Genomic DNA, 57,671 nt, shown 5'->3' on the forward strand with positions numbered 1-57,671 from the left:
AAAAGAAAAATTAAAAGAAAAAATGAGTAATACCTTTATTTTTTGTTTTGTCGCAATAGGTGCTACCACATACAAATATAACTTACCTGAAGATTTCGGTGGATGGTTATCAGTAATAGCAAGATTTATTATACTTTTCGCTTTCCTATTTGGTATTCAATATCTTATTACAGTATTAGCATGGAAGAAATCAAATAAAATTTAATAAGTATAGACAAAAAAGCTTATCTTTTAGCACTTAATGATAAGCTTTTTATTATTTTTTCATCTTTTTTCGTTTTGGTGTACAATGAATTTCTTAGCTTGATAGCGATGGGATAGAACCACATCGCCATCAAGCGGAAATTTTATAGTACCCCAGAACAAAATTTCGTGCTAACTTGTAACAAAAAAAACATGTAAAATTGCCCATAGATAACTATCTTATATTAATTACATAAATTAGTGTGTGATATAATAATATAAAGATATTACATTTAAAGGGGGATTCAAATTGGTTAAAAACTTACCTTTACTAATAGTGATTTTACTACTTGGTATAAGTTCTTCTACGTTAAGTACGAATGGATACTTTTCTCCAGTTATAGAATGGTCTTTAATGATTATAAGTATTATTTTAAACATTACTGCAGTGATAGGTTTATCACTACACGTTCTTGTATACCAACCTATGAAAAGATTTGAAAGAAATTTAAAAGAAACATGTAAATAAAATAATTATATTTGAGGTAACACCCCATCGTTATCGAGCTAAAAAATGTATCCATAAAAAGAAAAAATACGCTATTCTTTCTGTAGAATCATAGGAAAGGATGGCGTTTTTTATTTTAGGGTGTATTTTGTTTTTCTTAGCTTGATGTGGCGGTACCCTATGCACATCAAGCTAAGAAAAACAAATACCCCCAAAACGAAATTTTCTGCTAACTTGTATTAAAAAAGCCCATTTTTTGGTGTTATAAAACCTTTAAGTTGATGGACATTTGGTGCCACCCCATATAGTATAAGACTGCCCTTATTTTGAGCAAAAGCAATAATGGTTTAAAATTAAGGTATGAGACAAAGTTAATAAATAAATCGGAGGATGAAATGTATAAATGATTGATTGTTGAAGATGAAATGAATATAGCATATACGCTAAAAAACCATCTTAAAAAATATGGATATCATTGCCTCGTTGTAGAAGATTTTCAAAAGGTATTAGAAATTTTTCAAGACTTTCAACCCCACCTTGTCATAATGGATGTTACCCTTCCTGCTTTTGATGGTTATTATTGGTCCCGTAAAATAAGACAAATATCAAATTGTCCTATTGTGATTCTCTCTGCTCGTATGAGTGAGGCAGATCAAGTGTATGGCATTGAAAATGGGGCGGATGATTTCATTACTAAGCCTTTTTTATTAGGAGTGATACTTGCAAAAATTAATGGACAAATTCGTCGTATATATGGCGAATATGCAAGAAATGTACAGGGGAAAATTATAAAAATAGGAAATACAACTTTAAACCTGGATACTGTACGATTATGCACACCTAATCAGGAGGAGCTATTAACAATAAAAGAAATCCAGCTATGTACAATGTTCTTTGAAGCGTATCCTAATGTTGTAACAAGACAGCAACTACTTACAGCCATTTGGGATGAGGAAGAATTTGTTGAGGAAAATACCTTAACAGTAAATATTGCAAGAGTACGAAAGAAATTAGAAGCCATTCATTCTACTTTAGAAATTAAAACTATACGAGGAATTGGCTATCAATTAACGGAGAAACTCACATGAAGTTATTTTTAAAAGACCATATGAGCTTTATTATTTTGTATATCATTACATTTATTAGCTTACCAATTATGATTCATCGATTAGATGGTTTTGAAAATCATTATACCTATTTTATATTTCTAGCCTTCTCTCTATTAATCATACTACTTTTTTGTCGTTATTTACGCCGTAAAAAAATGTATGCACATATTGAGAACAAGAACATCCATACGGACAGTCTTATGATTTATCAGCCAATAGCTTCATACGAAAAAGCATACGCATCTCAGTTGCAATATATTCAATCCTTATTTCTATCAAAAGAAGAGGAATATAAGAGTTCTTTACATAATCAGCAATTAATGATTTCTCATGCTGTTCATCAAATGAAAACGCCACTTTCTGTCATTCAACTGCTTATACAATCTAATCAGTTTAAGGAACCAAATTCCCTTGCAGAATGGCAAAAGGTAAAAGTTGAGTGCGATAAACTAAACTTCTCTTTAAATCAGTTACTAACCTATAGTCGCTCTACTAAATTATTAGCAGATTTAAAAATAGAACCAATTCCGTTAAAACATATTGTGCAGGAAGTTATTAATGATTTAAGGGATTATTTTATTGAGGAAGAAATCTTTCCTAAGAGCACTATACCTGAGCATATATTTTTCTATTCAGATCGTAAATGGCTAAAGGTTGTGGTTTACCAGTTATTAAGTAACGCTGTTAAATATGGAGAAAAATACTCATCCATTATAATCCACTATGAAAATGGGCAGTTACTTATTAAAAATAAAGGAGAAACGATACCTGAAAGTGAAATAAAACGTGTTTTTGAATTATTTTACACGGGAACGAAAGGACGTACAAAAGGAGAAGCAACTGGTATCGGTCTCTATTTAGTAAAAAGTATTCTTACTACATTAAATCATCCATACCATCTATATTCTAAAGATAATGAAACAACATTTACAATAGACCTCTCAAGAAGTATAGAAACGGCTACCAAATAAGGTAGCCGTTTTGAATGTGACAATTTTGTCATATTGCTGTCACGTTGAAAGATGTTAAGAAGTAAAAGGCCCATCTATAATCAAATACTGAAAGATACAAAGGAGTGAGGTACTGATGTCAAACACCATTTTAAATGTAAAAGAGCTTCAAAAAGTATATACAGGAGAAATTTCCTATCAAGCACTGAAAGGTATTGATTTTAATTTAAACATGAATGAGTTTGTTGCGGTAATGGGGCCTTCTGGTAGCGGAAAAACAACTTTTCTTAACTGCATTTCAACAATCGATAGCCCAACTAATGGCTTAGTTACAATTAATTCAAAAAATCCTTATGAATTAAATGATAATGAACTAGCGAAGTTTCGTCGCAAAGAATTAGGGTTTGTCTTTCAAGACTTTAACCTTGTTCATACTTTAACAGTAGAGGAAAATATTTTATTACCTTTGGTACTTGACTCTGTAGAAGCTAAGGAAATGAGCAAACGTTTAGAGAAAGTTGCAAATTTTTTAGGTATTAAAGAAATTTTAAAGAAACGTACATTTGAAATTTCAGGTGGACAGAAACAACGTGTGGCAATTGCTCGAGCTGTTATTCATGAACCAGGTTTATTATTAGCTGATGAACCAACTGGAAACCTAGATTCTAAAGCGGTAAATGATGTTATGACATTGTTTGAGTCAATTAACAAGACTTTTAACACAGCTATTTTAATGGTGACACATGATGCCTATGTTGCTAGTTTTGCACATCGCGTAATCTTTATAAAAGACGGTATTCTTTATAATGAGGTGCATCGAGGCAATAATAAACAGAAGTTTTATCAAGAAATTATGGACACACTTACATTTTTAGGTGGTGGGCAGCATGAGTTTTAATCATATTGTCCTTCAAAACATTTTGCGCGATAAATGGACATATATTTCTTATTTTTTAAGCAGTGTATTTTCCATTTTGATATTTTTCTTATTTTCGATTGTAGCATTTCATCCTATGTTAGCGAGCATTCAAACAGGAAGCACACTTAGCCTTGTAATGATACTTACGAGCTGTATTGTATATATTTTTTCATTCGTTTTCATCATTTATTCGATGTTTTCGTTTTTGAAAAAGAAAACAAAAAGTCTTGGCATTTTTATGATTACTGGAGCATCTATGAAGCAAGTGCGTAAGATGGTGTTCAGAGAAAATATGCTTATTGCTAGTGTAGCGATTATAAAAGCGATTGTGCTTGGGCTTGTAATCGCCCCGTTGTTTTTAATGGTTACCAAAAGGGTGTTACAAGTGAATAGCTTTGGTATGTATATACCAATACAAGCTATCGCATTAACTATTATTTTATTTGCAATTTTATTCTGTATCGTTTCTAAATTTATCACACGTTTTATTAACAAAGAAGAAGCTGTACATCTGTTAAAAGCAGATGTAACACAGGAAAAATTAATTGTGCCTGCACCATGGAAGTTGTTACTATCAGTAATTACCAGCGTATTCTTAGCACTATCGCTCATATTAGAAGTGAATTGGGTTGAATCATCTGGAACCATCCATTACATTTTACTATTTGTTAGTTCGCTATTAGCCATATATTTTATTATCACGCAGGGAATGTTTGTATCGATTCATGTATTACAAAAACGACCGTCGTATTACAAAAAAACAAATATGCTTTACGTTTCGAACATAAAGGCCAAAGGTCGCTCACATTCCCATCTTATCTATTTATTAACAATCTTGTTGCTAGGTGTATTTTTATGTACAAATGTACTGTACAGTTCCTATTACAATATAAATACGAGAGCAGAATCAATAGATCCGTACAGCTTTGAATATATCTCACTCTCAGGTAATGCACCGGAAGTTGAAAAGAAAGATATTTCATTTATTGAAAATGCATTAGCAAAACAAGGTAAATACGATGCATATTATTCTGCATTTAAAACAGATAAAAATCATAATATTGGCTTTATGTCAGTTTCAAATTATAATGCCCTTGGTTTTCATAAGACAATTTCACTAAAGGATGATGAATACTATGTTGCAGCAGGAAATAACTATGCTCTTCCAAGTATAGAATTTATTCGTGACTACCCGTTAGGAAAACTTAAATATGCGGGTCTTGAGAAACGAAATATTTTAACTTCAGGTTTCCAAAAGATGTACTATATCGTCCCAGATGCTGTTTATGAAACTATTGACTATCCTGTATTTAAAGTATTTGCTTATGAAATTGATAATTGGACAGAAAAGCTCGACTTGTCCGAAACGATTCTTTCTAAAATTTCAACAATACCAAATGAGCGCCTAATTTCTTCTAAAATTAATTTTTACGAGATTGAAAAAACGACAGTGAGTCTTCTATTCTTTATCGGTTTCATGTTGAGCCTTATCTTCTTGAGCGCGGCAATGAGTATTCTTTATTTCTATCTGCAAACGTCATTTGAAGGAGAAAAAGAAAAATATGCAGGAATCCGAAAACTTGGCTTTTCTGTGAAAGAATTAGTTGCTGTTGTGACTAAGGAGTTGGCAACTTTAATTTTTGTCCCGTTTACACTTGCATCTATTCTTCTATGTGGAATAATGCTTGCAATGCGTAACCATTTTTCATCAGCACTTTATGGAGTCACAGTAATAGGCGTAGGAATATTTTTATTGCTATTTGTTATAAGCTTTTTCATCATTCGACGAAGTTATTTGAAAAAACTTCTGAATTAACAATGCATGTTTCTAATAATATAGGTGCTTGATCTAAAAATAACATAGAAAGTATACCTGTATTTATAATTTTCAAGGGGTTCTTTTCATGAAAAAGAACCCCTTGGATAAATAAGAGATGCTTTTACTATAGAAACTTTATATAAGTATATCGTTGATTTAAGAAACAATATAGTTCTCCTAAAGGATTAATAGTATTTGAGTAATATATAAAGTGGAGGTTTTATATTTTTATGAGATTAAATGCTTTTCAATTAAAGATTTTTGCAATGATCCTTATGGTCATTGATCATGTATATACTTATATTCCAGGTATGCCAATGTGGATGCATCATCCAGGACGTATTGTGGCACCAATTTTCTTCTATTTTGTAGTGGAAGGATTCTTTTATACAAGAAGTCGTACAAAGTATGCTACACGTGTATTTATGTGGGCAGCAATTATGTTTGCTGGTTCAGCGATTATTCAATATATCTTCCCGACAGAGGCTGGATTATCAAATAATATTTTCTTATCACTTGGGTTTGGGATAGTATTATTATGTTCCATTGATTATATGAAACGTACAAAAAACTATTTACTCGGAATTCCAGCTACAATTATTTTGGGTACATTAGGAATATTTACAGAAGCAAGTTTTATAGGCGTCTTCATGACATTGATCTTTTATTTCTTTAAAGAAAAGAAAAAATGGTTAATTATCACATATGTATTATTTTCATTAATGGATGTCCCACCGTTACTTATGGCGGGAGAAATTTTTACAGACATGGGTTTGTTTGGTTTTAATAACCAATGGATGATGGTATTTGCGTTACCGTTCTTCTTTTTATATAACGGGGAACGTGGTTTAAATAATGCATTCACAAAATATATGTTTTATATTTTCTACCCGGTCCACTTATGGATTATCTATACAATTGGATATTTTATGAGTAAATAAAGATAAAAATAAGAAATTTATAAATTTCTTAATGAAGTTGTAGGGAATGAACCTTACAGAAAGTTTTTATTGGATTCAAATTTTTCTTAGAGTACAAAATTCTTTGTTGGTACTATATCATCACTATCAAGCTAACAAAACTAAATTTCTTTAATATGAAAAAATACGCTATTCTTTCTGTAAAATCATAGGAAAGGATGGCGTTTTTAAAATTTTATAGATACTTTGTGGTAGCCTCAAGTAGGAGGATTTAGCACAGGCAAACAAAAATATCTTTTGTCTAGAAAGGAGAATGTTTTTTGAAATACACATTAAGAAAAAATTAAGGGTGTTTTTTATAGGATTACTAGTAATAATCGCTTCTATTTTCGTTTATTACAAGTTTTTAACACCTTCAGCAGATATTCAACAATACAAGGAGTATTATGCTCCAAAAACAACACAAAAAGTATTGAATCAAGGTGAGGTAAACGTCACATTTTTAGGAACATCATCTTTACTATTTGATGATGGAAATACACAATTAATGATTGATGGTTTTATTTCTAGGCCATCCTTACCAAAAATGTTGTTCAGCAATATAAAAACAGATGAAGATACTGTGGATAAAGTTTTTAATCAAATAGGGGTTGATAATAATAAACTTAAGGGATTATTTATTGCACATACACATTATGATCATGCGTTTGATTTAGCTTATATAGCTAAACGAACTGGAACACATGTATATGGTTCAGAATCAGCAATTAACATAGGTATTGGTAGTGATATAAATAAGAACCAGATGTCTGTATATGAAGTAAATAAGGCTATGAAGTTTGGTGATTTTACTGTTACTGTCCTTCCATCGAAACATTCACCAACCTTTGATGAAGGAGAAAAAATAAAAAAGCCACTTAAACAACCTGCTAAAGCCCTAGATTATCATGAAGACTCTTCTTATGATTACTTGATTACACATAATAATAAAACTTTCCTTGTTAAACCAAGTGCTAACTATATAGAAGGAGTATTAGATGATATTCGAGCTGATGTCTTGTTTTTAGGAATAGGGGTATTAGGAAAGCAGGAAAGTACTTTCCAAAATACGTATTACAAGCAAACTGTACGAAAAGTACAACCGAAGCTTGTTATTCCAATACATTGGGACGATTTCAACAAACCATTGACAGATACTCTTGAAGCGATGCCTAAATATGCGGACAATACCAAAAATGGATTAGATTTTATAATTCAAAGGACAAAAGCAGATAAAATTGATTTTCAAATACTTCAAGGTTTTAGAAGTATTTACTTCTAAAAAAGGGATCCACCACACCTCTATCAAGTTAAGGAACATAAAAAACGATAATAATGAACTTCTGCGCTAAAAAAAGACACAAAATTTTCGTTTAGGGGGTAATCTGTTCTGTTAGCTTGATGGTGATGTGGCGGTACCCCATGCCCATCAACTTAAAAAGAACGAGTACCCCAAAACAATAAAAAGCGAGCAAAATGCACCCGTTTTTCGTACAGAGGGTATTATGAGATCTTAAGTTGATGGATGTGTGGCGAGACTATATGAAAGAAGGTTTTGCTTTTTTAACCCAAAACGGTCGTTTATAGTTAGATGAACTACTCACAGCTATTTATGTGATGCCCATTTTTTTAGATGTAATCAAAGGTAGAACAGTTGCATCATGAATTTGCCAAATTCCTTGTATCTGTTGTCCCATATGGAAGAATCTCGTATATTTTTGCAGCAAGTGCTTGGGGAGATTCTTTTGCTCCTCTTTTAAGCCAATCGTTAACAATATTAAAGATACCGCCTGCTAAAAACAGGATTTGCATTCTGCTTATGTCATGATTGCGCGTAATATCCGCTTGAAAAACCTTTTCCATTGTGTAATTCAAATAATCAAGCATCATACTAGATATATTTGCATCAATTAACTTTCCTGACGGCTTCTGTGCAGACACAAAGCCCTCTATAATATATTCAATAATTAGCTGCATACTTTCATACGGATCCAAACTATCAACCTCTTTCAAGAATTGTTGAACAATTTCATCCACTGATACTTGTACGACGTCGTAAACGTTACGGTAGTATTTGTAGAATGTGACTCTGGCAACTCCAGCCTTTTTGCAAATAGCTGTTACGGTTATATCTTGCAGTTTATGTTCATGCAACAGTGCGCTCAATGCCTCCATAATGTATCTCTGAGAGTGTATACTGTCTTCTCTTGACTTCCTCAAAGCTAACACATCCCTTCATTCTGTTCGTTTTAAGTGCAAATTATCACATAGTGCTTGAAAGATGAAAATTCACTGTTATACTTACACATGTAAGTACAATTGTTAGTGTAGTGATAATGTCATTGTATAAAAGGCCATCATTGCTGTCAATGTGTACCATTTTCTTTGTTTCCTACTGGCAATTTTCCGCCATTTTGCAAGCTATAAATAGGTAGGGATATACCGATACAATTTACAATGAACATTTTAAAATCCTTTTATATGAATAATATGTGTTTTTGGTGTTTGTGCGTTTCTAGATTACAACGTAAGAACAAGACAAATTTTCAACGAGAGTAGGGTGAGATTTAATTGGCAAAATATCTTTATAAGTTAGGACATTGGGCAGTAAATCATAGGAAAAAGGTTGTATTCAGTGCACTCGCAATTCTTATTGCATTTGTATTTATTGGAGTCAACATGGGTTCCTCTTTCAATGATGAAATGAGCATTCCGAATACACCGGCAGATAAAGCAGGAAAAGTAATTGAAAAAGAGTTTAAAGCGATGCAACCAGCAGGTGCACAAGTAAAAGTAGTATTTCAAGCACCAAAAAACGAAACCTTGGAGTCAGCGGAAGTACAACAGAAAATTGCAGAAGTTCTAGGTGAGATTAAAAAAGATTCAGCTGTTGATTCTGTGGCAGCACCGATGCAACTGCAGAACCTTAGTGAAAATAAGAAAATCGGATATGCAATTGTTACGTACAAAGTGAAAGCGGAAAAGGTCACAGAAGCTTCTAAGGATAAGATTTTAGATAGTATTGAAACAACAAGAGATGCCGGCATTCAAACGGAGCTATCAGGAGGCGATATTAAGTTTTCCGACTCAGAGACTTCAGGTATGACTGAAATTGTTGGAGTACTTGTTGCCTTCGTAGTCCTGACATTTACTTTTGTGTCTTTTCTAGCAGCTGGACTGCCGATTCTCACTGCGATAATTGGATTAGCGATTGGAATGCTAGGAATCATGATTGGAACCAATTATGTGGAAATCCAATCTGTTTCCTTAACATTAGCTGCCATGCTGGGACTCGCAGTAGGCATTGACTATGCGCTTTTCATTATCAATCGCTTTAGACAGCAGCTCGCACAAGGAGATTCTGTGCCAGAATCTATTGCCATTGCAACGGGCACAGCGGGAAGTGCCGTAATCTTTGCGGGATTAACTGTTATTATTGGTCTTTTGGGACTGTCTGTTACAAAGATTCCATTCCTAATAGCGATGGGCGTATCCGCTGCTTTTACTGTGTTCATAGCTGTGGTGGTTTCCGTCGTCATATTACCGGCCATATTAGGACTTATCGGCCATAAGATTGCCCCATCTAAACAAAATCGATTCTTGCAAAAGATGACTGGGGCAGGTAAGAAACGCACTGGTTCAAATAAATGGGGGGAATTTGTCGTAAGACGTCCTCTGGTTGTTTCGATTTTCGCCATCGGACTACTTGCAGTGCTTACGATTCCATTTTTCCATATGAACCTTGGGCTGCTTTCTGATGGAACATCAAAGTCCACAGAAACGACAGAACGAAGAGCATATGATTTATTGACGGAAGCATATGGAGAAGGAATTCATGCCTCTTTAGCGGTAGTGGCTAAATCGGAGGAAGCAACAGCTGAAACGCAAAATGTTATGAACACTATTACAAAAGAATTGGGTAACCTATCTGACGTGAAAAGTGTGACACCAGCTATCCCTGGTCCTTCTGGAAAGATTTATATGATTTCCGTCACACCAAAAACAGGACCTGACGATACAAAGACGAAGGATTTAGTAAATGCGATTCGGGACAAATCAAACCAGTCCGAGAAAGAAAATGGAATTGAACTAATGGTAACGGGCACAGCAGCAATGAATATTGATATTGTGCAAAAGCTGAGTGATGCCTTGCCAGTTTTCGCTGCTCTAATTGTGGGACTTGCATATGTACTCTTAGTTCTAGTGTTTAGATCTCTGCTCATTCCATTAAAAGCAGTATTAGGGTTTCTACTTTCTCTTGGTGCTACGTTGGGAGCCGTGGTATTTTTCGTGCAGGATGGGCATTTCCAAAGTTTATTTGGTTTCCCAGCTGCCAGTCCAATCTTAGCTTTCTTGCCTGTTATTCTGATTGGCATCCTGTTCGGACTTGCCATGGACTATGAGGTGTTCCTAGTGAGCAAGATGCGGGAAGTATATACGCATACAGGCGACCCGAAGAGAGCTATTTTAGAAGGAATGCGAGAGAGCGGTAAAGTTGTAGTCGCAGCAGGATTAATTATGATGTCTGTATTTATTGGATTCATGTTGGCACCTGATAGCATCATTAAATCCATAGGCATGGCTCTTACATTCGGTGTTTTCTTCGACGCATTCATCGTGAGAATGACAATCGTACCTGCGGTCATGGCTCTCATGGGTAAGTCAGCCTGGTACTTGCCAAAATGGCTGGATAAAATTTTACCTAACATTGATGTTGAAGGAGAAAGCATTATACATCACATGGAAAACAAAAGTGAAAAGATATATAAACAGAACAGTTAAAGTTAATTCATAGTTGTATTCATAAAAAAACCGCTTCGCTATAAAAGAGAAGCGGTTTTTTAGAGAAAGTATAGATCCTCCTTCGCTAATTATGTAAATATATAAAAGGAACTAAGGTATTGCACTATCCATAAAGCAAAAAACACGTTATCCTTTCTGTAGAATCATAAGAGAGGATGGCGTTTTTTGTATGTCTATTTCTGTATCTGACCAACTAAAACTATTCGCACAGGAGATTCAAAGCTTTTTATCCCCAAATATCTTACGAACTCTTGCTAGAGATGTCGGTTTTGTGTAACGATCCAGTAAGTACCAAGCAAAAGATTTAGTCGCTTTATGTATATGGATAAGTCAAAATATCGCTACAACCTCTTTAGCGCAGCTATCTAGCTGTTTAGAAGCATCCACAGAAGTACTCATCAGTCCGGAAGGACTGTATCAAAGGTTTAATAAATCAGCCGTTCAGTTTTTACAACATATATTGACTAACCTTCTAAATAAAAAATTAACTTCATCTATACCACTTTCTTCTCCATACACCTCTATTTTCAAGCGTATTCGCATTTTAGATTCCACTGCATTTCAGCTTTCAGATATATTTTCAACCATTTATCCTGGGGCTGGAGGTGTAGCTATACTGCTGGGATGAAAATTCAACTTGAATATGACCTATTAAGCGGCCTAATTCAAAAAATGAAACCCGATAGGGTTTATTTCGCATGCAAACCTTTAAATTCTCTAAGTTTGGCTTTTAAAAAAAAGAAATAATCACTACTATACTTGACATTGTATAATCTTAGCTTGATAGCGATGTGATCATGCCCTTTTTTAGAGTCATACTATCAGTATATCCAAGATTAGGAGATTACTTGCAAGAGTCTTGGAAGTATTGCAACCGTGCTGTGTTATAATTCTAAAGTACTAACATTTCAAGTAGGATTTATAGATGTCGGTTTGACATATGCAATGTAAAATCAATTTGTTATTTTGAGGGTTCAGGCTACCATTATTTAAACTAATATTCACACTAAAAGAAGTACAAGGAGGAAGGTATATCTATAAAATAGTGAGGTATACCAAAATAGAAATGAACATTAAATTTAATAAAAAAGTAGTAGCATTCACGGCAGGATTAACGGTATTATCTTCACCATTGGTATCGTTTGCAGAGGAACAACAATTAGTAAACAATAAGCAATCTACAAACGTTCAGGAACAAAGTAAAACAACATCAGATGAACAGGCTTTAAAAAGTATTGAAGCTAGTTTTAAAGAGGTAGACGGACGTGGTGGAGGCACTGTCGACAATAAAAAAGTAGATAGTCTTCAACGTTCAGAAGGTATTCATGAAGAAACAGGTACACTAACTGTTCCTAACAATTCAAACAGAACAAAACGTAGTTTGTCTCCCATATCACCTAGCACCTCTAGTACAATAAATGGTGTCCCATTCACTGAATGGATTGTACCAGCAGGTAACGATAATATTCGCCCTCAAAACTATATGAGTCCAAAGTACATTACAATTCATGAGACTGATAATACAAGTGTAGGAGCAGGTGCTAGAAACCACGCCCAATACCTTTATAACCAAGCAGTAGGCAACACAGACCGAGCTGCATCGTGGCATTTTACAGTAGACGATAAAGAGATTTATCAACACCTTCCATTAAACGAGAACGGATGGCATGCAGGAGATGGTGATGGTCCAGGTAATAGAGAATCCATTGCAATTGAAATCGCAGTTAACAGTGACGGAAACTACAGTAAAGCGGTAGATAACGCTAAGAAACTTGTAGCTTATTTAATGAAAGAAACTGGTGTACCGTTAAATAACATTGTAAAACACCAAAAATGGAGCGGTAAAATCTGCCCTGCTAACATGATTAATAATGGGCAATGGGATGTATTCGTAAATAGCGTTGAGGGGTATTATAATGATCTTTATCAACCAAAAGATGACATTACAGGAGGTTGGTATGAAGAAGCTATTCGAGAGTTAAATAGAAGGGGGATTATGATAGGGGAAGGAAACGGGATTTTCGCACCCAATAGAGCGATAACAAGAGCCGAATTTGCTCAATTAATCTCTAACTCTCTAAACCTGCCAGCTGGAGATGCTTCATTTAAAGACCTAAACGATGCAAATTCAACTTTACGGGATGGTATTAAACGTACTGCAAGTGCAGGTATCATTCAAGGTAGAGGAGATGGTTATTTTGACCCAAACACACCTATTACAAGAGAAGAATCAGCAATTATTGTAAACAAGGCTTTACAGTATAAAGGTATATGGGGACCAGTTGTAAACCTACCATTCTCAGATAAAGACCAAATTATATATAAAGAAGACGTACAAAGACTGTATGGCCTAGGTATTGTAAGAGGTAAGGGTGACAATCAATACGACCCTAAAGGAACAACAACTCGTGGTGAAACAGCAACATTCATTCTAAATATGCTACAAGTAATTGAAAATGGTAGTGTAGAAAAGGTAATTGGAACGGCTCAAATTAATGGTATTGGGGTAAATGTTCGAAGCGGATCAGGTACAAACTATTCTATTGTTAGAAAGACAAGTAAAGGCGAAAAAGTTACAGTATATGAAGAAAAGAATGGTTGGCTAAGAATTGGAACAGGTCAGTGGATTTATTATGATTCTAGTTATATCGACTATAGCAGATTATAAAAGACTAAATAGTTAAAAGAACAAGTCATATTTGAATATATAACTTACTCTCAGGTTGTGAAGAAGACTTTCTCCACAACCTGTTTTTGTGTCTGCCCCCTCTTTACCTACCAATATTGATAAAAAGAGGAAAAGGAGAGATTCATTATGATGGGGGCATCGAAAAATCACCGTGATCGGCGTGTATACAATTTAATTTACCTTATGTTTTTACGTATGAATTGAGCAGGTCCTTTTGAAAATAAGGGAAAGATAATTTAATGTGCTTCCCCTGAATGTTGTACACATTTTCTAAAAAATAAACTATATAATTATATCGATAACGGGGTTATTTAATATAATGTATTAATCCTAACATAAGGGAGGATTAGCCATACAATTAGTTTGTTTTAAAGTAGTAAATGGACAATACTTTTTAGTTGTAGAAGGTATCGGAGATTCCTGCGCCAATTTCAGCGTTTGCTGCAGCTTTATTAATTGGTTTAGGAGTAATCCCGCTTTGTTCTTAATTTAAGGAATTCCAAACAGCTCTACCTTTCAATTGATAAACCCTTAAGCATATGAATGCTTGGGGGTTTTTTATATTAAAAAAGAAAAGACGCCATAAGGCGTCCCCACAAATAGGTAGATAAGACTTTAGTTTTCCAATCTAAAGAAATTTTGTATCAGCTCTTTGAAAGTATATCATAATATCTGATTGATTTATTATGCATTATTACATACTTTTCTCAAACCCTCTAGTTTCTATTAGATAAAATAGAATCCTAATATTACTAAAAATCAAATAAATATTTCTAAAAACCCTAAATATTTATAAGGGTAATAAAAGTGATACATTTAAGGTGCAAATTATAAAAAATATTAAGGGGAGAATAAAGCAGTATTAAAAAACTATTATAAGCGGTGGGCATTTATATAGGTTATATGAACTTGAATTTTGTTAAAAAAATCCTCATTTAAGTGTACTTTTTCTGACTTGGGATAACGTAATTTTAATAATATGAATGATGAAGGCAGATCCCAGGCATAAAGAAACGAAATACCCACAGCGCTTTAGGTATTCTATTATGCAGTGAGATCTTATTATTTAAAAGAATTATTTTACTGGATTCAAAGGATTGAAAAACGTATTTGAAATTTAAATACCTTTGCAGAGATAATAAAGGTATTTAATTAAAGCACCTGTTGACTAAAGTAGTTTTTCAACAGATTACTAATTTAGGGTGAACTCTTTAATATAATGATACCGGGGCATTTGTCTATTGGGTTTTCAGAAGGATTTAAAATCGTATATCTAAAAAATGTAAACATATATATTTTAAGAGAACTGAGTTTGAGAGTATAACGATAAATGTGCTGGATTTACTGACACATTGATAACCGAAAAAACAAACTATTTAAGACCAGTGCAATCAGATACTACAATTCTACTAGTCACGTTAATTATTTCTCACTTGTGGGGGGAATGTAGTGTTTTGAAATGTATCTGTTTTTGTTTCCCTATATGAACTATTATATCAACAGGCTCCTTACTAAAATAATGAAGAATCATCATTTGTTTATTCTGATTTCTGGAAAAGTTTTAATAGATTCATGTTGAACAAACATACTTTTTAGAAAGAGGGGAGATTATTGATGGATAATCAATTACTATATCAACAGCAAAAAAGAGAAAAGGCACTTGTGGTTGGAGCTGGTATTGCAGGCTTACTTACTGCACGCGTGCTTTCCAGTTATTTTGAGACAGTGATAGTTGTTGAAAAAGATGAGTTACCTCAAAAACCATCTGAACGTCCAGGTACACCTCAAGACTTTCATCCTCATCGTGTATTACCACGTGGAGAAATAATTATGAACCGTTTCTTTCCTGGATATGTTGATGATTTGTTAAATCTAGGGGCCCATAATGTCAAGAATGATAAAATGATTCGATTTTCTCCGTATGGGGCACTGGAACTAGTTATAGAACGAAAAGGTGCAGCAAGCAGTCGGGCATTGTTAGAATGGACAATCCGCCAACGTGTGGAAGAAATACCTAATGTACATTTTCATTCAAGGCAAGCAGTCACAGGTCTTTTAACTTCGTCTGATCACAAGCGTGTTATTGGAATTCATATTCAAGAACGAGACGAATTAAAAACAAAGAGAACTGTATTAACTGATTTGGTAGTTGACACATGTGGTCGTCAATCTAAACTTAATAAATGGCTTACATCTATGGGATATGATGTTCCAGAACCAGAACGTTTAAAGGTGAATTTTGGATATAGCACGAGATATTATAAAGTACCTTCACATATCAAAGAGAAATTGAGTGCAATTTCTGAAGGAGATCCTGCTAAAAAAGTTGGTGCTGTAGGGTTATTATATATTGAAGATAACATAGCTCAAGCGCTACTATTTGTTGCTGGAGGTACGCACTATCCACCAACCAATTCAAAAGAATATGAAAAAGAACTGGACTCTTTAGTTACCCCTATGATGAGGGAGTTAATTAAAGAGTTAGAACCAATTAGTGTCCCAAGAGGATTTAGAGCGCAGGAGTCAACTCGTCAACATTTTGAACAAATGGAAAATTGGCCATCTGGATTATTAGTGTTAGGTGATGCTTTTTGTAACTTTGATCCCATTTACGGACAAGGGATGACCGTAGCCGCCATTGAAGCTGAAATGTTAGATACTTGTTTAAAAGAACATTCTACTCATAAACCTGGATTCGAACACAAGGTGCTGCAACGTATGCAACAGGCTATTGAGCCGGCATGGTGGCTGAGTTCAATTGCGGATTTACGTTGGAAAGGTGTTGAACATGTAGGAGCTGTTCCACTAAAAGGTGTGAAATTTGCACAGAAATATTTTGATTTATACCTTAAACAAGCTGTAAAGCAAGCGAATGAGGGGAATTCATCCATGCTCCAAAAATATATAATGATGAATGGGCTAGTTCATTCGCCTCATGAAATCATTAACTCAGATATGTTAAGGATGTTAATAAATGGGAATGAGACTTCGGAGGGGAATGAACTTTTGAACGAACTTGGAGAAGTAGATAAGAAATCACTGCAAGAAAGAATACATGAACTAATCCCTTCCTTCACATTAGCTTTTGAGAATAGTGTTCCAAATCTGTTCTCATCCATTTCAATTTCTAATGTCAAATGAGGAAAAGCTAGTACAAATTAATGATTATTTGTACTAAATATACTCTAATTTTGTATATCTTACACACTATTCAAAGAAGAAACATAACCTCTCATTTTCTGCAGGTATATGTTTCTTTTTATCATTTTAGCCAAGAAAACTCCTTCCTTAAGGAACGTGAAGGGTCACAGCCTAGTGGGTAGGTGGGAGAGGAGGAATCATCTAATATATATTGGATGATACTTTTTTGTTTTATGAACAAAAAGGCTATTGAAAGGGTCCTGATATGAATATCAGGACCCTTTCAATGTATATAATTATTTCACTGCCTCTTTTAATTCTTTTCCAGCTTTAAAAGCAGGTGCTTTTGAAGCTGCGATTTGCATTTCTTCACCTGTTTGTGGGTTACGTCCTGTACGTGCAGATCTTTCACGTACTTCAAATGTACCAAAACCAAGAATCTGTACTTTCTCTCCATTTGCTAGCGCATTTGTTACTGTATCTAATAACGCTTGTGTTGCTGCTGCAGCATCTTTTTGTGTAAGTTCAGTTTTTTCTGCTACTACTTTTGTTAATTCTGTTTTATTCATTTTCTGCACCTCTTAATATGTAATTAGGTGACTATTATAACGTGTGTGTATTCATGATGCAATTATACTGTACTTAAAAAAGCCATAGCAAGAGCAAGAGGACAATGTCTGTGTAAAAGGCATAACAAGGATATTAATTATCGCTTTAAACTCTGTTCATATTTCTTTACATCTTCCATGGTTTTAAATATTAACAAATCAAAAACTCCTTTTTCATTCCCACATATGACAACAAAACCATCTGTTGCTTTCAGAACTCTACCAACGCCACCATCTGTAAGTGTAATACTGGTGAGATGTTTTACGTTCAGTTTTTCTGCTTTTTGAATGTAAGTAGTTATGGGTGTTCCTACAGGAAATGCGTCTGTGATTTCTTTTGTTGTATACGTGCCATTATCTATTGATTGAGTTTTAGTTGTAATAGAATCAGTTTGAGTGGCACATCCTGTTGAACATATTAAAAGAATGCCAGTAATAAGACTTACACATGCTGTTTTTACCATTCACAAAATCCTCCTATAACTGTTCGTATTGTCAACCCATTTAGGGTAACAAATTATATATACGAAGTTTGTTGGTTTATGTGAGGCGTAAATCAACAAAGATACAGGAATTTTGCCAAAATGTGTTTCAAACAAAAGAAAAGACACCCAAAGGTACCTTACTTCGGCTGGAACCATCGTAATATGGTATTGGGTGCCAACCCGAGTATTATTTTGACACATTAAGTAATTTTGGTTGTTGAGAAATATAATTCAAATCTATATTTTGTTTATTTTGCTTCATTAGCTTTTTTGTAGTGGATTCTTCAATCTGTTCAGGTGTACTGTTAATTTCATCGGTAATTGCTATCTTGCTATCCGGGTGCACACAATAACGGTATTTGTTGCACCAGAACCAAAAAAGTAATTAAATGTAAAAAGATAAAAGTCGAAACGTATATTATTATTATATTGAGAATTATAAATTAAAGGTGGCATCTGGAAGGGAATGGTTATAAATGAAAGCAATAAAGGGGAAGTTATCTTTTAGCATTGATATTATAGGTTGTATCCTTTGCATTATAATGCTTATTATAAGTCTTGTTAATTTTAGAACATGGGTGCATCCTTGTTTATTTCTTGTCTGTGGACTAATTTTCCTTATTAATATAGTAAATAACCTTAAGGGAAAAAGGCGTAATTTAAATTAAAATAAATTTCTATTCATATAGCTCAAAAAAATCACTATTCTTTTTGTAGAAATATACAGGAAGGATGACTTGATCAATTAGAATTTGATAGAATTTTTTACATAAGAATCCCTCACTTTTAAACAAAGTGAAATTGGGGAGCTTATTAATGAATCAGAAAAAGATATTCAAATTGAACTTAGAATATCTAGAAGAATTCTTAGAGTTACTAGACAAAGAACGTATTTTAATAGTGAATGACTAAAGTTAACAAACTAAAATTATGTAAATGAGCTGTCCATATGGACGGCTCATTTTTTTGCTTAGCATGTGTTTTCTCCGAAATGCTGAAGGTCCACATCATTATCAAGTTAAGAAAGGCAAATATCCTCAAAATGAAAAACTAAGCCGTTCTTTATTGAAAATCCACGGGATTTTTAACCCGGAGGTGTTATAAAATATGGTTTAACGGAAATCTACGATTATGCTTGTCCTTCTTTATATACTTGCATCAAGACTCTAGAATCTAAATTTTATGATTGTTTTCATGTTCTCGTATAACTGATAAATGAGTATTTCCTAAAACTTGAATTCCAATTGTCAATATGAGCATGAGTAACATGATACAGGCAAATAGCCAGAAAGTAATTTGGACAGGGTACTTATCCATACTTTGTCCTATAATGATTGGGATCAACGAGCCACCTAGGCCGTTTGTAGCTAATAATATACTAGTTGTCTTTTCTGTTTGACCAGGAAAATATAGGTTTGTGATAATTAAGGCAATCGCAAACATTGCTGCCATAAATAAACCCAGAAAGAAGCATAGAAAGAAACCTAACCAAACATTACCGCTAATGGCTAGCAAAATAAGTACAACTAAGCCGCCAATATTAATTGAAAGTAAAAACTTGTTATAGGTAAGCTTTTCAGAGATAAAGCCTGTTAACGCACGCCCTATTACCATTGCCGTCCAGTAAACAGTTACCGTCAGTGTCGCAAGAGAATTAGGGACTTCCCACTCTTCCATGAAAAGTGAAGGTAAAAAATGAACAATAGATACTTCGCTCCCACCATAGCAGAAGAAGTATATTGCAGAAAATGTAATGATTAAAAACGTCTTTTTAGTATAAGAACCAGTTGTTTTATTAACAGGTGTATTGACATTTGTATTCTTTATAAGAAATTCATCTACTTCACCAAAAGACAATACCTTCCATCCAACCATAACTAAAAATGAGCTCAACCCCAATATCAAAAATGCATATTCCCAAATCCCCTTACTTATAAGTATGCTAGAGAAAAGTGGCATAAATAGTGCGCCTAATCCAAATGCAACTTCTAGTTTACCCATTGCTGAGGCTTGTTTTTCTTGAAATGTAACTAAGATGATTGTGCCAATACAAGATTCCGCTAATCCAGCCCCGAATCCTGCTAACCCGACTAATGGAAAAAGAAAATACCAATTTGGTAGAAAAAATGAAAAAAGTTCAACACTAATCATAATTAAACCCAGGAGAACAACATTTTTACGTCCTAGTTTTCTAACTAGAAAAGGCATGCTAAGTACACCAAATAAAAACCCAACAAATTGACCAAAGATGAGTAAACCACCATTACTATAATTTTGGTTATAGTGAAGTAGAATCTCAGGTAGCATTGCACCAATGATGACTAAGGTAAAAGCGATTAACATGTACGAAAAGAAGCTTATCCAAAGTAAACGTTTTAACAACTATCTCTCCCCCTTATAAGTAATTTATTTATTGTTTAAATCAATTGCATATACTAAACATTTAATATCTAGATATTACCAATATTGTTATATAGAAAAAATTAAAATTTAAAAATTAAATTTTTAGATGTTAATAATTTTTAATTATACTACCTTTTATTTTGTTTTTTCTAAAAATTCATTATTTTTTACTTTCTCAACATAATTTACTTTAAATTAACTTGTAGTATGGATATTTCACATTATATTATGAGACTGTTATTTAATAACAATTTTCAAATTTTGGTGCATAAGTAAATATAGTCATAATCCATTATTTGTTAGGTGGGGCCCCTGACAAACAAATTTTAACATTACTAAAATAATAGGAGTGTTGTAAAAATGAATGGTAAAGTTAAAAGTTTAACAAATCCTGACAGTCTGTATTACAAAGTAGACGATGTTGTTATGGAGAGAGGGGAAGGTATCTACCTTTACGATCAGAATGGAAATAAATATTTTGACTGCGCATCAGCTACATTCAATTTGAATTTAGGGTACAGTAATAAAGAAGTGATCGACGTAGTAAAAAGTCAAATGGATAATCTTATTCATGTTACTTCATCCTATCAAACAGACCCCGTAAATAAATTAGCAGAGAAACTTGTTGAAATTGCTCCTAGCAATCTCACAAGAGCACACCCAAAAGTTAGCAGTGGTTCAGCAGCAAATGAAGGTGCTATCAAAATGGCACAATACAATACTGGGAAACGTGATGTTATTTCTTTGTTCCGCAGCCATTTGGGACAAACATATATGATGTCAGCTCTTTCAGGAAATGCTTTTCGAAGAGAACCATTCCCACCTCAATTTTCCTTTGGATTGCAAGTTCCAGACCCTTATTGCATGCGTTGTTTTTATAATCAAAAATCTGATTCTTGTGGAATGCTATGTGTGGAGAGGATTAATGATTTTATTGAATATGCAAGTACAGGGAATGTTGCAGCTATTATGGTTGAGCCGATCTCAGGAAATGGAGGAAATATTGTTCCACCAAAAGGATATTTCAAAGCGTTGAAAAAATTATGTGAAGAACACGATATTGCATTAATTTTTGATGAGATACAAACTGGATTTGGTAGAACAGGTAAGATGTTTGCTGCTGATTACTTTGATGTACAACCTAATATGATGACAGTAGCTAAAGGGTTAGGTGGAACTGGATTCCAAGTTGCAGCTATTCTTACCGAAGAGAAGTATGTAGGAATGCCTGGTCATCATCATTCTTTTACTTATGGATCCAATGTAATGGCGTCTGCTGCAGCATGTACCACAATTGATATATTACAAAGACCTGGATTTTTGGACAACGTAACTGTGGTTGGAAATTATATAATGGAACGTTTAGAAAAAATGAAAGATAGATTTAAGTTTATTGGAGATGTAAGAGGTGTAGGTTTAATGATTGGGGTTGAAATAGTAAAAGATAATAATGAACCCGATGTTGAGCTTACAAATCATATTGCAAAACGTGCTATGGATCATGGCATAATTATCAGAACGTCTAGATATGGCTACGGAAATGTTTTTAAAATTCGTCCACCTCTTACTATTACTCTAAGTGAAGCAGAAGAATTGTGTTATAAATTAACTCATCTATTGGAGGAGATCAAATGAGAACCTATATTATTGAGTTAGGAAAATACGTATATGATAAGGTGAAAAGTCAAAAGGGAACTTTGAAAAACCGTTTGGTAAATGGATATTCCCCAGGTGGAGACGCGCAGTTTAATATTGATGCTGCAGCAGAAAATGCGGTTCTAGATTATATAGCAGATAAGAAAGAACCAGTTGCATTCTATACTGAGGATGGTGGACTTAAGATTTTTGGAGAAAATCCACAATATATTTTAATTGTAGATCCAATTGATGGTACACGTCCTGCAGCTGCAGGACTTGAAATGTCTTGTATTTCTATTGCTTTAGCAAAATACAAGGACAACTCTAAAATTAAAGATATTGAATATGCGTTTTTAATGGAACTGAAAACAGGTAACTACATGTATAGTGATATTTTTTCAAATTCCATTGAATTTGAAGGCTATAATAGCCAATTACCAAACTTAAGTCAGGGTAAAGATATTAAGAATATGTTTTGGAGTTTTGAGTTTAACGGTCATCCTACTAACTTAATGATTGATGCTTATGGACATCTAATTGATGAGTCAGCAAATAATGGTGGTGTATTTATATTTAATAGTGCATCTTATTCTATTTCACGAATTATTACAGGTCAAATGGATGCATATGTAGATATCGGGAATAGACTTCTTAAAGATTATCCAGATTTGTTAACAGATTTTCAAAGGGTAGGAAATGGTCAAGTCTTACACCTCTTTCCATATGATATAGCTGCTAGTGTATTTCTAGCGAAAAAGGCAGGAGTGATTATTACTGACGCATATGGTAATTCTTTAGATGAAACTCTTTTAACAGATCTCAGTTATACTAACCAGCAATCATGCATAGCAGCTTCTACCAAAGAATTACACCAAAATTTATTGGAGAAAATTAATTGGAAACGGAGCGTGAAAAAGTATGAAGGCATTGGTATGGACTGAAAATAAAGCATTAGAATATAAAGAAGTGGAAGAGCCTCAAATACAAAAAAATAATGATGTGAAAATCAAGATTTATGGTACTGGGATTTGCGGGACCGATTTAAATGTATTAAAAGGGAAGATGTATGCCGCTCCAAATATGGTTATGGGACATGAATCGGTTGGAGTCGTAGTCGAGGTAGGAGAAGAGGTTAGAAATGTAACTGTGGGAGACCGTGTTGTAATTGATCCTACTCAGTTTTGTGGGAAATGTTATTACTGCAGAAAAGGTTTAACATGTTATTGCGAAGAGTTTGATGAATGGCAGCTAGGAATTGGTTCTCATGGGACTTTTGGAGAGTATTACGTTGGAGAAGATAGATTTATTTATAAATTACCTGACTCAATGGAATGGGAGAGAGCAACATTAATTGAACCTCTTTCATGTGTTCTTAGCGTTATAGAAAAAGCTAATATAAAACCAGATGACTCCGTTCTAGTTTTAGGGTCTGGGCCAATTGGACTATTAGTTCAGATGATTGCTAGAAAGCTTTCTAGAATTACAGTTGCCACAGAAATTGGTCCCTTTAGAACAGAAGCTGCACGAAAAATAACTAAATATGTATATCATCCGCAAAAACTTACTTTAGAAGAAATCTACCGGATTAATCAAGGAAGAAAGTTCGATGTGATTTTTGATGCCATAGGTAATCAACTAGACTGGGCATATCCGTTAATTGAAAAAGGCGGAAGACTTATTCCAATGGGATTTGATGATACCTATGAGTTTACGGTTAAACCGTTTGATTTACTATCAAAAGGTATTACAATTATTGGAACTGGAGAAGCGCATCATATGATGGAAAAGGCTCTATCCTGTGCTATAGATCTTCCAGAATTATCGAATTTAATTACGGAAAAGGTAGCACTTGAAAATTTTGATACAGCTATTGGTAACTTAATGGGGTTTGATCCAACTACTAATGAAAGAAAAGAGATTAATTCCATTAAAACAATTTTAGTCTCCGAACCTACTAGTATCTAAGAAAGGTTCTGGTGCAAGTTTTTTTAAGAACAGATAATACCATTGAATAATTGTCTATGTATGAAATTGTTAAATATCGCTGTAATTCTTCAGCAAAAAGTTATAATTTTTGTTGAATCGAAAAATTCATAAAAACGTTATTCTTTCTAGTATCTTTTTAGAAAGAATAACGTTTTTTACACTTCTTTTATTTTACTATCACTTTTATAGAAGAGGGGGGATGGAAATGAAGTGTGCTAAGATAAAGTCATTTTAGTAAATTTGCTTCATTTTAAAATTAGTTTCAACGAAGGGGATAATTTGCTAAATTCACTATGTTGTTCATTTCCTTCTTGATTCATCCCTGCTTGATAAGATGAAAATCCTTTATATGTTTTTCTTTTCCATTGCCATAAGCCATTACTTTGATCGGATTCACCATAGTAATGATTGTAATCAAGTTTGTTCCCAGTGTTTTTATTAAAATTATTGCTAATAAAAATACGGCTATTACTCGCATAGATTTGGTTATTGGTAATCACATTATTGCGGATATCGTAATTTAATTCGATTTGGCCACTTTCTTGATCTTTTGTGTCATTTTTATAAATAATATTATTTGTAATCGTGTTATTCTCGGCATATCCTTGCTGACTGTCATACCCACCAATTGCAATGCCACTCATGATATTATTTGATATTGTATTGTCCCTAACGGTAATTTGGCTTGCGCTTTTTCCTGCATGTTCGCTTGCTACTTCAATACCAAGGTCGTTTTCATAGCTCTGATTTTGCTCAATGATAATTTCCTTCCCACCATCCACGTAAATACCATCAGCTGAATATTCATTATAACTCGTATTATTGATGGATGAATTGTGATGGACAATGTTATTACGAACAACTCCATTCCGTGCTTGATCTAAAGTAGCTACTGGAGATACTCCTTCATGTCCAATCAGAACAATTCCAATGTTATTGTTATCATGTACTTTGTTATTGGTAACTTCAAAGGAATCTACATTTCCATTCACAGCAATAGCCTCACTCAATCCTAATTTCAAATTTGCTACTTCGTTATTATCAATCACAATATGATTTAAATTATTTTGTGTACTAGATGAAGTACCATAGACCGCAATACCATGTGCATTTCCATTCTTTACATTCGCTTCGATGTGGTGGATATAATTATTTCTAACATCAATGTAACTTCCTGTTCCGGTGATATAAATACCAATAGGGCTTTCGTTAACTTTTGTTGATTTTAAATTGCGAAATTCTAATCCTTTTACTTGAATATAGTTTTTGTCTTCTATTGTAAATAACCCATCATCTTCTAACTTGACCTTAGAGCCATCGAGAATGACTTTTTCATCTTGGTAATTTTGAAAAGTAATGGGTGCGCCTGAGGAACCAGAATGAGTCACACGAACCTTTTGGTTATAAACTCCGCCTCTTATGTAGATAGTACTTCCTTCTTTAGCGATATTAGCAGCTTTTTGAAAGGTAGCGAAAGGTTGATCTAATGTACCGGGATTGAGGTCGTTTCCTGTTGGAGATACATAGTAATTTGCACCAGAAATTACATTGTCATTTGATTGTGCAAAGGTAGAGGCAGGGAGTGTGAAAATTAACATACTGAAAGAAAGTATAAAGATAAAAAGCGATTTTTTTAATGAGGGAAATATTGTTTGATATTTCATCATAATCCTCCTTCTTTATTAAGCATTCCTTCTCAACTATATAATTCAAACAGACGATTTATATCTTGTACTAATAAAAAAAGACCCAGTAATGTATTCTGGATTAAGAAACACCAACTCCTATGGTCTACGTATTCTATCTGAAACTAAATTTTTAATAATTCATGGTTTTTCGTATAAAATCAAATCATATATATGTGTACTTGAAGAAATACGGATATTAAAATCGGTAGACGAGGGAATGAGGGATACTGATACTAATTTTAAGGGAAGTTATTCAAAATATATTTTCTATTCAATTAAATCTTCCCTGTGTATCATGTTAACTGTTGTACTAATTGGATTGGTAAGATTAACAGATAATTATTTAAAGTGGGGGTAGTTAAATAAATCTGAAATTAACAATGTTTAATATAAGTATTCTAAAAAGTTTATCAAGTTTTAATATTCGAAAAATCATTTATATAAACAAGTATATTGTGGTAAAATTTAACAAAAGGGGGTAGCGTATATGAATGTTAAAATTATTTCTAAAGAAGAAATCACAAAATTATTAAACGACTGGTATCAAGCTATAATTTCACAACGTGTATTACAGTCTAATAAAATAAAAGAAGAGATCGCAGATAAAATCAATAATATTAAGGAAGACCAAACAATATTAGTCTACTATGCTTTATTGAATGCGCGGTATAATCTGCTAATTCGTGATATGGATAGTTCAAAAGATATTTTGGATAAAATTGAGCCATTACAAGAGCCTACAGAAACATTTTTAGAGTACTATCATCATTTATTTAAAGCAATTTATGCTACTAATACAGCAAACCATAGTGAAGCAAGAATGCAATTTGAAGAAGCTGAAAAGTATTTAGAGTACATGCATGATGAAATAGAAAAAGCTGAATTTAATTATTGGCTTGCAGTTCATTACTATCACATATTGAAACCAATCCTAGCAATTCAATTTGCTACGAAGGCAAATGAAGTATTTTCAATTAGTCCAGGGTATGAATTAAAAACTGCTGCTTGTTTGAATACTTTAGGGATGGCACACACTCGCTTAAGTGATTTCGAAAGTGCAGAAGAATATTTACTTTCAGCATTGGGTACTTTCCAAAAATCTCATGACGAAAGTCTTACTAAACGTGTAAAGCACAATTTAGGACTTTTATATGCAAGTCAAAACATGTCAGAGTTAGCAATTAAGCATTTAGAGGAATCATTAGAAAACAACGCTAAAACGATGTTTCTTTTAGCAAGAGAACATTTTAAGTTAGGTCACAATCATAATGCTAATGAATATATTGAGAATGGCTATAAGATTAGTGACTTATGTTATCGTCATCATTTTCAAATTTTAAAAGCAGTACATAACTATGCACCACAAGAAGAATTAGAAAAGGTGGTCATGGAAGGTATTTCGTATTTTGAAAGAGAAGAATTATATGATTGGGTGAAAGAATATGCTTATCTTTTAGGTAATATATTCTATGGTACAGAAAATCACGAAAAAGCCAGCAAGTATTTACACATCGCTTTAGATGCAGACAAAAAGAGTATAGAAAGAAGGGCGCTAAAATGAAAAAAGCAATCTTATTAATGATGATGTTATCCGCTGTTTTTACTTTTGGTCTTACTAATGTAAAAGACGTATCACAAAATGAAACTATTGAAGTGTTTATGGATCATGGAGAGCATATTTAATTATCTAAAAAAAGAGGGAGTTGCGAGCACCCTCTTTTTTAATTATGAACATATTAATTTAGAAATAACATAAGTAGCAGTAGGAATGAAAAATATAAGGGATAATGTTCCATAGTACCAAATACAGTCTGATTTACATTCTTAAATACCAAACCATGCATTCTTCTTTACACCCAATGCTTTTAAGGGTGGAGTTGCGGCTAGAACGATTGAACCGCTTCTATTTACATCACCGACTACTGCTAACTTAGTATGCATAGGGTCTAATCCCATTTTGATGCAACTTACGGAAGCGTAAAAACTTCATAGAACTACACATAAGATGATTTTATTCGTTAGGATTGAATAGTTATACACTGTGATTGCCCCTTTCATAAAAGAGCGTATGTTCTTTTATGAAGGGGGATTTTAAATATAATGTAAAAAGAATCTTTTAAATGGAAAAAAATTTTTTCTTTTATATTATAATTACTAAATGTTGTTAATTATGATTTTGAAAGGAGTGAAAATAATGGTAATGTATCCTATCAGTATTACATTGTTAATCTTTATTCCTATAAGAACAATTGGTATCAAGAACTAATTGAGGTGTGCCAAAATTTATCAGCCAAATCCCCGCGGCCATTTTCTCTAAGATATTGTTTTTCTCTTTCTAATACTAGTAATTCACCTGCAAGTCCAATTGATTTATTAATAACATTATTTTCAGAGAAGTTAATATGCCTGGCTTGAAAGTTGGGTGAATTTACATTACGTTCATTCTTCCTGTATGGCGGATCGACCAGTATAAGATTATATTTGGATTTGTGTTCGTTTATTATTAGGTCACCCTCGATCGGCGCTAAGGATAGATCCATTCTTCGTAAAGTATTTTCATCGATGTGCCAATCAAGAATTTGCCAAGTAAAATGAACAGGCTGCTCTTGTGTATTATCATGCGCTATATATGCCAGCTACCCCATGTAAGTATAGGGCTCTGCTTTTTTTGTGGTAGGATTTAGGATTCTTGTCCGTAAAAACAAATAAATATTACTTGTAAAATGATCGTGGGTTATAAAGTTTACTATATTAGGGTTGTTTAACCTTTGACTTGGCTGTGACTGCCAAGTTAAAATTCCTTCCTCCGTAATTGCCTCTTTAAATTGATGGTCACCCTGCTTTTTGCTGAAGGTAACAAAGAAAACATAGTCTTTACTTCGGGTTGGAATTTTAACTATTTCTTGGCCGCCCCATGTTCCTGTTCCAGAATGAAAAGAAGAAAAGGGATCGAAAATGTCATGTACCATTTTCCTGTTATAAGTTTCATATAATTGAAGAGGTTTAATGATTGTTGCCTCCTTATATTTAATTTTACTTAATTTAAGTATAAGATTTTTTATACAAAAAAGAATTTTAAGAATTATTTGAATTACCCCTTTACAACTATTACAAATGGTGGTAAATTATTCTTAGCGAGTCCGACACAGGTCTCATAGCACCCCATTGGGGCTGTGGGTCAAAAATGGTTAAGGATAAAAGCTAACCACAACTATAATTACATTCATTTCTTATATACATCTTTGAATAATAGCCAAGGTGAAGCTACCATACTACCTTTTTGCCCATATAACGCTATGTGATCTGCCTAAATAAGCAGGTCTATTTGTGTTGTATGGGCACTTTGTATTGGCTCGCATACCATTACAAAGGAGAAGTGAAGTAAAATGAGCAAAGAAAAAGAAAAGGTTATCGTTGGACAGATGGAATTACCCATTGAACGGTATGGTCAACAGAAGCTCTTTACGGATGATGTTGTATCACTCTTTGGGGATAAAGGCGCATCCCTGGTAAAGCCAGGAACTATGTATGAGTCGCTGCGATATGCTGAATATGAAATCTCAAGCGGTCTTGGAGAGATTGTTGATAATGCAGTTGAAGCTGAGGCAAATAATATTCATATATTGACTAAAACGATTAACTCAAAAGGTAAGAATAGTAGAAAAACTACCGAAGTCATGGATGAAATTGCTGTTATCGATGACGGTAAAGGTATGGATTACAACGTAATTAGTCGAGCGCTTATCCTAGGTGATAGTCCACGCCCTAGTAAGAAAGGCGGACTGGGAATTGGCAGGTTTGGAGTTGGCTTAACCTTGGGTGGGATCTCACTTGCAAGGCGGCTAGAATTATACTCACGTGACAAGAAAGATGGGGCATTTTACTATACGTACTTAGACCTGGATGTGATTAAAGATCCAGAGAAAGCGTATATCCCATTTCCAGAATATAAGGAGCCGCCTACAGAGTACAGTAAATTTCTTCAAAATAGTACCGGCACAATTATTATTTTAAAAAATTGTGACCGACTGCAATACGATCAAATTAATGACAAGGCTCTAGCAGCTGATCAACAAATTAAAGGTTTATCCAGCTATATTGGAAGGACCTTCAGAAAATTCATTTATGGTGGAATTAACATTACCATTAATGAAGAAAAAGTTTATCTGCATGACCCGTTATACAGATTAGGACCTACACGATTTGAAGTGGATCCTAAGAGCTTAGAAGACCCGAAAACAAAATTGAAAGCAAGGCTTTGGGGAAGAACGGTAAAGATCCCCATTGAGATACAAGATAAACCTGGTGAGTTCGCAGATGTTGAAATAACAATGACCCTATTGCCTAAAGAGTGGCGTATAAAAGACCAATCTGGCGGCGGTAAATTTGCTACTGAACGAAAAATTCATGAAAATGAAGGGGTCTCTATTCTAAGAGCAAATCGGGAGGTTTTATATGGTCACGTTCCATATATTATAGGGAAACGTGGTCAGGCAAGATCACTTGATATTGATAGATGGTGGGGATGTGAGATATCCTTCCCGCCCGAACTTGATAATTATTTTCATGTCCGATACATCAAACGTGGAGCAGAACCAGTTACTGCGCTACGTGACAAAATTAGAGAAATTATTTCTGAGGCTGTTAAATCCCTCAGAGAAGAAATTAAGCGTGACCGTCGTGAACACAAACGTTTAGAAGCGAAAAAATCAGGCATATTTGCCGGTGCAGAAGATGCAATGGCTGAAGCAGATAAGATTATGGCCAAAGGAAAACGTGGATTAGATGTATCACGCGAGGATGCCAATAAAGAATTTGATAAGTTGGCAGCTTCAGCGTCCAAAACGGGGGTCGAAGAAAAGACTGTTGAGGAGCGAAGAAAAGAATTAGAGGAAAAACCTTACAGTATTGTACCTGTAGAGTACCCTGAGTCCATTTTTTTTGAAACTAAGCATCTACTAGGGCATATTGTTGTCAACTTAAATATTAATCACCCATTCTACAAGGAAGTTTTTGAGCCTTTATGTGGAAGCATAGAGACAATGGATGAGGAGTCTGATATTTACGAGGGAACTAAAACTATTGAACAACAAAAGATACGCCGCGCGTTTATGCTTTTATTATTGAGCTATGCTAAGTCCGAGTCCTTCTTCGATAATAATGACACAGTGCTTAGCCAGTTACGTTCCCAGTGGGGTCTAGCATTGGGGGTAGCAATAAATAGCCTTGCAGAGAAGGAGCAGTTGTAATATGCTCGCTATTCCAAGGAAGTTCACACCAGAAATTGTTAAAAGTGTTGTTAGTCAACCAAATAGAACCGGCGTTTACATTCTTGGTAATAATGTAAATGGGTTTAAAGTTGGTTACGTAGGGAGTTCTGATAATTGTCTTCAATGAAGATTAATTAACCATAACCATCTATATAGTTTCGATTACTTCATTTTTAATTACACTCATAATATTAAGGATGCATTTTTTCAAGAATGCCAATGTAATACATCCTGCTTCGCCTAAAAAAAGCGGCTTAAAGTGCCCTTATTGCCAATTTGCTAATGATATAACTAAAGTATTTGCTATGTAGGAATAAAGGGTAAGTAATCGGTTTTACTTATCCTTTCCTTTGCTATACGGTATTTCAAAACAGGTCAAACAAAGTCTTTTTCTATACAAAATGTTGCTGAGAATAAGAATATTGAATTTTCTCATGTTGAGAATGACTACGATATGCTAGAAAAAGAAATGTTGAAAGAGTTTTTTACTCTTGCAAAATCTCATAAAGCCTTTAATTGGATACATTGGAATATGCGAGACATCTATTTGGGGTTTGAAGCAATAGAAAATCGTTATACAATCTTGGGCGGGAAGCCAACAACTATTGAAGATAGTAATAAGTTTGACTTGGCTCGCATTTTAGTTGATATTTATGGCCTGAACTATGCAGGGCATCCAAGGTTTTAATGGTATGAAGGGATTTTTTGGGGGCGCTGAGGAAGCAGCAGCCTTTGAAAATAAGAACTTTGTTTTACTACATCGATCAACACTTAGAAAAGTAGATATTATGCATACGATTACAGAAAAAGCTGCTTCAGGTGTGTTGAAAACCAATGTGAAGATTAAGGACATGTATGGATTGAGTCCACAAGGCATATTCGAACTAATGAAAGTAAGTGACTATTCTCGGTAATATTGACTACTATTAACCTCTTATTGGGGGAGATAATTGGTACGCTAATAAGTAAGTTATTTTGAAAAAACGCGTACTTTCTACACTGTAAAGATTAAAATATAAATTGTGTTCTGTTAATAAAGCAGATATAAGGAGATAAGAAAATTGCCAATTATAGATAATGATAAACAAACTATCGGTCAAGTCTTTAATCATAGGTTTCCTATTCATCTATCAAAACATCAACGTGCATATAGCTGGGAAGAAGAGGAGGTAGTTTCTTACTGTAAAGATCTACTGTCAGTACAAAAAGAGTACTTCTTCGGAGGGATATTAAGTGTCAAGGAGATAGCCCAGAATGCACCAGGATGTATTTATAGGTTGGTAGATGGGCAGCAAAGACTGGCCACATTTACTCTAACCATAGGACAATTAAAAAATGCATTTGAGGAGCTTGCTAAAGATGCAAAGAAAAAAGGTGAAACGGTTATAGAAGACTCCGCTAATACTATTGCGGAAGAGCTAGACCGTAATCATTTAACTTATAAGGATACAAAAAATTTCCCACCAACGATTGAGTCAAGAATGGCATTATCTAAAATTGATAAGGATTTCTTTAAGGATTTATTGGTGGGAAGACCTACTACACCTTCTTCTGTCTCACATGGAAAGTTATCACTAGCTTGGAAAAAAATTTATGAGCTATTAATTAAGCCAATTCTCAATGATACTACAATATCTAATCATGATAAATTGCTAAAATTACAAGAAGTTAAAGGTAATCTTTTAGACAAGTCTGTTGTAATTAATATTATTACAGATAATTTAGATGAAGCATATCAGTTATTTGAGGTGCTAAACGATCGAGGGAAAGAATTGGCTATTGGGGATTTCCTTAGATCCACCACTTTAGAAATGCTTGAAGGAAATTCAAAACTTCAAGATGATGTAGGCGATTATTGGGACTATATTCTAGGTAAACCAGATGCAGAGAAATTCTTAAAGTCATATCTTAGTTCACATACGGCCAATGTAACTAACAATCATTTACACAGACAATTTGAAAAAACATTTTTTAGTTTTACATTACCGTTAACCGCAACTAATCAGATAGCTCTAGCAGACAGAGTTTCCGATATAAGGGATAAATATGATGTATATGAGAATATAAACGATGGCATATGGCCATATCCAACTTCAGCTGTACGTTTAACGACTTGGGATAAAAACAGGTTATATCTGTTAATTAATGAATTAAAACATACACTATGTATCCCATTTCTACTAGCCCTTTATGACCTGGTTGATGAGAAAACATTTAATGATGTAGTACAAGTGACTGAAAAAGCTGCTTTTAGATATATATCAGCTAGCGGTTTAAGAGCCAACAACTTGGATGCCATATACGATAAATATATTAAACAAATAAAGAGTACAATTACTTTTGATATTAATGATTATAAAAGTGATCTTAGAAATCTAATCAGTAATTATGCTGATGATAATGTTTTTGAAAAAGCGCTTGTGAATCGATTAACTTATAATAAAAATAATATTAAAAAGATTAGATATTTCTTGTCTACTCTGGAATATTATTATAATTCCTATACTAAAGTTCCTAGACCAGCAGAGCTGAAGCCGGTAAAGAGTACAGTTCACGATGTTTCGAATATTGATATTGAGCACATTTATCCGCAAACAGCTCTAACTGTTGATCCCACATTAGAACCACTAAAAAATCAATTAGGGAATTTAAGTATATGGGCACCTGGTGAAAATAGAGCTGTACATAATGATCCATTTGATAAAAAACAACAAACTTATAAGGATTCTCATATAAGGCTTACCAGAGAACTTAATGGTATTCCCGCTTGGAATGTATCTGAAGTGGACAAGCGCTTAAAAACATACCAGGATCTCGCAAAGTTAATATTTAAAATATAGGTAATTTAAAATAGATCTTTGATTAGTACTTATCAATTAAGCTACTGACAAAGGAAACTAAAAAAGATACGACCTTGGAAGGTGTGATGATTTGACAAATCAAGAAATATTAAATGCGAAAACAGCTATTTCCCAAATGCCAATTAACCAAGTAATGGAGTTGAAAAAAATTTATGGTGCACAATGGGCCTCTATCGGTTCGCCCACAACATTAGGGAAAAAATTTAAGAAAGCTTTTGATAATGGTATGTTCCCTAACTTAAGGTGGCACGGCGTGAAGCCCAATGGACCAAATCATGAGCGGTATGAAAGAATATATTAAAATATTCTAATTAGGCTGTCGATCGTATCGACAGCCGCTTTTTATAATTTGAGAACTTAAGGTAATCTTTATTATGTCGCAAGAAATCTTCTTGATCAGGCGATTTACAAAAGGGAGTAAACAGAAGTTGGTCATTTTGAGTGTCAAATTATTTTTTATGAAGCATCCTACAGGTTATCATATACAATGATTTATGAAAGAGCTTGCCTAAAATAGGGCGGAGTCTTTTATTTTTTGTAATGTATTAACCATGGATATATGGAAGGACTCATATTTAATAGTGGTATTTGAAAAGCAATATACAATGATTAATATAGAAGGAGCTAAAAACAAATGGCATTAAATGCAGCTCATAGAGGGTATGTATATCAAGATTTGGTAACTACTTGTTTTTTTGTTCAAGATGTATGTTTTTTCAATTAAAAAAGTACTGTTTTTATCAAATTTTAGCTCAAGCCAACACTTTTCAGTCTCTTAAATATAAAAGGATACGAATGTCGTTCGTATCCTTTATTGTTATTTGTAAGTTTAGTTTTGAATGGAATCTTTTTGATTTTAGAGAATTTATTCATATTACTATTTCAAGTAATATGAAATGTATTTTATTCGGCATGTGTGTGCATATATTGAATGTTTACGTATTTAATTGGTTATTTAATATGATCTGATAATTTGGATATTCTTTTAATAATTGGAGGTCTCCAATTATATAAAATTCTTTCTTAGCGCGTGTGATTGCAACATTTAAAATATTGGGTTCCTTACACGCCCATTCTGCAGCGGTTTTCTTCGTATAATCTGTACCTGTAATGAAGAAAACCACTTCTGCTTCTTTCCCTTGAAATGTATGAACGGTTCCAATATTATCACTTACCCAATCTTTATACCAATCATTTTCTTGTTGTGCAATATTTATTAATAGTTTTCGATATGCTTCGGCAGCTTCATCAATACCATCATGACGTAATTCTCGTTTTAATGTGTTTAGTAGTAGCGTCCAACAATTGTCTTTTCTTTTTAAGAATTTTATTGTTTCGTTTTTAACAGCCGTAAAAGGCGTAATAATGTAGATGGAAGGTGGTTTTAATTTTTCATCTGCAATTAATGTTAAAAGGTTTTCAAATTCCTCTAAGCGTAGCTGTGGGCTGTACGAAATAAATTGTTTGAATAATTCTTGGAGAGATAGTACGTCTAGCTCTGTTGAAGTTTCTGGCTGTGCCATAAAGTGTTCATAAAACAATTCTTTTAATACCATTGCTGGCTCGTTTCCAGCAAGTTCCCACATTTTCATTAATAGCTGGTATTGAATCCTTTGTTTCCAATACACTTCTAATTTTTGTTCAAGCTCTACTGCTTGTTCTTTAACAAATTGTTGAGTACTTACCTTCCCTTTAACATCATACCACTCACTTTTTCCTATTCCTTCGTTTCCTAATACCATTTTTCCACCGTAAGCTAATTCATTGGCCATTGAAAACATAGGCTCTAAGCAGCGACGATGTACCCAAAGTGGCATACCAATCCATCGGTTATCTTGGACAAAAGAACCTTTATAATTGCTGCGATCTGCTACAGATTGAACAGAACACTTGATGCCTAATATATCTTCCTCAAGGTTATAAATTTTACGTAGATCTTCTAACATCGTATTGTCTGTTGTAACCACAGGCTCGATTTGCAGCGGATCACCTACAACCATTACCTTTTGTGAGCGCCATAAAGCACCGACTGCTTGTGAAGGTACAGCTTGACCAGCTTCATCAATCATTAAATAGGGTATAAAGTCTTTGTCAATACCGCGATACATCGATGCAAAGCTTGCAAAAGTTGTACTCACAACAGGGAAGAAACAGTGGACAGCATGCCACATTATATGAAGCTTTTCAATCGATTCCTTTTGGTTTAAATCTAATGTGTTTTTCTTTTCTAATATAGATAATGCCGCACGTAATTTTTCACCATGAATGAGAATAAAGTGATTTAATACATGAATTGCCTTTATAAATAATTTTGAGCGCTTAATGTTTAAATTATCTGTTTGAAATAATACACTTTGCTGACGTTTTTCGTAATTTGAAGCGGTCCAAAAGTCATCTGTCGACTGTAGTAGTGTTTCATCTGCTTCTTTACGTCCTGCCATCATTTGTAAGATGGCATATTTCTCTGCTTCTACCTCATTTTTTAATTGAATGAATTCATCACAAATTATTTTCCAATTTTCTTTTGCTTCATCACGAACTGCTTTTGATTTATTCCATTCAGCCATTACACTGAATTTACGATTTAGTAATTGTTGTGCTGCTTTTTTAATATTAGAACTGTTACCAAGTGCTACTGAAAATAGTCCCCAGCTATCCTGACTAATCATTTTTTTTGCGGTTTTTGGGGCATATTGATAAGTCATTAATTCTTCTAAAAAGCATCCATCAACTTTCTTTTGTTGAGGTAATTCTTTTGAAATATTTTCAACTGCGCCATTATTACTTGATGCAACGACTATTGCATGTTTTGTAATGGATGGGGCAATTTCATAAATAAAACGCTCTACTTCTTCATTCTCTTTAAATAGATGTGGAATTTTTTCTTTAAGGCTCGTTTTCTTTATCATGTCATTAACATTGTCTCTAAATCGAGTCATTGCATCTGCTTTCTTTACAACAATTTCTGCAAATATATCTTGTAATAGTGTTGTTTTGCCTGTACCTGGTGGACCATTTACCGAACTGACAGGAGTATTTGATACGAAAAATTCATTTACAGCTACCTGTTGCATTAATGATAATCGATGCTTAATTGGCGAAGGCCATCTTCCTAAGGGAAGGCGATCTGGATGTAGAATATATTCGATATATTCACGGTTTTCATTAATATCTTGCCGGTTTGTTGCAGGTGTTAGAAATGTTGCTAGTGTGTCGTTTAAATCATTTTTCGCATACAGTAAGTCCTCTGTAAAGAAGCTATTAAATTTCATATTTTCTTCATCTTGTTCTTGTTTTAAGATACACTCTAATACATAAATTTCTGAACGTGGTAAAGTTCCAAAAAATTGTTTGAACTGTTTGTTGAATTCATCTAACCATTGATCATTGAAGAGACCGCCATTAATTGCATTTGCTTGTGTATTTAAAAGGTATTTATGCTCATTATACAATTGCATAAAGTCTACATCCTGTAGTCCACCATACTCTTCCATTAATTTAATATAGAGCTGTAAATAGGGAATAAAAAGTGATTCATCAATGTATTTACCATCTTTATCAAATTCTACATAATAGCTAAAGCAGATCGTAAAAGAGGGGTTAATAATCTCTTCTTTCACTTTGTGTAAATAGCGTTGATACTGAGTTAATTCATGTTCGTAATATACATTGCCATAAAAACCAAAGCGCTTCTGAATTTGCTCTGATTTTAATTCAAGTTGCTGCCAAATTTGTGGAAACTCTATTGTTTCCGCATCTTTGAATAGTGAAAACTTTTTTACATAACTTTCTTTTTTTAAATATTTTTTTGCTATAGGCTCTTTTAAATATTTCGTTTGAATTTGTCCTGGTGTTAATGTTTCCAAGTTCCACCATGCTTCAATTATTTTTTCTGGTTTACTCATAACTACAATCCTTTATTTGTATTTGTTAAATACATTATATAAATAATTAATGGTTCTTGGAAAGATATTAAATTAGTACCTTTTCTTAGCGATGGTTAGTTGTATTCATTCTTTAATATAAGATAACCATCATAATAAGATTGAATGTAAATGGTTTATTGCTATTAATCTCCTTTTTAAATTGTTAATAAAAAGGTCTAGGGGAAGCATACTTTTTGTTAATTGTATTAATATATTAGGAATAAATGTTATTATATATTTTGGAAATATAAGCAATAGGGAGAGGTTTAAGTGGAAAGAGTATTTTCCTTTTTTTCTAACACAGTCGAAGAATTTGAAGCATTTATAAAGACAGGTACTTTTTATTGGCCCCGAGCGCTTGCAAAAAAGACGAAGTATCAACAAAAAGGTAATGAATATGAACAAATGGAAGAACATATTGGGGATGCAGTTTATATTGTTGTAGGGACAAAGGTTAAAAATGATATAAAAGACCCCATATTAAAGGGAAAGATTACAGGAGCACCAATGATTACGCATAAAGGAATTATAAAAGAGGTATATAACCGACCTGTTATGGGGTATCGATATACACATGGTCGTAATACTATGGATAAATCATTTATGCTTCCTTTTGAATTCCTCAAAGAGATGAAACAATTAGATACATATATGGGGAAGGAATTTTCTACCGAAAATAAAATAGAGTTAGAGCAAGCTATTGAAATGGGAAAGATAATTAAGCGTTTATTAGATCATGATGAGATACACTTTCAAAGAGCCTTTATTAAAAAAGGTACTATTTTTATTAAAAATGATAGTTCAGAAAGTGTTTTTAGGTTGGATAATATGTTCGTAGATTTGCCATATAAGGAAGCTGGTGTCAGTGAGAGACTAACTTATCGGGAAATGCCTAGTAAACAGTCAGTACATAAAATTGTGGAAGAGTGTAATAAAGCTGGGTTAAATGGAAAGAAGCTCATTGAAAACTTGAGAACATGGCGTGCTAAAGAATTTGTTAAAGTTGAATTAGAAGAAGAGATTTTTCAGGAGCTAGATGGAAAACTTCAAGAAGGTGTAAGTACAAGACTAATTGAAAAAGAAGATAATAGTGACAGTTTACTTACAGATATAAAGAAGAAAATTGGTTTTGATTTTAATAACACAGAAAATCAAAAGGATGTGGTACATATGAATTTACCTAAAAATCAAATTTTGTTTGGTCCGCCCGGAACCGGGAAAACTTATTCAATTGTTCGAAAAGCGTTGGAAATAGTTGATCCAAAATTACATCAGCAGTTAATAGAAAATAATGCAGATCGTAAAGAGTGGATGGATGTATACCAGCGATATACAGAGGAGAAGCAAATTCAATTTTGTACATTCCATCAATCATATTCATATGAGGATTTTGTAGAAGGCTTACGTAGTGACGCAGAGGGAAACTTCAGGCCAACTAATGGTATATTTCTAGATATTTGTAAAGAAGCAATGGATAGTAATAAAATTATTAACCCGGCATATGAGTTTGATGAAGAAGAAACAAACTTCTACAAAATGTCTTTAGGTAAAAAAGACCTTGATACTGATATTTATAGATATTGTATTGATAATAAATTAGTTTCGATTGGTTTTGGAGATGATCTGAATTTTTCAAAGTGTAACACTAAAGATGATATCAAAGAATTAGTTGAAAAAGATTATAAAGGGAAAGATAAAAAATCTACAGTTTTAAATAATATTAATCGTTTTAAACATTTGGTAGAAATTGGTGATATTGTTGAAATATCATATGGGAATTCATATATTCGTGCAGTTGGACGTATTACAGGAGAATATGAATACAAAGAGAATACAGGAATACGCTATCATCACTTTAGATCATTAGAGTGGCTATATAAAGGTAAGTTAGTTCCTGTTGAAGAGATTTTGATTAATGGGGAGTTTAATATGCAATCCCTTTATAATATTCGCAAAGAGAATTTGAATTTAGAGACACTTCAAGAACTGATTAGTACAGTTGAAATCGCTCAAGAAACGAGGATGAAAAACTATGTATTAATTATGGATGAAATTAATAGGGGCAATATTTCACGTATTTTTGGTGAGCTTATTACATTAATAGAAGATGATAAAAGAATAGGAAAGAAAAATGAGATATTTGTAAAGTTACCGTATTCTCGTAAAAAGTTTGGAGTTCCTTCGAATTTGTATTTAATTGGGACAATGAATACAGCAGACCGTTCTATTACATTGATGGATACAGCTCTTAGAAGACGTTTTGAGTTTATTGAAATGGTACCGAATGTCTCTCTATTACCAGAAGATATTGATGGCATAAATGTAAAAAAACTAGTGCATACCATTAATCAAAGAATAGAGTATTTATATGATAGAGATCACACAATTGGGCATGCTTTCTTCCTGTGTGATGATTTATCAGAAAGAAAATTAATAAATATTATGAAGAAAAAGGTTATTCCTTTATTACAAGAGTATTTTTATGATGATTGGGAAAAGATCGAGATGATCTTAGGTGGAGCAGCCAGTGACGATAGTTCTAGTTATTTCTTGAAAAAAGAAATAATAAAGCCAGCAGATATTTTTACTGGGTTAAATAATCATTACTTGGAAGAGCAAGTTAAATATTCCATTGTTCCTCAGCCAAATAAGCAGGCATTGATGAATATTTATAAAGGGAAAAATAGTTAATGAAGAACATTGTGTTAACGGAATGTCATGACGTTATAGGAATTAATGAGAATGCAGGGGATAACAAGACAATTACACCATTACAAGCAGATGAACTGGCTAAGTTTATTGAAACCCAAAAGCTTAAAAGTGAGTATATAAGCTGGGGAAATAAGAGTATTAAGTTTATAAATTATGTTGGGTTTATTCAATGTTCAACGTTTTCTATAGAAATCTTACCCAAGGTAGCATTACATAATGATTTTAATCAAATGCGTAAGGTGTTAATTGGAATGTTATATGATTGTGGTTATTTGAATGTTAAGACCTCGACTTTATCCCAGTTACAATTAATAGATGGATCTTTACTTGAAATCTTTGGACGAATTTATGCATCCCATTTATTTAAAGAACTGACCAAAGGTATTATGATGGAGTATCAGCAAGTAGAGAACAATTTAATGGTGTTAAAAGGTTCTCTTATTATTCGAAAGCATATTAAAGAAAACTTGAGCCAAAATAAGAAGTATATGGCATATTGTGAATATGAAGAAAGAACTATTAATCATGAGATTAACCAAGTATTTGTAGCTGCTAACCAATTACTATTGAAAAATATTAAAAATATAGAGACTCAAAAGCTCCTAAAGCAAATAGATCATATGTTAGATGGGGTACAGCCAAGGACATTCTCTAAAAAACAGTTAACGAGAATAAACTTAGATCGGATAAATAAAAGGTTTGAAGCACCTTTATTGTTAGCGAAACAGTTTCTAATGAACGTTACAGCGAGTTTTAGCGTGAAAAATAATAACTCATTTTCATTTCTCTTTGAGATGAATGATTTGTTTGAAAAATACATAACAGCTTTAGTAAAACAAGTAACTAAGCATGCTGTATACGAGCAGCATAAAGAATATAAATTACTTGTAAATGAACACAATGGCAATGATATTTTTCAGCTAAAACCAGATATTGTTGTAGGTACAGGTAATACACAAATTATTATAGACACAAAGTGGAAGACATTAACAAACGGGAATCGTTCAGGAGTAAAGCGAGAGGATTTATTTCAAATGTATGCATACTTAACGCGATATGAACGGGCGAAAACAGCAATTTTGTTGTATCCAAAGCAATTAGAATTTGAAATAGATAACACTAAATACGTTCATTCTTGGTATTTACATGCTAATAAAGATAAAAGATTAAGAGTGTATGGTGTATCACTAGAAAGTAAGGATAAGACATTTAAGGAGTTACAGAATATACTCCAAATACACAGGTTGTAGAAGTGATATTAGAAGAAGTATCAGTGTGTAAATGTATAACTAAAAATCAAGCGATATTTCAATGGTTTATACAAAAAGAAGTTGAGGTAGGCTAAAAATTAGCCTCGAGTTTTTGGTAAAAAAAGTTTTTGATATATAAAGCTACAAATAAAAAAGAATAAAAATTATAATTTTATTTGAGCAAAACACCGTATGTAATATAAGGTTTAATAAATGAAATACAATGGAGTTGATTCATATGGGCGGTTTACAGCCTTCTTTTACAAATGCAAAAGATATAGAAAAAATAATTGGAACATTAAAAGAAACGTTTCATTCTTCTATAAGAAAAGAGTTAGATATTGAAGATGTAGAATATGTAATTTCTACTGATACTATTAGAAGGATAAAGGGTTATGAAGAAGAAGCATTTAAAGCAAGTGCAATTCCTAATAAAGATAAATCTCAAATAGAAACAGTAGTATTTTTTACTGAAGGTATTAGTAGGGATATCAATATAAGATTTTCAAAAATCGCTAATTTAAGTATATTTAAAGAAGTAGAACGAATGTATGTTATGTTTGTGTTTATTCATGAGCTGGTCCATATACAGCAGTTTAAAAATGGCATGACAATGGAAGAGTATTTAAAAACAGAATACGAAAAAAATGAATTTGAAAAAGAAGCAAATGACAAGGCTGAAGAATATTTGAGTAGATCAGGAGAATTCCAAGGACAAGTTGCCAAGTTAATTAATAGCGATCAAATTGTGGATTATGATATTTTTACAAAACTTATAGATTTATATAGTGAGTAAGGCTATAGGTTATTTAACATGGCTTTTATGTATTTTTAATTTGGTTTATAAATTTTTGATAGAAGATTAGTAAAGAGAATATAAATATTGAATTATTATTAGAAAATTAATTTTTCTATTAAATTAAGCTCTATATTTTTATTTTGAAGAAGAGTAATATGAGATTAGAAATAGAAGATTGGAATCTAAGGAAAAATTTATTAGATCATGTTATAGCGTTATTAACAGAATCAATAATTTGTTATAAAGCTGGTACTTATAGAGCATGTTATATATATTTATATCTAACATTTTTAAATATAGTTAGGGATTAGTTTTTTAGAATGAAAATGAGAGAGGATGAATTCAAATATATTTATCTAGAATTAATATTGACTTATCTTTGGGGATTAATGGGATGTAAATAATAAATATATGCTATATCTTAATAGAGAAAAAGCTAGTAGAAATATTAAATGATCTTGCAATGAATTAAATCATATATTTTTAATGGAAATACTTAATATTATAACTAGGTAGGGGATCTAATGGATACTATGAAAGAAAGACAAAAAGTTGAAGAGAATTTTCAGCTTAAGGTTTGTTTTCGACATTTCTATGATAAGGCTAAGAAATTTTATAATGCGCATCTAATAATCAGTCTTATAATTCCAGTAGTTGCTGTAATAGCTAGAATAGCTAAATTTGAATATAGAGATGCTATTCTTTCGTTAAGTTCATGTTGGATAATTATAGCTATGCTATTAACGATATGGGAGCAGAAGCTGCGTTTAAAAGCTGTTATTTTACAAGAAAAATATGATATTAATGTTTTTGGACTAAAAGAAAATAAGACACTGATGTCTAAAGGGATAAACATCGATGAAATTACAATTATAGTAAGGAAAATGCAGTGTGGACGAGGGATAGATAAAATTTATTACGATGGAATTGAATGTAGTAATGATATAAAGGCTATGTTGTTAGCTCAAAGACAAAACGTAGTTTCTGATAGATTTTTGAGAGAAAAGTATTGCTTTATGTATAAGCTATTATTAATTGCAATAGTGGTAATGATCATACTAATTGGGGTAATATTAAATCAAACCGTAAAAGAACTCTTAATAGAAACCTTAATTCCACTAATCTCATTAATCTCATTTGTAATACAGCAGATTAGGAAATTAGTTGAAGAAATAAAAAGGAATGAACAAATAGGTGAACTGATTGATAGTACTATTAATGAATATAATAATTCTAAGGGAGAAAGTAGAGAAGGGTATTTAATTAAGTGTAGGGAATTTCAGAATTATATTTTTACTAGGAGACTTAATGCAGCTCTAATTCCAAATTTTATATATCATATTTTTAAAAGGTTGTATATTGATAATAAAAAAAATAATCAAACTATAACTTCTGAAGCAAGGGATGTTTCATGATGAATATTTTGCAAAATCAAGAAGAATTACAATTAGAAGCAATAAGAATCATTGATGAAATTGGGATTTTAGAACTATTAAATAGTTATGGGGAGGCTAAAATTGTTGGAAGTGTTGCACATAAACTGATAGTAAAAAAAGATATTGACGTTCACCTTCTTACCAAAAGAGACTTGCTAGAAATAACTTTTTTGGTACTAGATTTTTTTAAAAATCAAAATAATAGAATTGAAGTTTACTATGAAGATTTTAGAGATCATAAAAGTGCTATGTTTATTGGGGTCAAGGATTATCCTGGTAGTACGCACAATTGGTATATAGATATTTGGATTACAAGTAACAGAGAATATACTGGTTTTGACCAAGTAGGATATTTTAAGAGGGTTTTAACACAAAATCAAAGAAAAACGATATTGTTAATAAAAGAAAAATATGATGCCATGGGGATGTTAAATAATGGTTTTAGTTCAGTTGTTTATGAAGCAGTTTTAAATGAAAAGGTAACGAATTTGAAACAATTCAAACAATATTTACAAAAGAAATTTAGCTGAAAAGTTATTAAACATTAATTATATTTGTGTAAAGGAATGGTATAGTAACTTTGCAGAAGGTTAATTTTATAATTAATAATAGATTAAGAAGACTATGGGTGTTTGTAACTATAGTCTTTTTTATATTCACACTCTTTATTTTGCTAATAAATATAACTCTGTATTATACTTTTTTAACCTTTTTTTGTTTCTTTTATTTAAATTAGGGAACATTACTAAAATAATATGATTTTTAATAATTAAAATGTAAAATAAATAAAATAAGGTGTTGGGAGAAGAGAGGTTTAACTAGTGGTTATAAGAATATATATGAATATAACGTGCGTATAAGCCTTATAAGGAGTATCTTAATAATCGAAGGAAACATCAAAATTCACTACACTTATTTCTTTTATTGCTGCTGTCTTATTACCCCACTTACAATATTTCTTTGATGCATTAAATACTGTTGTAGCAGACTTCTTATGGGAACCCCTGTAGTCATTATACTGTTGGATATCAGAACGAGCATAGCTTTCTAAGTTTGTTCCTGTTCCATAAAATCACTGTTCAAATTGTTTTAATGTATGAGTGTATGCCATAACAGTTGTTACTAATTTTCCTTTTAATGCTTCAAACACGAACTTCTGAATCATAATAATTCCATGCTGTTTTGTAAAGGTAAATATAATGGTCAATTATGCATTCATAGATAAGCTTTCTATGATCTTATATAAAAGTCGAATTAAATAGTTTTATATGTAAAAAACTTGCCAAGCCTTGCCAATGATAAGAAAATATAAGGGGAATGGTTTATATTTTGAAAAAATGAATTATACAAATGGGAGCGCATAAACATGTTATATTGCATGATGGTTTGAATTACTACAACAAGTTGAAAAAATGAATAATTATTGCAGGGAAGGTTTTTAGGAAAATTTTGGAGAGGTGAAAAGAATGTCACTAGCTTTATCACAATTAATTAATAAAATTAGAAAGAAAGAAATAATACTTTGGGCAGGTGCAGGTTTTTCAAGATATACGGATCTTCCTACTGGTGGACAACTAGCTTCTAAAATTATAAGTGAATTACCAGAAGAATATCATGAGGAATTAAAGCATAAAAATTTACCAGAAATTGCAGAAGAATTTGTTATGCTTAACGGTGGAACTAAACGGGAACTGTTTAGAATTTTAAAAGAAGGCATAGATGTGGAACCAACTACATTAAAAGTACACGAAAAGTTAACTGAGATTATACAGATAGAAAAAATTGTAACTACTAACTATGATAAGCTTTTTGAAAAAGCTTATAAAAATGAACTTTCCGTTATTGTAAATAACAATCAGTTACCTCTTGCGACAAAGAGGGTGAAATTGTTTAAGGTTCATGGAGACATAGATCAAGAAAGTACAATGGTTATAACTACTTCAGATTATGTTGACTTTTTTACTTCTAGTAATAGAAATGCAGCTGTTTGGAAAAACATTGAAGCTTTAATGAATGAGCGTTCGTTCTTATTTATTGGATATTCATTAGATGACATAAATGTAAAAACTTTATTTGAAACTATGGTTAAAAATGTAGGTGAATTTAGACATCAGAGCTTTTTTGTAAGCCCAAATTTACCACACCATAAACAGCAATATTTAAGAAGTAAAGGGATTGCTTATATAGATATGACAGCGGAGCAACTCATTTATGCAATTCATGATGAAGTAATAAGTAATCTAATTAAAGATTGCGAAGCTGGTTTTTTAGATCCGATGGAAACAAATAGATTGTTAAAAAAAAAGGGGATAAATGCTAAATTTGAAATTGAAGATGAAAAACTTAGATTAAAATCTTTTGGCGCAGAAACTCCTATCCCGTTTACATTGAAAATTGATAGTAGTGCAGTAAAGGAGTTTAATAGTTTTTTATTTGAAGACAGTGACAAAGAGGAATTAGAGCTTTCACAGGAATTAATTAAAGGGTTAGATTCATCTTACAACGGAGTTGATTTAATCAATCACCAAGGTATGGCGAATTTGAAAATTATTAAACATCCGGATCGAGAATTAGACGGAAACTTTTCTTTAAAAGGTACAAGTTCCATGTTGGAAAATATAAAATGTAAGACGTTTTCTGCTCAAAAAGAAGTGTCTATTCACTTTAAACATAAAAGTTTTTTAATACGGATTAAAATAAATAAAAATGGTGAACGTACCCAAACTATAACAATTTCAATAAACCCGAGTGGAGATACTTTTCTTGATTATAAAGCATATTGTTTTTTAAGAGATTGGTTAACACAAGGATATGAATTAGTTTTTAATAACCTAACTGATAGGAATATCATACCTTTAGGCAATTTTAAATCAGGAATTGCGGAAGATGAAGAACTAAAGTCCCTTCAAGATGTAGTTATTAATAGTGTTCGTTTTTATGAGAAGTTGGTACAGATTCAAAATTATTATAGTGTATATTTAGATGTTCCAGAGGAAATAAAAGAAAAAGATATTTGGGCTATTAATCAAATAATTGATTCAATTAATAATAAAAAGTCAAAAGTACACGATCTTAAATTTAAGTTAGGGCTAAATCCAGAAATTAAAGAACAAATTAATTCGAAAGAACCTATTTCATGTAGGATTTTTGAAGGAACTACTCGTGAAGTTGAATTGTTCAATGAGAAATTTAATATAGGTACTTTATGTATAGATGTTGTAGATGGTATTATAACAAATAGAGAAGAGGTTTTAAAGCGAATTGATAGACAAGAAGAAATTATAGAAATTATTTTAAAGAGTGCTTCAGATGACATGCATTTTAGTTATCAAATAGAACCAGTAATAAGTTGAGCATATTATGTATGAAATGAAAAATTTTCTTCTTGATAAAGGCACTAACATATTCAATAAAATATTTGCTAATATAGATTGAATTATTTGTTATGAAAACTTCTAGGTTGTATTTTGGCATTGTAACAATTATGAATATAAAACAATTGAAGCGGATGGAATGGAGAATGCGCATCGATTGAAACTATTTTTGAAGGATTTGAACAGGTTGTAAAAAAGGGATTTAGTTAAAGGATTTACAGTTGGATGGAATGACAAAGTAATTAAGTTTAAAGACGTGATTGTTGGACGAGAACTTGCCCAAAATTTTATAAACCTATAATAAGAACTATTCAATTGGACGTTTAGGTTCCAATTATACAGCTATGTTTAAGGAGAGAAACAAGCTCAATTAGTTGGCTTTGGATATAAAAGATGCTTCTGAAAATACAAAGAAACATGTGAGAAGTCTTAGATTTATTGAGGGGGAATTTAAAGTGGCGTTCATTATATTCCAGGTTTCAAGTCATAATTGATCTAATACTAATCTTCTACAAATCCAGCAAATAGAAGATATTCAATTATTTCATTCAAAAAACTATATTTAATATGAAAATTTAAGTTGTGTAATTCCTAATCTTATAATATCAAGTTACTATCATTCTTAACCATATATTAACCTTGCATAACAAATTACATTTTTGTAAGGTTAATAATAATGGGGGGGAATACAGACATGATAAGAATAAAATAAAAGTTTCTGCCCCAAGAGCACTGTTTCATCAATTAAAGTAAACTGTTATATATAAGAAAGCCCCTTGAGTATCAAGGGGCTTATGATCCTGACTGGATTCGAACCAGCAACCCCCACCCTGTCAATTCAAAGTCCCCATTGCCCCCTAGTTCTTTTTTGTTCTTAAAAGTGCTGTAGAATCAGCTTTTAGACGACACAGGAAAAAAATTTATCCTCTAGTTTTTTTGAAAAATTTCTAATCGGTGACCGACCCTGTGACCAAAATGATTCTAAGTTGCCCTTGAAGTGCCCATTTAATTTTAATTGAATTTGTAGTAGATACCGTAGGTTACGGGAGGATTTTGTGGAGAATTCTATCTAATAATGTTTTAGTTTATTTCGTTGCAGTTCATGACTGCGCTGGTTCACTTGTTTATTCTGAACAAGTTTGTCAAGACTTCTTCCAACCATTAGAAAAATACACCATTGAAATAGATGGTGAAGTAGTGAACAATTAGTTAGATATGAATAAGATGTTTTTTGAATTTGATAAATGGAATATTCGGGATTCTAGTGGGAATATTGTATCTGAACAAATAAAAAAATCACTAAAAAGCTCTATTCTTTCAATAATTAAAAAAGATATTGAGGTTGGATGGGGTAGAAAATATGAAAATTATTGGAACTCAATTAATCAAGACATTACAAATGGGATATTTTTAAACGCCAATTTAAAATAAATAGAAATAAGTCTAGTTCCATGTTTGGTTTTGGGAAGAAAAAAACAGACGGTTTTATGCCGTCTGTAAATATTACTTTTGTAAAACTGCTTGTTTTGCATCTTCATAAATTATTTAATTTTTATTACCCATTTTTCACTTAGTTAAAGGCTTAATAATATAATCTTCTCCTAAGTCAATTACATTTAGGTTAAGGGTTTTTGTCATTTCTTTTATTTCTTCTGGTTCTAGAGATGTTCCTACGATGGATTGACTCTTCATTTTTGATAATACTTCAAAAAGTTGTTTTTGACTTTTTACTGCCATTTGTTGCTGACCTGGTTCATCAAACACCATAAGTCCAGGATGGTTCCCAGAAAACTGTTGACTTGTTTTATAGATAGCAATCACATAAGACCAAATTAGGCGAATGGTATCACTTGCAGATGAGTCAAATTTAATATCAAAGCCGCTAACAATAGGAGTGTATTTATCATGAGAAATAGTGATTTCATCTGTATTGATGCTAGAGAAGCTAAAAGTGTTTAATAAAGCAAGGAACTCTTTCTCAAAATAATATAATTTCTTCTTATCCAGCTCTGAAAAATAATCTTTTGGTAATGCTTCCTGTCTAGATAAGTAACTTCTCCACTCTTCTTTAATTATTTCAAAACGTTTTTCTATTTTCTCAAAAGAGCCGCTAACATCATATAACTTATTTAATATAATCTTTAACTCTACTAATTTGTCCAATTCTTTCTTTGTAGGTAATTGGGGATTTGCACTTAATTCGGATTTATATAGTCTTAACTCCCTTCGGGCATTATCAAGGTGTTCGGAAATTACAGCTAGCTTAGATTGTTTATTTTGAATAACTTTTTGAGATTGCTTTATACCGAATTTCAGTGTATTAATTTGCTCTTTTATAAATGTTATATTCTCAGATAAATCCAATGGTTGAATACTTGTTTCTGGGGGCATTAACGAATCTTCAACATGTTGGTTACAAGTTGGACAGACACCCTGTGAAAAACTTGAATCAACATCTGACCCTAACTTGTAAAGCTTTTCAGCTTCTTGGTTTCTTTTCAAATCTACTTCTAAGTTTTTTAGATTATCATTCATAGAATGCTGATTGTTTTGTTCTAAATGTAAATCTTGCCTGATAGAGTTGATTTCACTCTGCAATTGCAATACTAAAAGGTCTTGCTCTTTGACTTTTTTTTCATATTTTGATGTTACATCTGAGATTTTTACTACACTATAATTCTCTTTTTCTTTTATTAAAGCCTCTAATTGAAATATACGGTCAACAATTGATATTAGTTTTTTATTATTATCATAAACATTTAATGCTAATCCATCTAAAAGCATAGGCTTCTCAGGTAAAGTTGGAACTTCTGCATGAATAGTGACTGCTAATTCTTCTATATCCTGTTTCAAAATGGACCACTTATTTGCAAGCAAAGCTTTAATAATTTTTAGTTCTTCTCGTTCTTTTGCGTTCTTGGTAACATCCATATTTAATAAAAATTCTAATGCACGCTTAGATAAATCTCTAATTCCAAAACTTCCTGAAATAGGGGAATAGAAACTACTCCACCCTTTATTCTGCTCAACAAAGAATAAAGGAAAAAGTGTCTGAATGTATAAAATTCTATCTCCACCATCAAATGTTGGAACTTCTGGTAATTCCCATTCTAAAAACTTAGATAAAAAAGTGTGAAATCCTGAGTTCTCTGATGCTGAACCTTTCATATGGACATAATAATCTTTGTAATTTACTTTATCTTCTTTTGATATTTGAGGCCCAAAATGGACCCTAATTAATCTTTCATCAATGCTAGAGGACTTAATCCATCTCGTCAGTGTAATAATGTCCCCTATATGATTGGAAATCTCTAACTGCACTTTAGATTCTAGAATGGGAACTTCTTTTCCTTTATACGATAGCTTTTCTTTTAGCACAGGCTTCATTGTTTTGGCATTTCTTCCGCCAAGCATTTCTTCGATACCTAATACATAAAGAATAGAATTTAGTGTGGAACTTTTTCCTTTTGTATTTCTAGCTCTTAATATATTAAATCCAGATTGGAAAGGGATATCCGTACCAAATATTCCTTCTGTCGTATCGATTGTAATTTTCAGGTGATTCAAATTTATCTGATTCATGAGGGATACCTCTCTTTAAATAATTGCGAAATATAAGTATCTGAAAGGCTTTTTTTTATTGCTTTTAAGAACTTTATCTCTTCAATAAATACATCTTCATTTAAAATTCTTTTTGCCAAAACTTCTCCTTTTTCAGTTAAAGAGAATTTACCAGTTTTATCGTTAAATGAAAAAACGCCCATAGCTACTCCATAATTTAGAGCTCTATTTAAAAAGGGGTCAAAGCGTATAATTGGAAAATAATTTGTCTCCTTTAACTTTAACAGCCTTTCATAGCGCCCTTCGTTCTGCAAGCTCCAATTAAATAACTGTAATTTTAAAAGAGACGCTGTTTGTTTCGTTGATGAAAGATGCAGAATTAGAACAATCTGCGAAATTCTATACATGGGTCGTAGTTCAGGCGCGATTGGCACTCTTTTTCTACTGAATCTAATTTCCTTAATTTCATCTAAGGGTAAATCCATTTTTTTAGCCTCCAAAGTCCAATGGACAGTCAATTAGCCAGCTCGCTACTGCTTCATGACACAAATCGTTGTACACTGAGAATTCAAAAATGTCGTGGAAATTTTCTCCCATCAAAGCTATCTTGTACCTTTCCAAAGTATCCTTCAATAATTCTTTTGGAACCAAATCTGTTAATAATACTTCTGCTTCTAAATGGCTCGCAATTGAACTTTTAATTTTTGCTTGTTTTTCGTATGCTGAACTATATGTTTGCTGCATATGATTTAGAATTTCTTGACCTTTAATATAGTTACGAACTTGTAAGTCTATAAATTTATTAGTATTTCGTGTTTTAGGTAGTTCATCTAAATGTTCAAACAGTTTCCCTATTTTCCTATCTAATATAGCAATAGAAGAAGTTTGACATTGCTTCCAGTCAATAATCTCTTGTTCATCAGGCATAGGTACCTCAATATTTATCTTTTCATTTAGAAGCTGTTTTGCCTTAATAATTTCTTTTCCATAATATAGCTCATCATGAGCTAACACATCAAAGGAACCATCTAATAAATCTTGCATGGTCGTATCATTCCGATATTCTACGGCTTTTTCATGGCAATGCCTAATCAATTCTTTATTTGTGATTTTAGGAGTAAGGAATATCCACTTTTTTATTTTTACTCCTTGAAAAAACTTTAATAATTGATTTTTGTATTTTTTTAATTTGCCTAAGTCCGTAGTAATCTTAGTTCTTTGATGACTGTAAAGTTTAGTAGAATCATATTCTTCATCAGGACAATAACATTGAAAGACAATTCCTGTTCTAGTAAAGCCCTCTATGCCTAAATCCCCATTTGTATGTGCAGTCATCTCTTGATAGCCATCGGCTTCATATTTCATTTTTAAAAAAGTTTGACAGTGTTCTTCCCAACTGTCACCATTATATGTACCAAAAGGTGTTCTGAGCATATTTACCCTCCGTACCAAAGTGAAAATAATTAAAATAGAATATTATAATTCTAATGGTACATGATTTTTACTTTTTTATCTATTGTTCGTGAATAATTGACTATACATTTATGGTGGATTGTCAGCATTCAAGCATCTGAAACTCGTACTTCAGCAATATATCCAAATTTTCTTTCTAATAAATCTAGCGCAGTTCTTCATTCTAAATAGCATCGCGGATAACATTTTATATTATCGTTGTCTTAAAGTCCTAAAAGTATCCCCTTTACAACTTATTATAGAACGTGCGTTCCTTTTGTGTAAATAAAAATTAAGGGGGGGGTTACTCAAATAGATATTATGTAAGATATATAGTTGGACAATTGGTGAATGATAATTTGTTGTTGAAAAATGGTATCTGGTTTCGAACTAATGGGAGAGGTTTTAACAAAATTTAGATAAGATTCAGGTGAATATAAACGCTAAAGCTAAAAGTAGCTATCCTATTAGAAGAAAAAAAGACCTTCCAAATGTGGTCTTATCCCTGTCAAGGTGAAGGTCTTTTAAATAATTTAGTCTTCTCTTTGTATTATAAACTCCCAAAACTTTTTTAATTCCTCACGTTTTTGAGGAGTCGCATTGTTTATATCTTTAAACCATTGATAAAGGTCAGGATCTTGTATGTCTGTAACTTGTCTTGTTTCAGTTGTACCGAGGAGGTAATCAATTGATACTTCAAAGAAAGTGGCTAATTTTATCAATGTATTATAATCGGGTTCACGATTTCCTTGTTCATACATTGCATATGTAGTTCGGGCAATCCCTAGTTGTTTTGCCATGTCTTCTTGACGCAGTTTGTGTTCTTTGCGAAGAGTGTGTAGTCTTGTGCCAAACATATGCTACCTCCTTTTAAATCTTTTCTATATTAATTATAACGTCACAATATGTAACATTTAACAAAGTACACGAAATGTGTAAAAAATGTTGAGTTTATAATTATTTTGATGTAATGTAATTATTGGATACACATTTTGTGACAATAATAGGAGGGGAATAATGAGGTTATGGTTATTAGAAAAACGAAAATATATAGAGAAAACACAGGATTATATTGCATATAAGGCAAGAATATCTAGAAGTATGTATGCAATGATCGAAAGTGGTGAAAGAAATCCAAGTGTTCCTGTCGCAAAGAATATAGCAAAGGTACTAAATTTTGATTGGACTCTTTTTTTTGAAGATTAATGTCACGTTTTGTGTAATTGGAAACATGATAAGTTATGTTTTTATATTGTTTTCCTAAAACGAACTAAATTATTAATTATTTTTAAGAAAATATTAGATAAGGGAAGTGTTTAAATATGAATATGAGAACATTTGAAATGCGTGAAAAACGATTAGCAGAACTATTAGGTGCAAAAGTACTTTGGGAATTTATAAGTGCTGTAACAGAGGAAATTGAAAAACAAGAATTAGAGTCTACACCAGGTTTATTAGAGGATCTATTCGTACATGTGAAAGAAACTATTCAAATTCAAAACATGAATCAACGCATAACAAAATCCCCTGTAAAAACAGAGGCTGATCGTATAGATAAAGATACATTATTTATGGAAGCATATGTAGAATTAATTAATCATAAATTTCTTATTTCTGAATTAGCTGCAGAGCTTTCATCTGTTCTAAAAGAATTAAATTGTTTTGTTCAATCATCTTTGCCACAGCTTCAAAATGAGCTTGATTCTCAAGAACCTCAAGCTGATTCTCTTTAGGGAGTGATTGAAGTATTTCTTTTATTTCTTAACACTCGTATATAATATTTCCGGAGTATTGGATTAATTTATTATATAGTTTGAGTAGGAGGAAATGGATTTTTATAGTTTACAATGGATTCCATTTTTCCGGTCGCTGCCGTTTGATAGAAATAAGAGAATAATTTTCGGAAAGTAATATGAGATCGTTGTATATAATTTAGAAGAAAAATATTTTGTACCATTATGAAATTTTCCGATTCAGGTAGTTACAGAGTATTTAAAAACGTTTAAATTGTAGTTTGTAGTGCTTTGTATGTCTAAGAAAGTGACAATGCAAGATATGGTGTTTCATACCAACATAGAATTTTTAGTATCAATAAAAAAGAGCTGTATACCTGTTGGGATAAGGCCCTACGGGAACAGCTAATATGTAACTAGATTCAACTTAAGAAGGAAATATAATAAATAACTAAAGAATTTAAATCTTATTATAGGATTTTAAAAGAGACATGTTAATGGGAGTTAAATTGGTTCAAGTGGCCATTGAAATTTACATACGACAATGTCATTATTATGATCTATCCATAGAGTGCTCCCACCTTCGAGCTCGCAATAGATGCAATCATCGTCGCCGTTGCGCGTAGTAGCGTCTGAACCGTTACCGTTATTGTCGTCGTTAATTAGTCCACCACAAAGATATCCATATGAAGGGTATACGTCACCATCGCAAGTATCTTGGTAATTTTGTACCGCTATAGTTACGGTTTGTGGTTCGGCGGTTTGATTAAGCGCGGACACTTGGATGAAATCGGTGTCTGCATTACGGAATAAAGGGCCGGATGTGAACGTATGATAGCGTGGATGGCAGTTACATTCGCAGTTGCATTTCTGGTGGTGGTTACGTTTCTTCCGATAGCAATTTTTAGACCGATCGTAATAGTAGTTTGACATATTATTACGTACCTCCTTTTAGTACATGCTATGCGAAGGAGAGGGGAGAGGATTGGGTCATGCGGCAGTGGATTTAAGAGGAAAGGTGAATAGAGGTGAATAAGAAAACCGCCTATTACGGGCGGTCGCATTTTTATATAGTTCGATTTCTTTTTATTTTTGCCTTTATGTATTTTATATTTTTAATAGTCTTATGAATCATAATAGGTATTAGAATGATCATTATAATGCAATAGAATACATTCCAAGCGGTACTAATATACGTATCGTTTAGTCCTTTTATGTTTAGCCAGTAATCCACCGCCATCCCACCGAATAAAAGTGATAAACATAACGTGCTGGCATCTTTTTCTTTATTCCCAAGAAACATAATGAAAAACAAGAAAAAGAGAGCGATAAGTATATTGATATTATCAAAAATCATCATAGCAATCACCACCTTTCAAATAAGGATATTGCTGCTAATTAAATTCTATTATACGAAGGAGATTCCCGGTATTCTGTAACGACTTTAGGGATGTTTTTATGATCAAAATGATCGAATGTATTTTTATCTAAGTCATCAAGAGTTATTTGTATTTTCATAACCGGATCACTAAATTTTTTGCCATATGTATAAGTCAGTTCATTCACTTTAATTAATATATTAGAATATAATTATAACAAATAAAAAGATATTATGGGAGTGTGAATTATTTTTTATGGACAAATTTGTAAGAAATAATGCGGGATAACAAAATTCTATACTTCGAATAGGTTTAATTTAGACCTCATATCTCTTCACATGGTCCCGACCTCGGAAAAATCCCATAAAAATAACGCTCTATTCGTTGATAGAACGCCATTTCATTGTATCCGTATGACCCTGGAGAGGATCAAATTCATGCCCTTCATCCATATGAAGGTGAAGGTTTAGTTTATTACTTTTTTTCCTGCATTATAAAATTCCAAAAACGTTTTAATTCTTCACGCTTTTGGGATGGAGCAAGCTTTATATCATTTAACCATTGATCTAGTTCTGAATCATTTCTTTTCTCTTCGGTATAAAAACCTCTCCCTAGAAGAAAATCAGTAGATACTTTAAAGTAATCTGCTATACGTATCAAGGTATTGTAATCAGGTTGACGTTCGTTACGTTCATACATACCAATTGTACTCTCACTTAGTTGAAGCGATTGAGCAAGTTCTTTTTGCGTAATTCCTTTTTGTTTTCTTAAATCACGAATTATATTTCCAAACGTTTTCATTCTATCACCTGATAATATATTAACACAATGTGTGTTAATATATTAAAGTTTTTAAAAATTGATAATTAAAATCTATTGACAACACATTTTGTGCGGTTTATATTTTAACTAACAACACGAAATGTGGTTTTGGGGGTGAGAATGTATGAATCATGAAAGAGTAGCTGAAAATTTAATTAATCTAAGAAATGGGAGATCTAGAGAAGAGGTGGCAAAAGCAGTGGGAATCAGTATTAGTACATTGCAGATGTATGAAAATGGCCAGAGAATCCCACGAGATAATATAAAAATAAAATTAGCGAAATTCTATGGTGTTACAGTCCAAACAATTTTTTTTGATTCCGAACAACACGGAGTGTGTTGAACAATATTAGATTTTTAAGTTTATGTAGCGATTTTGTAGAAATGTAAGTTTAGAAAATGTTTTAGGCAATTTTACATAAGAACATAATATTTTTATCATTATATATAAATTATAGGAGTGTATTTGCATGAACATGAAAACATTTGAAATGCGTGAAAAAAGATTAGCAGAACTATTAGGTGCAAAAGTACTATGGGAATTTATTAGTGCTGTAACAGAAGAAATTGAAAAGCAAGAACTAGAATCTACACCAGGATTATTAGAAGATCTATTCATACATGTAAAAGAAACTATTCAAATTCAAAATATGAATCAACGCAGAACAAAAGCCCCTGTAAAAATAGAGGCCGATGGTATAAATAAAGATACATTATTTATGGAAGCATATGTAGAATTAATCAATCATAAGTTTGTTATTTCTGAATTAGCTGTAGAGCTTTCATCTGTTCTAAAAGAATTAAATTGTTTTGTTCAATCATCTTTGCCACAGCTTCAAAGTGAGCTTGATTCTCAAGAACCTCAATCTGCTTCTCTTTAGGGAGGGATTGAAGGATTTCTTTTATATCTTTACACTCGTATATATTATTCCTTGAGCCTTCATTATATAGTAAAAGAACAATTTAAAAATATGTTGAGATTATAAAATGGTACCAAGAAAGGATTGCTCATTTTATGCTTCTACAGTTCATACAATAAATTGATGAATTTCTAAAAGTGGAACCATATTTGGAAATTTAGGCTGATGGTGAGTGAAGTAAAGATGCTTGGTGTTGTGAAAAATTAGGTAGTTTAAAAGGGGATTTTTTATGAAGAATGAACGAGTAGTAACTTGTAATAAAAAAGGAAGTATTGCAGTCGTTACAAT

At 32.5% G+C, this 57,671-nt stretch carries 47 protein-coding genes and 3 pseudogenes (1 of these 50 running past the window's edge); 36 read left to right on the top strand and 14 right to left on the bottom strand.

Annotation, left to right across the window (positions count from 1 at the left end; all coding sequences use genetic code 11):
• The 8 genes and pseudogenes from MR107_RS08950 to MR107_RS08985 all read left to right on the top strand — a co-directional run.
• Positions 1-205: pseudogene (locus tag MR107_RS08950) on the top strand (DUF6773 family protein); the annotation flags it as partial.
• 288 nt (positions 206-493) lie between these two features.
• Positions 494-712 (top strand): hypothetical protein, encoded by a 219-nt coding sequence (locus MR107_RS08955; RefSeq protein ID WP_000240400.1) that lies wholly within the window; start codon positions 494-496, stop codon positions 710-712.
• Positions 713-1,098: 386 nt separating this feature from the next.
• A complete protein-coding gene (locus MR107_RS08960; protein ID WP_255854085.1) occupies positions 1,099-1,779 on the top strand; it encodes a response regulator transcription factor in 681 nt (226 codons plus the stop codon).
• On the top strand, positions 1,776-2,771 hold the full coding sequence (locus MR107_RS08965) for a sensor histidine kinase (protein ID WP_242292262.1): 996 nt from the start codon (positions 1,776-1,778) through the stop codon (positions 2,769-2,771). The genes MR107_RS08960 and MR107_RS08965 overlap by 4 nt, the downstream gene beginning before the upstream one ends.
• A gap of 115 nt (positions 2,772-2,886) precedes the next feature.
• On the top strand, positions 2,887-3,648 hold the full coding sequence (locus tag MR107_RS08970) for an ABC transporter ATP-binding protein (RefSeq protein WP_088321826.1): 762 nt from the start codon (positions 2,887-2,889) through the stop codon (positions 3,646-3,648).
• Positions 3,638-5,485: an FtsX-like permease family protein gene (locus MR107_RS08975; RefSeq protein ID WP_088321825.1), complete on the top strand. Its 1,848-nt coding sequence runs from the start codon at positions 3,638-3,640 to the stop codon at positions 5,483-5,485. Before MR107_RS08970 ends, MR107_RS08975 begins: the two co-directional genes overlap by 11 nt.
• Positions 5,486-5,718: 233 nt before the next feature.
• Positions 5,719-6,429, top strand: a complete 711-nt coding sequence (locus MR107_RS08980) for a TraX family protein (RefSeq protein WP_088346586.1) — start codon at positions 5,719-5,721, stop codon at positions 6,427-6,429.
• 292 nt (positions 6,430-6,721) lie between these two features.
• The gene (locus MR107_RS08985; RefSeq protein ID WP_242292263.1) at positions 6,722-7,729 is read left to right on the top strand and encodes an MBL fold metallo-hydrolase; all 1,008 of its coding nucleotides are present in this window, start codon (positions 6,722-6,724) and stop codon (positions 7,727-7,729) included.
• 377 nt (positions 7,730-8,106) lie between these two features.
• Here MR107_RS08985 and MR107_RS08990 read toward each other — a convergent pair whose 3' ends face one another.
• Entirely contained in the window at positions 8,107-8,622 is a 516-nt protein-coding gene (locus MR107_RS08990; protein ID WP_088321822.1) for a TetR/AcrR family transcriptional regulator, read from the bottom strand.
• A gap of 396 nt (positions 8,623-9,018) precedes the next feature.
• Here MR107_RS08990 and MR107_RS08995 point away from each other — a divergent pair, with 396 nt between their 5' ends.
• From MR107_RS08995 to MR107_RS09010, 4 genes and pseudogenes are all read left to right on the top strand, one after another.
• The gene (locus MR107_RS08995) at positions 9,019-11,229 is read left to right on the top strand and encodes an MMPL family transporter (protein WP_242292264.1); all 2,211 of its coding nucleotides are present in this window, start codon (positions 9,019-9,021) and stop codon (positions 11,227-11,229) included.
• Positions 11,230-11,419: 190 nt separating this feature from the next.
• Positions 11,420-11,910, top strand: a pseudogene (locus MR107_RS09000) (transposase); the annotation flags it as partial.
• Positions 11,911-12,316: 406 nt separating this feature from the next.
• The gene (locus MR107_RS09005) at positions 12,317-13,918 is read left to right on the top strand and encodes an S-layer homology domain-containing protein (RefSeq protein WP_242292265.1); all 1,602 of its coding nucleotides are present in this window, start codon (positions 12,317-12,319) and stop codon (positions 13,916-13,918) included.
• A 1,635-nt stretch (positions 13,919-15,553) separates the two neighbouring features.
• A complete protein-coding gene (locus MR107_RS09010; RefSeq protein ID WP_242292266.1) occupies positions 15,554-17,080 on the top strand; it encodes an FAD-dependent oxidoreductase in 1,527 nt (508 codons plus the stop codon).
• A 296-nt stretch (positions 17,081-17,376) separates the two neighbouring features.
• Here MR107_RS09010 and MR107_RS09015 read toward each other — a convergent pair whose 3' ends face one another.
• The 3 genes from MR107_RS09015 to MR107_RS09025 all read right to left on the bottom strand — a co-directional run bounded on the left by MR107_RS09015 (position 17,377) and on the right by MR107_RS09025 (position 20,555).
• Complete coding sequence (locus MR107_RS09015; RefSeq protein ID WP_242292267.1) at positions 17,377-17,649, bottom strand: HU family DNA-binding protein; 273 nt, start codon at positions 17,647-17,649, stop codon at positions 17,377-17,379.
• 137 nt (positions 17,650-17,786) lie between these two features.
• Positions 17,787-18,152 carry a hypothetical protein gene (locus MR107_RS09020; RefSeq protein WP_242292268.1) on the bottom strand — a complete coding sequence of 122 codons (366 nt, stop codon included), beginning with the start codon at positions 18,150-18,152 and terminating at the stop codon, positions 17,787-17,789.
• A gap of 1,194 nt (positions 18,153-19,346) precedes the next feature.
• Positions 19,347-20,555 (bottom strand): MFS transporter, encoded by a 1,209-nt coding sequence (locus MR107_RS09025; protein ID WP_000919810.1) that lies wholly within the window; start codon positions 20,553-20,555, stop codon positions 19,347-19,349.
• Positions 20,556-20,936: 381 nt separating this feature from the next.
• Here MR107_RS09025 and MR107_RS09030 point away from each other — a divergent pair, with 381 nt between their 5' ends.
• The 3 genes from MR107_RS09030 to MR107_RS09040 are packed head-to-tail and all read left to right on the top strand — an operon-like array spanning position 20,937 to position 24,179.
• Positions 20,937-22,211, top strand: a complete 1,275-nt coding sequence (locus tag MR107_RS09030) for an aspartate aminotransferase family protein (protein WP_001013649.1) — start codon at positions 20,937-20,939, stop codon at positions 22,209-22,211.
• Complete coding sequence (locus MR107_RS09035) at positions 22,208-23,155, top strand: inositol monophosphatase family protein (protein ID WP_173600855.1); 948 nt, start codon at positions 22,208-22,210, stop codon at positions 23,153-23,155. Before MR107_RS09030 ends, MR107_RS09035 begins: the two co-directional genes overlap by 4 nt.
• Positions 23,133-24,179 carry a zinc-dependent alcohol dehydrogenase gene (locus MR107_RS09040; protein ID WP_173600856.1) on the top strand — a complete coding sequence of 349 codons (1,047 nt, stop codon included), beginning with the start codon at positions 23,133-23,135 and terminating at the stop codon, positions 24,177-24,179. Before MR107_RS09035 ends, MR107_RS09040 begins: the two co-directional genes overlap by 23 nt.
• A gap of 266 nt (positions 24,180-24,445) precedes the next feature.
• Here the strand turns inward: MR107_RS09040 and MR107_RS09045 are convergent, their stop codons facing one another.
• A complete protein-coding gene (locus MR107_RS09045; protein WP_242292269.1) occupies positions 24,446-25,864 on the bottom strand; it encodes a right-handed parallel beta-helix repeat-containing protein in 1,419 nt (472 codons plus the stop codon).
• Between the two features lie 511 nt (positions 25,865-26,375).
• Between MR107_RS09045 and MR107_RS09050 the strand changes: the two genes are divergently transcribed.
• Positions 26,376-27,449, top strand: a complete 1,074-nt coding sequence (locus tag MR107_RS09050) for a response regulator aspartate phosphatase (protein WP_242292270.1) — start codon at positions 26,376-26,378, stop codon at positions 27,447-27,449.
• Positions 27,446-27,571: a hypothetical protein gene (locus tag MR107_RS09055; RefSeq protein ID WP_000709205.1), complete on the top strand. Its 126-nt coding sequence runs from the start codon at positions 27,446-27,448 to the stop codon at positions 27,569-27,571. The genes MR107_RS09050 and MR107_RS09055 overlap by 4 nt, the downstream gene beginning before the upstream one ends.
• 156 nt (positions 27,572-27,727) lie before the next feature.
• On the opposite strand, the pseudogene MR107_RS09060 reads toward MR107_RS09055, so the two are convergent.
• A pseudogene (locus tag MR107_RS09060) lies at positions 27,728-27,928 on the bottom strand (Y-family DNA polymerase); the annotation flags it as partial.
• Between the two features lie 596 nt (positions 27,929-28,524).
• Positions 28,525-29,004 carry a DUF3427 domain-containing protein gene (locus MR107_RS31675; protein WP_368738390.1) on the bottom strand — a complete coding sequence of 160 codons (480 nt, stop codon included), beginning with the start codon at positions 29,002-29,004 and terminating at the stop codon, positions 28,525-28,527.
• Positions 29,005-29,274: 270 nt separating this feature from the next.
• Here MR107_RS31675 and MR107_RS09065 point away from each other — a divergent pair, with 270 nt between their 5' ends.
• The 6 genes from MR107_RS09065 to MR107_RS09090 all read left to right on the top strand — a co-directional run bounded on the left by MR107_RS09065 (position 29,275) and on the right by MR107_RS09090 (position 34,320).
• On the top strand, positions 29,275-31,137 hold the full coding sequence (locus MR107_RS09065; protein ID WP_242292271.1) for an ATP-binding protein: 1,863 nt from the start codon (positions 29,275-29,277) through the stop codon (positions 31,135-31,137).
• A 1-nt stretch (position 31,138) separates the two neighbouring features.
• The gene (locus tag MR107_RS09070; protein ID WP_166695550.1) at positions 31,139-31,285 is read left to right on the top strand and encodes a hypothetical protein; all 147 of its coding nucleotides are present in this window, start codon (positions 31,139-31,141) and stop codon (positions 31,283-31,285) included.
• A 327-nt stretch (positions 31,286-31,612) separates the two neighbouring features.
• Positions 31,613-31,846: a hypothetical protein gene (locus MR107_RS09075; protein WP_098837170.1), complete on the top strand. Its 234-nt coding sequence runs from the start codon at positions 31,613-31,615 to the stop codon at positions 31,844-31,846.
• Between the two features lie 4 nt (positions 31,847-31,850).
• Entirely contained in the window at positions 31,851-32,072 is a 222-nt protein-coding gene (locus tag MR107_RS09080) for a hypothetical protein (protein WP_242292272.1), read from the top strand.
• A 147-nt stretch (positions 32,073-32,219) separates the two neighbouring features.
• A complete protein-coding gene (locus MR107_RS09085) occupies positions 32,220-33,998 on the top strand; it encodes a DUF262 domain-containing protein (RefSeq protein ID WP_166695552.1) in 1,779 nt (592 codons plus the stop codon).
• Positions 33,999-34,089: 91 nt separating this feature from the next.
• Positions 34,090-34,320, top strand: coding sequence for a hypothetical protein (locus MR107_RS09090; protein WP_098837173.1), 231 nt, complete (start codon positions 34,090-34,092; stop codon positions 34,318-34,320).
• Positions 34,321-34,954: 634 nt separating this feature from the next.
• Here the strand turns inward: MR107_RS09090 and MR107_RS09095 are convergent.
• Positions 34,955-37,924, bottom strand: coding sequence for a DEAD/DEAH box helicase (locus MR107_RS09095; RefSeq protein WP_242292273.1), 2,970 nt, complete (start codon positions 37,922-37,924; stop codon positions 34,955-34,957).
• A gap of 291 nt (positions 37,925-38,215) precedes the next feature.
• Between MR107_RS09095 and MR107_RS31680 the strand changes: the two genes are divergently transcribed.
• The 7 genes from MR107_RS31680 (at position 38,216) to MR107_RS09130 (ending at position 48,725) form a co-directional block, all read left to right on the top strand.
• Positions 38,216-40,636, top strand: a complete 2,421-nt coding sequence (locus MR107_RS31680) for an AAA family ATPase (RefSeq protein ID WP_242292274.1) — start codon at positions 38,216-38,218, stop codon at positions 40,634-40,636.
• A complete protein-coding gene (locus tag MR107_RS09105; RefSeq protein ID WP_242292275.1) occupies positions 40,636-41,907 on the top strand; it encodes an McrC family protein in 1,272 nt (423 codons plus the stop codon). Before MR107_RS31680 ends, MR107_RS09105 begins: the two co-directional genes overlap by 1 nt.
• Positions 41,908-42,145: 238 nt before the next feature.
• On the top strand, positions 42,146-42,703 hold the full coding sequence (locus MR107_RS09110; protein WP_098863679.1) for a hypothetical protein: 558 nt from the start codon (positions 42,146-42,148) through the stop codon (positions 42,701-42,703).
• A gap of 527 nt (positions 42,704-43,230) precedes the next feature.
• The gene (locus MR107_RS09115; protein ID WP_098863678.1) at positions 43,231-44,121 is read left to right on the top strand and encodes an S-4TM family putative pore-forming effector; all 891 of its coding nucleotides are present in this window, start codon (positions 43,231-43,233) and stop codon (positions 44,119-44,121) included.
• The gene (locus MR107_RS09120) at positions 44,121-44,672 is read left to right on the top strand and encodes a hypothetical protein (protein WP_242292276.1); all 552 of its coding nucleotides are present in this window, start codon (positions 44,121-44,123) and stop codon (positions 44,670-44,672) included. Before MR107_RS09115 ends, MR107_RS09120 begins: the two co-directional genes overlap by 1 nt.
• Positions 44,673-45,608: 936 nt before the next feature.
• Positions 45,609-47,495, top strand: coding sequence for an SIR2 family NAD-dependent protein deacylase (locus tag MR107_RS09125; RefSeq protein ID WP_098863676.1), 1,887 nt, complete (start codon positions 45,609-45,611; stop codon positions 47,493-47,495).
• Positions 47,496-48,569: 1,074 nt separating this feature from the next.
• Positions 48,570-48,725 (top strand): hypothetical protein, encoded by a 156-nt coding sequence (locus MR107_RS09130; protein WP_176545988.1) that lies wholly within the window; start codon positions 48,570-48,572, stop codon positions 48,723-48,725.
• 357 nt (positions 48,726-49,082) lie between these two features.
• Here the strand turns inward: MR107_RS09130 and MR107_RS09135 are convergent, their stop codons facing one another.
• From MR107_RS09135 to MR107_RS09150, 4 genes are all read right to left on the bottom strand, one after another.
• Positions 49,083-51,098, bottom strand: coding sequence for a hypothetical protein (locus MR107_RS09135; protein ID WP_098863674.1), 2,016 nt, complete (start codon positions 51,096-51,098; stop codon positions 49,083-49,085).
• Entirely contained in the window at positions 51,095-51,562 is a 468-nt protein-coding gene (locus tag MR107_RS09140) for a hypothetical protein (protein WP_098863673.1), read from the bottom strand. The genes MR107_RS09135 and MR107_RS09140 overlap by 4 nt, the downstream gene beginning before the upstream one ends.
• A 4-nt stretch (positions 51,563-51,566) precedes the next feature.
• Complete coding sequence (locus MR107_RS09145; protein WP_098863672.1) at positions 51,567-52,511, bottom strand: hypothetical protein; 945 nt, start codon at positions 52,509-52,511, stop codon at positions 51,567-51,569.
• Between the two features lie 551 nt (positions 52,512-53,062).
• A complete protein-coding gene (locus tag MR107_RS09150) occupies positions 53,063-53,386 on the bottom strand; it encodes a helix-turn-helix domain-containing protein (RefSeq protein WP_242292277.1) in 324 nt (107 codons plus the stop codon).
• A 160-nt stretch (positions 53,387-53,546) separates the two neighbouring features.
• Here MR107_RS09150 and MR107_RS09155 point away from each other — a divergent pair, with 160 nt between their 5' ends.
• From MR107_RS09155 to MR107_RS31350, 3 genes are all read left to right on the top strand, one after another.
• Positions 53,547-53,735, top strand: coding sequence for a helix-turn-helix transcriptional regulator (locus tag MR107_RS09155; RefSeq protein WP_065705378.1), 189 nt, complete (start codon positions 53,547-53,549; stop codon positions 53,733-53,735).
• A 116-nt stretch (positions 53,736-53,851) separates the two neighbouring features.
• Positions 53,852-54,262, top strand: coding sequence for a hypothetical protein (locus MR107_RS09160; RefSeq protein WP_098863671.1), 411 nt, complete (start codon positions 53,852-53,854; stop codon positions 54,260-54,262).
• Positions 54,263-54,860: 598 nt separating this feature from the next.
• Positions 54,861-54,986: a hypothetical protein gene (locus MR107_RS31350; protein ID WP_255299679.1), complete on the top strand. Its 126-nt coding sequence runs from the start codon at positions 54,861-54,863 to the stop codon at positions 54,984-54,986.
• Positions 54,987-55,328: 342 nt separating this feature from the next.
• Here MR107_RS31350 and MR107_RS09165 read toward each other — a convergent pair whose 3' ends face one another.
• Together MR107_RS09165 and MR107_RS09170 are read right to left on the bottom strand one after the other, a co-directional pair.
• Entirely contained in the window at positions 55,329-55,622 is a 294-nt protein-coding gene (locus MR107_RS09165) for a hypothetical protein (protein ID WP_098300823.1), read from the bottom strand.
• Between the two features lie 493 nt (positions 55,623-56,115).
• Positions 56,116-56,442, bottom strand: coding sequence for a helix-turn-helix domain-containing protein (locus MR107_RS09170; RefSeq protein WP_065705389.1), 327 nt, complete (start codon positions 56,440-56,442; stop codon positions 56,116-56,118).
• Between the two features lie 145 nt (positions 56,443-56,587).
• Here MR107_RS09170 and MR107_RS09175 point away from each other — a divergent pair, with 145 nt between their 5' ends.
• From MR107_RS09175 to MR107_RS09185, 3 genes are all read left to right on the top strand, one after another.
• Positions 56,588-56,806 carry a helix-turn-helix transcriptional regulator gene (locus MR107_RS09175; RefSeq protein WP_242292278.1) on the top strand — a complete coding sequence of 73 codons (219 nt, stop codon included), beginning with the start codon at positions 56,588-56,590 and terminating at the stop codon, positions 56,804-56,806.
• Positions 56,807-56,933: 127 nt separating this feature from the next.
• Complete coding sequence (locus tag MR107_RS09180) at positions 56,934-57,344, top strand: hypothetical protein (protein WP_242292279.1); 411 nt, start codon at positions 56,934-56,936, stop codon at positions 57,342-57,344.
• Between the two features lie 268 nt (positions 57,345-57,612).
• A protein-coding gene (locus tag MR107_RS09185; RefSeq protein WP_242292280.1) for an enoyl-CoA hydratase crosses the window boundary here: on the top strand, positions 57,613-57,671 show its start. The gene runs 733 nt beyond the window's last position; only the first 59 of its 792 coding nucleotides appear in the window; the start codon lies at positions 57,613-57,615; its stop codon lies beyond the right edge, outside the window.

Origin of the sequence: Bacillus cereus group sp. BfR-BA-01441, assembly GCF_022663075.1 — a bacterium.
GTDB classification, from domain to species: Bacteria; Bacillota; Bacilli; order Bacillales; family Bacillaceae_G; genus Bacillus_A; species Bacillus_A cereus.

What these genes read in the sequence shown, in the direction of transcription:
- MR107_RS08965 (WP_242292262.1), top strand. Translation starts at nt 1,776, where the DNA reads ATGAAGTTATTTTTAAAAGACCATATGAGCTTTATTATTTTGTATATC.
- MR107_RS08970 (WP_088321826.1), top strand. Translation starts at nt 2,887, where the DNA reads ATGTCAAACACCATTTTAAATGTAAAAGAGCTTCAAAAAGTATATACA.
- MR107_RS08975 (WP_088321825.1), top strand. Translation starts at nt 3,638, where the DNA reads ATGAGTTTTAATCATATTGTCCTTCAAAACATTTTGCGCGATAAATGG.
- MR107_RS08980 (WP_088346586.1), top strand. Translation starts at nt 5,719, where the DNA reads ATGAGATTAAATGCTTTTCAATTAAAGATTTTTGCAATGATCCTTATG.
- MR107_RS08985 (WP_242292263.1), top strand. Translation starts at nt 6,722, where the DNA reads ATGTTTTTTGAAATACACATTAAGAAAAAATTAAGGGTGTTTTTTATA.
- MR107_RS08990 (WP_088321822.1), bottom strand. Translation starts at nt 8,622, where the DNA reads ATGGAGGCATTGAGCGCACTGTTGCATGAACATAAACTGCAAGATATA.
- MR107_RS09005 (WP_242292265.1), top strand. Translation starts at nt 12,317, where the DNA reads ATGAACATTAAATTTAATAAAAAAGTAGTAGCATTCACGGCAGGATTA.
- MR107_RS09010 (WP_242292266.1), top strand. Translation starts at nt 15,554, where the DNA reads ATGGATAATCAATTACTATATCAACAGCAAAAAAGAGAAAAGGCACTT.
- MR107_RS09015 (WP_242292267.1), bottom strand. Translation starts at nt 17,649, where the DNA reads ATGAATAAAACAGAATTAACAAAAGTAGTAGCAGAAAAAACTGAACTT.
- MR107_RS09020 (WP_242292268.1), bottom strand. Translation starts at nt 18,152, where the DNA reads ATGGTAAAAACAGCATGTGTAAGTCTTATTACTGGCATTCTTTTAATA.
- MR107_RS09030 (WP_001013649.1), top strand. Translation starts at nt 20,937, where the DNA reads ATGAATGGTAAAGTTAAAAGTTTAACAAATCCTGACAGTCTGTATTAC.
- MR107_RS09035 (WP_173600855.1), top strand. Translation starts at nt 22,208, where the DNA reads ATGAGAACCTATATTATTGAGTTAGGAAAATACGTATATGATAAGGTG.
- MR107_RS09040 (WP_173600856.1), top strand. Translation starts at nt 23,133, where the DNA reads ATGAAGGCATTGGTATGGACTGAAAATAAAGCATTAGAATATAAAGAA.
- MR107_RS09045 (WP_242292269.1), bottom strand. Translation starts at nt 25,864, where the DNA reads ATGAAATATCAAACAATATTTCCCTCATTAAAAAAATCGCTTTTTATC.
- MR107_RS09050 (WP_242292270.1), top strand. Translation starts at nt 26,376, where the DNA reads ATGAATGTTAAAATTATTTCTAAAGAAGAAATCACAAAATTATTAAAC.
- MR107_RS09055 (WP_000709205.1), top strand. Translation starts at nt 27,446, where the DNA reads ATGAAAAAAGCAATCTTATTAATGATGATGTTATCCGCTGTTTTTACT.
- MR107_RS09065 (WP_242292271.1), top strand. Translation starts at nt 29,275, where the DNA reads ATGAGCAAAGAAAAAGAAAAGGTTATCGTTGGACAGATGGAATTACCC.
- MR107_RS09070 (WP_166695550.1), top strand. Translation starts at nt 31,139, where the DNA reads ATGCTCGCTATTCCAAGGAAGTTCACACCAGAAATTGTTAAAAGTGTT.
- MR107_RS09075 (WP_098837170.1), top strand. Translation starts at nt 31,613, where the DNA reads ATGCTAGAAAAAGAAATGTTGAAAGAGTTTTTTACTCTTGCAAAATCT.
- MR107_RS09080 (WP_242292272.1), top strand. Translation starts at nt 31,851, where the DNA reads ATGAAGGGATTTTTTGGGGGCGCTGAGGAAGCAGCAGCCTTTGAAAAT.
- MR107_RS09095 (WP_242292273.1), bottom strand. Translation starts at nt 37,924, where the DNA reads ATGAGTAAACCAGAAAAAATAATTGAAGCATGGTGGAACTTGGAAACA.
- MR107_RS09105 (WP_242292275.1), top strand. Translation starts at nt 40,636, where the DNA reads ATGAAGAACATTGTGTTAACGGAATGTCATGACGTTATAGGAATTAAT.
- MR107_RS09110 (WP_098863679.1), top strand. Translation starts at nt 42,146, where the DNA reads ATGGGCGGTTTACAGCCTTCTTTTACAAATGCAAAAGATATAGAAAAA.
- MR107_RS09115 (WP_098863678.1), top strand. Translation starts at nt 43,231, where the DNA reads ATGGATACTATGAAAGAAAGACAAAAAGTTGAAGAGAATTTTCAGCTT.
- MR107_RS09120 (WP_242292276.1), top strand. Translation starts at nt 44,121, where the DNA reads ATGAATATTTTGCAAAATCAAGAAGAATTACAATTAGAAGCAATAAGA.
- MR107_RS09125 (WP_098863676.1), top strand. Translation starts at nt 45,609, where the DNA reads ATGTCACTAGCTTTATCACAATTAATTAATAAAATTAGAAAGAAAGAA.
- MR107_RS09135 (WP_098863674.1), bottom strand. Translation starts at nt 51,098, where the DNA reads ATGAATCAGATAAATTTGAATCACCTGAAAATTACAATCGATACGACA.
- MR107_RS09140 (WP_098863673.1), bottom strand. Translation starts at nt 51,562, where the DNA reads ATGGATTTACCCTTAGATGAAATTAAGGAAATTAGATTCAGTAGAAAA.
- MR107_RS09145 (WP_098863672.1), bottom strand. Translation starts at nt 52,511, where the DNA reads ATGCTCAGAACACCTTTTGGTACATATAATGGTGACAGTTGGGAAGAA.
- MR107_RS09150 (WP_242292277.1), bottom strand. Translation starts at nt 53,386, where the DNA reads ATGTTTGGCACAAGACTACACACTCTTCGCAAAGAACACAAACTGCGT.
- MR107_RS09155 (WP_065705378.1), top strand. Translation starts at nt 53,547, where the DNA reads ATGAGGTTATGGTTATTAGAAAAACGAAAATATATAGAGAAAACACAG.
- MR107_RS09160 (WP_098863671.1), top strand. Translation starts at nt 53,852, where the DNA reads ATGAATATGAGAACATTTGAAATGCGTGAAAAACGATTAGCAGAACTA.
- MR107_RS31350 (WP_255299679.1), top strand. Translation starts at nt 54,861, where the DNA reads ATGCAATCATCGTCGCCGTTGCGCGTAGTAGCGTCTGAACCGTTACCG.
- MR107_RS09165 (WP_098300823.1), bottom strand. Translation starts at nt 55,622, where the DNA reads ATGATGATTTTTGATAATATCAATATACTTATCGCTCTCTTTTTCTTG.
- MR107_RS09170 (WP_065705389.1), bottom strand. Translation starts at nt 56,442, where the DNA reads ATGAAAACGTTTGGAAATATAATTCGTGATTTAAGAAAACAAAAAGGA.
- MR107_RS09175 (WP_242292278.1), top strand. Translation starts at nt 56,588, where the DNA reads ATGAATCATGAAAGAGTAGCTGAAAATTTAATTAATCTAAGAAATGGG.
- MR107_RS09180 (WP_242292279.1), top strand. Translation starts at nt 56,934, where the DNA reads ATGAACATGAAAACATTTGAAATGCGTGAAAAAAGATTAGCAGAACTA.